Source organism: Brevundimonas sp. (assembly GCF_013912065.1).
In the GTDB taxonomy this organism is placed as follows: Bacteria; Pseudomonadota; Alphaproteobacteria; order Caulobacterales; family Caulobacteraceae; genus Brevundimonas.
On sequence record NZ_JACESA010000016.1, the window covers coordinates 1 to 55,661 of the forward strand.

Sequence of the window (55,661 nt, forward strand, 5' to 3'; positions counted from 1 at the left end):
ACGAACCTCTCCCTCCCCCGCAGGGGGAGGGAGAGGTTCGTGCGATCAGCCCTTCAGCACTTCCACCAGAGTCTTGCCCAGGCGGGCCGGCGATTCCGACATGCGGATGCCGGCGGCTTCCATCGCCGCGATCTTGGATTCCGCATCGCCCTTGCCGCCCGAGACGACGGCGCCGGCGTGGCCCATGGTGCGGCCCTTGGGCGCGGTGCGTCCGGCGATGAAGCCGGCCATCGGCTTCTTGCGGCCCTTCTTGGCTTCGTCGATCAGGAACTGGGCGGCGTCTTCTTCGGCGCCGCCGCCGATTTCACCGATCATGATGATCGAGGTGGTTTCCGGATCGGCCAGGAACATTTCCAGCATGTCGATGAACTCGGTGCCCTTGACCGGGTCGCCGCCGATGCCGACGGCCGTGGTCTGGCCCAGGCCTTCGTTCGAGGTCTGGAACACGGCCTCATAGGTCAGGGTGCCCGAACGCGACACGATGCCGACCGAGCCCTTCTTGAAGATATTGCCCGGCATGATGCCGATCTTGCACTCGTCCGGGGTCAGGACGCCGGGGCAGTTCGGGCCCAGCAGGCGCGACTTGGAGCCTTCCAGCCGGCGCTTGACGTTGACCATGTCCAGCACCGGGATACCCTCGGTGATGCAGGTGATGAAGGGGATCTCGGCGTCGATGGCTTCGATGATGGCGGCGGCCGCGCCCGACGGCGGGACATAGATCACCGAGGCGTCGGCGCCGGTGGCGTCCTTGGCTTCGGCGACCGAGGCGTAGATCGGCAGGGTTTCGCCGTGCGAACCGGTCCAGTTGGTGCCGCCCTTGGTCGGATGCACGCCGGCGACCATCTGGGTGCCGTGATAGGCCAGGGCCTGTTCGGTGTGGAAGCCGCCGGTCTTGCCGGTCAGGCCCTGAACGATGATCTTGGTGTCTTTGTTGACGAGGATGGACATGGGTCTATCGATCTCTGGAATGTGTCTGTCAGCGGGGCGGTAGCGGGCTGAGGCGAGCGCCTCAGCCGACCGCCGCGACGATCTTCTGGGCGGCGTCGTCGAGGTCGTCCGCCGCCGTGATGGCCAGGCCCGACTCGTTCAGGATTTTCTTGCCCAGTTCGGCGTTGGTGCCTTCCAGGCGCACGACCAGCGGCACCTTCAGACCGACTTCCTTCACCGCGGCGACAACGCCCTCGGCGATGACGTCGCACTTCATGATGCCGCCGAAGATGTTGACCAGGATGCCCTGGACGTTCGGGTCGGCGGTGATGATCTTGAAGGCCGCCGCGACCTTCTCCTTGCCGGCGCCGCCGCCGACGTCGCAGAAGTTGGCCGGCTCCTTGCCGTACAGTTTGATGATGTCCATCGTCGCCATGGCCAGGCCGGCGCCGTTGACCATGCAGCCGATGTTGCCGTCCAGCGAGACATAGGCCAGGTCCCACTTGGACGCTTCGATCTCCTTGGCGTCTTCCTCGGTCTCGTCGCGCAGGGCCTTGATGTCCTCGTGACGGAACAGGGCGTTGCCGTCGAAGCTGACCTTGGCGTCCAGGACGCGCAGATGGCCGTTCTTCATGACGATGAGGGGGTTCACCTCCAGCATGTCCATGTCCTTCTCGACGAAGGCCTTGTACAGCGCCGGGAACAGCGATTTGCCGTCTTCGGCCGCGTCGCCCGTCAGGCCGTAGGCGGCGTTGATGGCGGCGACGTCGGCTTCGGTCACGCCCGTGTTCGGGTCGATGACGATGTTCTGGATCTTCTCGGGCGTGTCGTGGGCGACGGCTTCGATGTCCATGCCGCCTTCGGTCGAGACGACGAAGGCGATGCGGCCGTACTGGCGATCGACCAGCAGCGAGCAATACAGTTCACGATCGATGTCGGCGCCGTCCTCGATATAGAGGCGGTTGACCTGTTTGCCGGCCTCGCCGGTCTGGGCGGTGACCAGCGTATTGCCCAGCATCTCCTTGGCGTGGGCGACGGCTTCCTCGACCGAGAATGCCAGGCGCACGCCGCCCTTGGCGTCGGCCGGCAGTTCCTTGAACTTGCCCTTGCCGCGTCCGCCGGCGTGGATCTGCGACTTAACGACATAGAGCGGGCCGGGCAGGGATTTGGCGGCGGCCTCGACCTGATCGACGGACGTCACCGCGACGCCTTCGGCCACCGGGGCGCCGAAACCTTTGAGGACCTGCTTGGCCTGATATTCGTGGATGTTCATGAGGGACCGTCGCAACCGCTGCTGGGAGAGTTGCGGGGCTTATAGGCCCCGTCCCTTCGCAGGTGCAACCGTCCACAGCCTGCCTTTAGTCGACCCAGTCCTTCTTGAGGGTGCGCGAGGCTCCGATCAGCAGCACCGCCGCCAGCACATAGAAGCCCATGCCGGTATAGATGGCCCATCTCAGGCTCTCCTCGCCGAAGCGCGGCGCCAGCAGATCGCTCATCCAGCCGAAATAATAGAAGCCGACCGCGATCCCCAGCAGATTGTTCAGCAGCAGGAACAGGGCCGAGGCCGTCGACCGCATCGCCGCCGGCACCAGATGCTGGACCGCCGCCGTGATCGGCCCCAGCCAGGCCAGGTTCAGCCCGGTCGGCAGCAGGAAGATCAGGAAGGCCAGGGTCAGCTGCTGCGCATGGCTGCCCCCGCCCGGCAGGACCAGGCCGATCAGCCAGGGCGAGTTCATCGCCAGGATGAAACAGGGCGCCGAAATCAGGAAGGCGACGGCCGGGGTCAGGGGATAGGCGCCCTTGCCCTTCTTCGACAGCTTGTCGGCGATCATCCCGCCCAGCCAGATGCCCAGAATGCCGCCGATCAGGGCGATGCCGGAATAATACCAGCTGGTCTGACGCAGGGTCAGGTCGAAGCTGCGCATGAAGAACAGCGGCAGCCAGCCCGCGACCCCATAGCCGCACACCGACGACGAGGCGGCGCCCAGGCCCAGCAGCCAGAAGCTGGGCTTCCTGATCACCACCGAGGCGGTGCGGCGCGCAACCATCAAGGACACCCCGATCACCCCGGCCAGCAGGCCGCCGAAGCCCAGCACCAGCGGATTGCCCAGGGACGTCCCCAACATCCAGCTCAGCCCCGCCAGGATCAGCAGTCCGGCGCCGAGGCCCAGCATGACCTGGGCCGCGATCTTGCCCGCCCGGTCCGTGCCGACCGGCGCCGCCGCCAGGGCTGCAAGCTGGGCCTCGGTCTTCACCGCATCGGTTCCGCCGCGCTTCGGATCCTTCACCGTCAGCCGCAGCAGGGGCGCGACCAGCAGGCCCAGCAGACCGACGACGATGAAGGCCGTCCGCCAGCCATAGGTCGCCGCCAGCAGGCCTCCCACCAGGGTGCCGGACGCCATGCCCAGCGGAATGCCGAAGGCGAAGGCCGCCAGGGCCCGCGCCCGCTGATGCGGCGGGAAATAGTCGGCGATCAGCGAATAGGCCGGGGCCACCCCGCCCGCCTCGCCTACGCCCACGCCCATCCGGCACAGGAACAGCTGTCCGAACGAGCCGGCCATGCCGCACAGGGCGGTGAATCCGGACCAGACCGCCAGCGCCCCGGTCATGATCCACACCCGGCTGTACCGGTCGGCCAGCCAGGCCAGGGGAATGGCCAGGGTCGAATAGACCGAGGCGAAGGCGATGCCGCCCAGAAGGCCGAACTGGCTGTCGGACAGGCCGAACTCGGCCTTCAGCGGCGCGGCCAGAATGCCGATGATCTGCCGATCCAGGAAGTTCAGCATGTAGATCAGGATCAGCACCGCCAGCACATAGAAGCGGTAGCCGGGCCGGTGGGGCGTATGATCGCCCGTCAGCGTGTCCGTCGTCATCAGCGTTTCCCTCGACATGTCTTTTTATCGTTGGACGCGAGCCTAGCCTTAAGCCGCCGCCCCTGCAAAGCGAAGGGCGGCGGCCCCACGACCGCCGCCCCTCCATCAGACGTTTCCGGCGATCAGAACCGGTAGGTCAGTCGCGCCGAATAGGTGGTCGGCGGGCCGTAGAAGGCGCTGATCGAGTTGTTGAAGGTCGCGCCGGAGAAGTTGTAGCCCCCGACCTTGTAACGGACATCGGTCAGATTGCGCCCGAACAGCCCGACCTCCCAGCGCCGGCTCGGCGCGGTCCAGACCACGCTGGCGTCGGCCAGCACATAGCCGTCCTGGTCCAGGATGGGATCGGGCGCGTCGAACAGGTGATAGTCCGATCGGTACGACAGCGACGGCGTCACCCGGATCTCGCCGCCCAGGATGTCGCCCCGCCAGGTCATGCCGTAATAGGCCGACCACTCCGGCGAGTTCTGCGGTTCGCGCGTGTCGGAGATGTCGACCGGCGTGCCCGTCACCAGGGTGATGAACTCGTCGAACTCGTTCTTCAGATAGCCCAGCGAGAAGTTGGCGGTGATGTCGTCGGTCAGATAGGCCGAACCTTCCAGTTCGAAGCCGTAGATGGTCGAGGCGCCGGCGTTGTCGACCACCGAGGCGATGCCGACGGCCGGAGGCGTCGCCACCTGCTGGGTCGTGATCTGCTGGTCCTGGTAGTCCGAATAGAAGATCGCCGAGGCGAAGTTCATCCGGCGGTCGAACGCCGACCCCTTCAGGCCCAGCTCATAGGTGGTGACGGTTTCCGGCTGGTAGCCGTCGACCGTCTGGGGCACCAGGGCGGCGTCGCCGCGCATGTCCCAACCGCCGGACTTGAAGCCCTGGCTGACCGACGCGTAGCCGGTGATCTCGTCGCTGAAATCATACGAGACGCTGGCGCGCGGCGTAAACTTCTCGAAGGTGTCCGAAGCCGTGTAATTGGTCCGCGTCGCGAAGATCGGTCGATCGACACCGCCGGTAAAGGGCGTCGGCGTGGCGCCCAGATAGAAGAGGCGCAGGACCGAGGCGTCCTTCTCGTCTTGAGTGTAGCGGCCGCCCAGCGAGACATGCAGACGATCCGACAGGTCATAGCTGAAGTCGCCGAACACCGAGAAGGACTTGGTGTCGACCGAACCGGCCGCCGCGATGGCCAGGCCCAGATTGCCGGCGATGGTGTCGAAGGCCCCCGACGAGGTGCCGTCCAGATAGAAGACGCCCGCCACGCCCGACCAGCGATCGCCGGTGAACAGGGCCTGGAACTCCTGGGTGAACTGATCGTCCGAATAAATGGCCGGCACGTCCAGGAAGGGCTGGGGCGTCTGGTCGAAGTCGATGATGGTCGAGGTGTCGCCGCTGCGATAGGCGGTGATGGACTTCAGGGTCAGCATGTCGTTGACCCGGTATTCGCCGGTCAGGGCCACGCCCTCCGTCACCACCTTCTGCTCGCCGGTGATGCCGGCGTAGGTGTCGTAGTCGCCGGCCGGGGGCGTATAGCCGCCGGTGGTGGAGTTGACCTCGCGGTGGCCGTGGCGGGGGCTGGAGTCGTCCTCGACCCGATCCCAGGCCAGGCGGAAGAACAGGCTGTCGGTCGGCGTCCATTCGGCGCTGGCGCGATAGGCGGTGACGTCCTTGTCGTACTGGTCCTCGCCGGTGTTCAGGTTCTGGCCATAGCCGTCGCGCTGATAGGTGGCGACAGCCCCGCCGATGGCGAAGGTGTCGCCGACCGGCATCGAACCCGAAACCAGGAAGTTATGCTCGTTGTACGACCCGACCTCGGCCCGCGCCGTCAGGCTGGGCTCGGCGCCCAGGCGTTTGGTGACGTATTTGATCGCCCCGCCGATGGTGTTGCGGCCGTAAAGCGTGCCCTGCGGCCCGCGCAGCACCTCGATGCGCTGGATGTCGAAGATGTCCAGCACGGCGCCCTGCGGACGGGCCACATAGACGTCGTCGATATAGAGGCCCACGCCGGGCTCGAAGCCCCACAGCGGGTCCTGCTGGCCCACGCCGCGGATGAAGCTGATCAGGGTCGAGTTCGAGCCGCGCGCGATCTGCACCGTGGCGTTCGGCGTCTGCTGCTGCAGGGCGGTGATGTCGGTGGCGCCGGTCTGTTCCAGACGTTCGCCGCTGAGGGCCGAGACCGCGACCGGCACGTCCTTCAGCTGTTCGTCGCGCCGACGGGCGGTGACGACGATGTCCTCGACCATATTGGCCTGTCCGGTGTTGGCGGCCTGGGCCGCCGGCGCCGCGTCCTGAGCCGTGGAGGCCCCCGCGAGCACGCCCCACGCCGCGCCGGCCAGCAGCGCGCACTTCACATGATGCTTCATGATCCTAACCCCTTTTTGTCGTTTCCAGCCCGATTGACGCTTTTATTCAGCGTTCAATGATTTTCCTGAACCTGACCCGGTTTCGACCGGCTGTCAAACGTTCAGCATTCCCCAGCGTCATTCGATCTCCGCCGTGCGGCGCCGTTGCACCGGCGCGAGCGCGCGCCTAGCCTCCGGACCATGAGCAAGCTCGACGCTTCGACCGCCGCCCATCGACCCGTCGCCGCCGCGCGTCGCAAGGCCGTCGCGGACGCCCCGGCGGCCCGGCGCGGTCGTCCGCCCAAGGCCCAGGCCAAGGCGGCGGGCGAGACCCGCGACCTGATCCTGGATGCGGCCGAGGACCTGTTCTCCAAACACGGCTTCTACGGCGTCACCATCCGCGAGGTGGCGCGCGAGGCGGGCGTCGACACCGCCCTGGTCCATTATTATTTCGGGGCCAAGCGCGACCTGTTCGACGCCGTCTTCCTGCGCCGGGCCGAGGTCTGGAACAACGACCGCGTCGCCGCCATCGACCGCTACGCCGAGGCCGCCGGCCCCGACATGACGCTGGAGGGCCTGCTCGAGGCCTTCCTGCGCCCCCCGTTCGAATGGTCGCTAAAGGGCGGTCCCGGCTGGAAACACTACGCCGCCCTGGTGGCCCAGACCAACGCCAACCCCTCCTTCGGCGGCGAGACCATGGCCCGCTATTTCGATCCGGCCATCCACCGGCTGATCGAGCTGATCGCCGTCGTCCTGCCCCAGGCCAGCGAGGTCGATCTCTACTGGGGCTATCACAATCTGTCCGGCGCCCTGACCCTGACCCTGGGCGAGACCGGCCGCCTTGACCGTCTGTCCGGCGGTCTGGCCCGCTCAGGCGATCTGGAGACGGCCGGCGATTATATGGTCCGGTTCGCGGCCGCCGGCTTCCGCGCCGTCGCCGGCGTCTCGCCCCGCTGATCGGGCCGTCGCGATGACGCCCTCCGTCGACGACCGCCGAACCCTGCTGCGCGGTCTTGTCGTGGCCGGCCTGGTCGGCGTCTTTCTCGCCGTCACCGGCGCCTTCGGCAGCATCGGCGCGCCTTTTCCGGAGCGCCTGGCCTATTGGATTCTGGTCATGGTCCTGGGCGGGCTTTGGGGCCATCTGTGCAGTCTGGGCGTCGGCCGCTTCCTGAATGTGGACGACCGGCCCTGGCTGACCGTGGCGGTGATGACCGGGGTGATCACCGGTCCCCTGTGCGTCATCGTCTGGGTCACGACCGGCCTGTTCTTCAACCGCGCCCTCTACCCGCTGGCCACCCTGCCCCAGATGTTCGTTCCGGTTCTGGTCGTGACCCTGGCGATCACCACGCTCAACGTCTTCCTGGGCCGGGCCCAGCCGGTCCAGACCCACGCCCCGCCGCCGTCCGAACCGCCGCCCCCGGTCCGCTTCCTGGACCGGCTGCCGATGAAGCTCAGGGGCGCGACCCTGCACGCCGTCCAGGCCGAGGATCATTATCTGCGGCTGCACACCGACCGGGGCTCGGACCTGATCCTGATGCGCCTGTCCGATGCGGTCGAGGAGCTGGAGGGGCTGGAAGGCGCCCGCACCCATCGCAGCTGGTGGGTGGCCCGATCGGCGGTGCGCGGCGTCGAACGCGGCGACGGCCGCGCCACCCTGACCCTTGAGGGCGGCCTCAGCGCCCCGGTCAGCCGCCGCTACGCGCGGAGCCTTCGGGAGGCGAACTGGTGGTGAGTTCGGCGGTCGAGGCGGCGCAACCGCTCAGCGTGTCGTCGCCGATCTCGACCCGCGCCGTCAGCGGATAGGTGCGGTCGCTCATCCCGTCCGAACATTCGGTGGCGATCAGCACGACGTTCAGCGCCTGTTTCAGGTCGGTGGAGGTGGCGTAGGTGGCGACCGTCCCCTGCACCGTGGCGCCCCGGTTCGGCGCATTCTGCTTAGGCTGGTCCATGCGGGTATAGACCAGATTGTCCGGCGTGATCTCGACGCTCCAGAAGGGTTCGGTTCCCAGGGCCCGCACCGGCCTGCCCAGATCGACCCCGCCCAGCACCGGCGCGGTCTCGGGCGGCGGGGCCGATTCCGGCCCCTTGTCGTTGCGGTCGTAACAGCCGCTCGCCCCGGTCAGGACGGCTCCGGCCAGCAGCAAGGCGAAAATCGAACGCATGGACGGGCTCCCCTCTGTCGGCCCGCAGGTGTGGACGACGTCGCCCTCGGTCAAGGCCCGCGCCTGAGTTAAGCTGTTCCGATGCCGATTCGCCCCACCGCATACGAATTCTTCGCCGGCGGCGGCCTCGCCGGCCTGGGCTTGGGTTCGGATTCAGGCATCCACACCGTCTTCGCCAACGACATGGACCCGGCCAAGGCGCGGGCCTTCGTCGCCAACCACCCCGATATTCCCTTCGTCCAGGGCGACGTCTGGACCCTGAGCCCTGACGACCTGCCCGGCGCGCCAGACCTGGCCTGGGCCTCCTCGCCCTGTCAGGACGTCAGCCTGGCCGGCGCGCGCGGCGGGCTGGAGGCCGGGCGGTCGGGCGCCTTCTGGGGCTTCTGGCGGCTGATGCAGGGCCTGGCGGACCAGGACCGCGCGCCCCGCGTCATCGTGCTGGAAAACGTCATCGGCCTGCTGACCTCTGGCCCGAAGACCGAAACGGGACGGGATTTCGCCGCCGTCTGCGCCGCCATGGCCGAGGCCGGCTACAGGGTCGGCGCGCTTGAGATGGACGCCGCCCACTGGCTGCCCCAGTCGCGCCCGCGCCTGTTCGTCGTCGCTGTGCGAGGCGCGGCCCGGGACGGCGCGCCGCAGGCGTCCGGCCCGTCCGCGCCCTTCCACACGTCCCGCCTGATCGCCGCCCATGCCCGCCTGCCCCAGGCCGTGCGCGACGCCTGGGCCTGGTGGAGCCTGCCCACGCCGCCCCGTCGCAACCTCGACCTCGCCGCCCTGCTGGAGCCGGACGCGGCGGTCGCCTGGCTGGACGACGGCGAGGCCGTCCTGGCCCTCGCCGCCCCGCTGCACCGCGCCCGGGTGGAGGCCGCCGTCGCCTCGGGTCGGCGCATGGTCGGCGCCGCCTATCGCCGCGTCAGGGTCGAGAACGGGCGCAAGGTCCAGCGGCTGGAGATCCGTTTCGACGGCCTGGCCGGCTGTCTGCGCACCCCCGCCGGCGGCTCGTCGCGCCAGTATGTCATCGTGTGCGACGGCGGCCGGGCGCGCGTGCGGCGGCTGACCGGGCGCGAGGCGGCGCGGCTGATGGGGGTGGCCGACGACTATCGTCTGCCCGCCAGCGAGAGCGCGGCCCTGAAACTGATGGGCGACGCCGTCGCCGTCCCGGTCGTGCGCGCCCTGACCGAGGGCCTGCTTCTGCCCGCCCTCAGCCCGCGTCGCGCGGCGGCCTGACCGCGCCAGCCCACCTAATTCTGAAAAGAAAATCGGGCGATTTCAGCCCCCTGACTTCGCCAAAAGCCCATCGACCCGACAGGGCTTCGACCTGGCCTATTATGGCCGCCGCTCGTTGAAAGTCGGTCTTTGAAAATCGAATCCCCAAGCGAGTTGGACTCTTGGAGTCTTGGACTGTTTTTTCTGGAGTCCAACATCACGCCGCCGATGACGGCGGCAATTGCACTCTTTTGCATACTGCACTGATTTCAGGCTGTGCAGTTTAATTCAGCCTTTGAAATCATAAGGATTTTCGGCCCGGCGAGATCACAGGGTGCAATCTCGCCGGGTCGAGCCGGTCGCCTCAGCGCTGGACCCACTGGCCCTGGGCGTTGCGGTACCACTGGCCGGACTGGATCCGGGGCAGCAGCTGGCTCTCGAACATCCGAGCGCCGGCGACGTCGGCGGTGGTGCCCGCCTCGGCCGCGCTGCGGGCGTAGACGGCGCGACGGCCGGCGTTGGTGGCCTCCACGGCGGCGCGCAGGGCGGCGTCCGAAGGCGCGGTGCGGAAGCCCAGATAGCCGTCGGCCTGTTCGCCGACGACGCCGGCGGCCTTGGCTTGGTCGATCATCGCCTTCTGGGCGCTGGTCTGGGCGAGGGCGGCGCCCCCGAAGGAGACGGCGGCGGCGAGGGCGCCCACTGCGAGGAATTTATGGAAGGTCATGTCAGCCTGTCCTTTCAGAAAAAGCGAGGCGATCAGAAGAGGTTCGGGTTCTGCTGCAGCAGCTGCTGCAGCTCCTGGTCCAGTCGAACCCGGACATCCGCATCCAATTTGGCGTAGATCTGGATCGGCGCAACCTCCAGACGGATGGTCGGGGCGCAGGCCGCGGCGGCGGCGGCGACCGCCCCCAGGCCGAGTCCGGCCAACTGGCGCTTGTTGATCATGGCGGGGGCTCCGGCTCGGTCAAGGTTGAGGCGACCATTAGCACGCCGGCGCGTGAACGGTCTCTGAATGGTTCGGCTCATTGCGGCGTCTTCTGCGGGTCCGCCGCCAAACCCTCCGCCAAACTCTCCGGCTGGCCCTCCTGCTGGTCCTCCTGCTGGCCCTGGCGCGCCCGGTTGACGGCCATCAGGTCGGAAAACAGCTGGTTGGCGTTCAGGGTGGTGTCCAGCGTCAGGTCGATCTGGGTGCCGGACGGCAGCGGCAGCTCCCGGTTCAGGAACTCGCGGCTGATCAGCTCGGCCAGGGTCAGCCGCAGCTCCTGGCGGCGCGGCGGCTCGTGCCGGCCCCGGATGTGGAACAGGACCGAGACCCGCCCCCCGTCCAGGCTGTTCACATCGGCGCTCAGCGTGTCGAAGGCCAGATTCTCCATCGCCTGATAGGCCAGGTCTTCGACCATGCTCGGCGGCACCTCCTCGCCCCCGCCCCCGGCGTTCACGTCGGTCAGGACCTCGCGCTGGATCGACAGCCGCCCCGGCTGGACCGCCCCCAGGGTTCCGCTCTGGATGGTCAGCCCCGCCTTGGGATCCATGGTGAAGGGCAGCCGTCCCGACACCACCGCGTCCAGCAGCACCTTGTCGGCGAACCCGGAATCGGCGACCACGTCCCCCAGTTGCACCCGGTCCAGCACCACCACGCCCCCATAGGCCTGGCTCGGGTCCAGCGGCACGACGAAGGGTTCGACCGAGACGGTCCCGCCCCCGGCCTCGATCACGCCCCCGGCGATATTGATCCCGGCCGCGTCGATGTCGAAGGTCACGTCCAGGGCCGTGGCGTCGGTCCCGACGGCCAGGCTGTCGATCGTCAGCCTCTGGTCCGGCGCGGTGACGATGGCGGGGGTCAGGCTGGTGAACTCGATCTGGCCCTTCAGTCCCTTGGCTTCGCCCGCCGGGCTGACGAAGTCCAGTCCCGGCACGGTCAGCCGCCCGCCGGAGGTCGGCTCGCCGTCCTTGGTCCAGTCGATCCGCCCGTCGAACGCAACCGACCCGACCGCCGGCGACTGGATGAAGCTCTCGACCATGGGGCTCAGCATCGACGGCTGCAGGCCGTTCTCGGCGAACCGGATCTCGGGCGCGGCGATCCGGACGCCGCCCGCCCCCGTCCGCCCGTCATGGGCCAGCCTGGCCGACGAGCGATGGACCGGCGGTTTCGACCTGACAGGGACGGGGCCGGCCCGAGGCTGCCAGGGTCTCGAACCGCCGGGGCGTCGTCGCATCCACGACCCGCGCGTCGGCCACCGTCGCCGTCAGCCCGATCCCGCCCTTCGTCCCGTCGACCACGACCCGGCCCGAGGCGTCGGCGAACCGCATGCCCAGGAAGGGCGCCTGGGCCGAGACCTGGTCGAACCCGGCCGCCACGCGCCAGACCCCGTCCTTGGACGTCAGCAGGGGCCCGGTCTCGGGACACAGCCTGCCTGCGATCTGATGCACGTCGTTCTCGTCCAGCTCCAGCCGCTCGACCGTCAGGTCGACGCACTCCGGCGTCACATAGGTCAGCCGCCCGTCGGCCATGGCCAAGAGGCCGCGCGTCCGGGCGTCGATCCCCCGCGCCAGATCGAAGTCCAGCCGGGCGCGGCCGTCCAGCAGGGCCTCGAACCCGGCCTCGGTCAGCCGCCATTTCGGCACGGCCACGCTCATTTCCGGCAGGCCCCGCCCGCGCGTCGCGTTCAGGGTCAGAGCCCCGCCGCCCAGGCGTCCGGCCTCGGCGCGATAGGCGCCCTCCCCCGCCTCGGCGACAGTCAGCACCCCGCCGTTCGTCGGCGTCAGGGTCGCGGGCCGCGTCAGGCTCAAACTGGTCCCCGCCGATCCGGTGGCGAACCGCAGCGCGGGCGCGTTCAGGGCGAACGACCCCAGCGCCCGTTTCATCTCGGCCAGTTCGGCGATGTCGTCCGACCCCTCCGGCCCGAACAGGGGCCAGGCGCCGTCGGTCGACCTCAGCCAGCCCTCGGCGGCGATCCGCACGGCCTCGTCCTTGACCAGGTCCAGGCTCAGTTCGCTCCGCGCCTGTTTCAGCGTCAGGTCGCCGAAGCCGACCTGGTCGAAGGCCGCCGTCACCGGCCCGCTGGCCTCGAAGGCCGCGTCCCGACCGCCGATCGACAGACCGCTGGACCGGATCGACACCCCGCGCGCCTTCGCCTGCCCCGCCTGGGCCGACGCGGCGGTCAGGTCCAGCGGCGTGTCCAGGCTCCAGCGCACGGCCTCGTCGCGCGACACCGTCAGCCGCCCGTTCGCCGCCTCGGCCTTCGTCCGCCCGACCTCCAGCCCCGGCCCGTCCATCCTCGCCGCCGTCAGCGCCAGACGGGTCGCCCCCTCCAGCCGGAAGGTCTCGATCCATCCGGCCGTCGTCCCGTCGAAACGGGCCGCGACCTCGGCGTCGCGCATCCTTGTCTCGCCAGCGCCCAGCACCGCTCCGGCCAGATGCGCGTCGACCACGGCCCGGCCGTCGCCGCGCCGGGTCTTCAGGTCGGGATAGGGCAGGTCACCGGTCAGACTGAACCGCGCCGCCTCGCCGCGCGCCCCCGGTGCAGCGAAACTATCCGCCCCGCCCTCGATCTTCAGGGCGATCCGGTCGCCGGTCGTGGTCAGATCCAGCCGCGCCGCCAGACCGCGCGCCTCGACCTCGCCACGCTTCAGCCTCGTCTCCGGCGCCCGCGCGACCAGCCGCATCAGCTTGCCGTCGTCGATCCGGGCGTCCGCCAGCAGCTGGATCGGCCCATACTCGGTGTCCAGCCGCCCCCGTCCGCCTTCGACGATGACCAGGGGACCGCGCTGGTCCGGGCGCGGCGGCCCGCCGGTGAAGGCCTCGACCAGCGGGTCCAGCGACCCCAGCGACAGTTTCCCGTCGGCCCAGCGCGCCCGCATCACCGGCCGCACCAGCCGGATCCGGCTGGGGGTCACGCCCAGTCCCGTCTCGGACCAGGGCAGGGCCACGGCGTAATCGACCTCGACCCGTTCGACCGTCACATCGGGGTTGCTCGGATCGCCGATGCGGACCCGGCCGACGAACCCGTCCAGCTCGATCTGCTCTACCTCGACATCGGCCTGGATCCCCCGTTCCTCCAGCCAGCCGATCAGCACCTCGCGCGCCGCCGCTCTCCGGTTCAGGTAAAGCGCCGCCAGCAGCAGGACCGCCACTACCGCCACGGCCAGCAACGCCAGGCCCACATGTCGCCACAGCACGGCGCGCCCGCGCGGGCGGCGCGGCGGCCCTGCAGCCGGACGGGCGGGGGAACTGGCCGGAACTTCGGTCAAACTGGCATGTCGCGTCGATTGGAAACGTCTCTACGGACCACCATCGCTGCCCCCGATGTGAATACAAGCCTCAAGCGTGGCCGTCGAACGCCCGTCGCGAGGTTCCGTTGCAGTCAAGCAGGGCGATAAGAGGGCGTGCCGCGAGTCATTCTCACAAGTCGTACCGATTTCTGCTGAAAGCCGCGCTGAAGCCTATTGTCGGCGTCTACGCACCAATACGCAGTCGAGCCGGCTGTTAACGCTTTGTAACGGTCCGTCTTCCCAAAGTGAGACAGCCGGGTTATACGCCTTGGCTTCGCGTCCCAAGGGCGTGGCGCGATTTTTGGTAAGTATGGTTTGACGCCTAGAGCGTTGTAGCACGACGGGACCGATGGCTCAGTTCGACCCTCGCCGCCAACCGATGCGTCTCGCACCGCATGTCGCCACTGCGGCCGCCGCCATCACGGTGGCCCTGCTTGCCGGCAGGGTCTATCAACCCGCCCAGGCCGAAGAAGTTCCCGTCCTCTCGTCGGCCCAGATGGCCGCGATGGAGGCCCAGGCCTTCGCCGCCGCCAACGCTCCGGCCGGCATGACCGCCCCCGAAGCCATTCCCGTCCAGATTCGTCGCGGCGAAACCTTTGAACAGGCCGTGCGCCGCACCGGCGTCGCGCCGGAAGAGGCCAGCGCCGTCGCCGCCACCGTCGCCAACGCCTTCGACCTCGCCGACCTGCGCGCCGGCCTTCGTTTCGAGACCGCCATCGCCAAGCCGCGCGACGGCCGCGGCGGCGCCCGCCTGATCGGCCTGACCATGCGTACCGGCCCGGCCAGCCAGCTGACCGTGTCGCGCAGCTTCGACGGCGCCCTGCGCCTGCGTTCGCTGGAAGAAAAAGTCACCCACGAGACCGTGGTCCTGAAGGGCGACGTCGAACGGTCCCTGTCGGCCAGCGCCCGCGAACTGGGCGCCACCGCCTCGATCGTCCGCTCGGCCAGCCGCCTGTTCGCGACCAAGTTCGACATGCAGCGCGACATCCGCGCCTCGGACGAGTTCACCATGGTCTTCGACCGCGACGTGACCGAGGCCGGTCGCACCGTGGGCGTGGGCGACCTGATGTACGCCGAACTGCGCGGCGTCACCTTCTACCGGTTCAAGCCTTCCAACGCCAAGGAGGCGCAGTTCTTCGACGCCAGCGGCAAGAACCTGCGCTCGGCCATGATGCGCACGCCGCTGCAGAGCTTCCGTCGCGTCTCCTCGGGCTTCGGCGTCCGCACCCACCCGATCTCCGGCTATAAGAAGATGCACCAGGGCATCGACTTCGCCGCCGGCGCCGGCACCCCGATCGTCGCCCCCGCCGACGGCGTGGTGGTCGAGGCCCGTCGCTGGGGCGGCTACGGCAACTGGCTGCGCATCCGCCACAACAACGGTCTCGAGAGCGGCTACGGCCACCTGTCGCGCTACGGCTCCGGCATCCGCGCCGGCCAGCGCGTCAGCCAGGGCCAGGTCGTCGCCTATGTCGGTTCGACCGGCGCCTCGACCGGCCCGCACCTGCACTACGAACTGTGGCGCAACGGCCAGCGGATCAATCCGGCCGGCGTCCGCACCCAGGAAGGCACCGAACTGTCGGGCGCCGACCTCGCCGCCTTCCGCGCCGAAAAGGCCCGCATCGACCGCATCATCGCCTCGGGCGGCCAGAAACGCCCCGCCCTGCAACAGGCCTCCGCCAACGGCCTGCGCCTCGCCCAGAGCTGATCGGGACGCAATCAGACCGGTCCCCCCGGCGCTTTAGGTCGCGCCAGCCTCGGCAAGCACAAGTTCGGGAAAGGGCGCCCGAGCTGGAGCGTAGCGCGCGGTCATTTCGGCGCAGAAATCGGCGAACTCTTCCGGAACTTGGGGCGGGCTGGTGTGATGGGCTTCCAGTCCGCGATGCTCCGGCGTGAAGCAGAAGGTCACGGTCACGTCGAAGTCCGCCAGGGCTTCCATCTGTCGGTCGAACCAGTCGAGCGCGCCCTCGCGATAACGGTCCGCCCAGGACAGGCCGGTGCGTAGTCGACGCACCCCCAGATCCTTCAGCCAGTGTACGGCCTCGTCCAGACGGTGGTCCTGGAAGTGGAACCACTGGCAGATGCCCATCTCTTCCGCATAGGGCCGGAACGCCTCCACGGCCGGCTTGGGCGAGCCGTCCTCGCGCAATAGTCCCATGTGGAAATGCCGGTAGTAGGAAGAGCCTTCCGCCTCGCGGTGGCGCGTGGTCGCCTCCCAACTCCGCGGCAGGTCGTAGAGACTGTACCAGTGGATGCGCGGCGCCTGGCCGATCAGCAACTCGGCGGTCCTCTTCACCCCCCAGGCCTGGACCTCCTCGGAGCCGAAGGCGGAGACGCCGACTTCCGTCACCCAGACGGGCTTGTTGGTCACAGCCTTGATCTCCTGGATCCTAGCCGGCCATTCGTCGATCGGCCACAGATTCCAGTCCAGCGGAAACCCGTGGACGGCGACGACGTCGATCGCCTCCATAACCCCTTTCGCCTCCAGCCGTTGAACGAAGGAGGGATCGATCGGAGACATGCCGCCGAGCACACGTGTGATCGTCGGGTTCTCTGCCCGGACGGCCGCTCCCGCCAGGCGCGTCATGTCGGCGAACCGCTCCCACTCGGGGTCCAGCAGAGGATCCCAGTGCGACTTGTTGTTGGGCTCGTTCCAAAGCTTCACGGCTTCGATCATCAGCGGGCTCCATTGGATTTGTCGTGACCGTTGGCGACTGGACGAGCGGGATAGACGGGGCCGGCGTCGGTCGGTCGATCGACGCGGCGGCACAGGTAGACCTCCTCTTCGGGTCGCTCGAGCAGGTGAAAGCCCGCACTCCTCAGCATGGCCGCGCTGGCCGAGGCGTTGGGCGCCCACCAATTGGTCCAGTCGGAGGCGTAGCGGTGCTCGATGAAGTGCAGCTTCGGATAATCCGGGCGGTCGAAGTGGGACGTTTCGGAGAAGTCGTAGTCGACTTCCGGCTCGAAAATCTGCTGGGAGCCCCGCTGCATCGACTGAAAGAGCAGCAGATCGTCGGCCACGTGCTCGTGGATCAGATCAAGCGCCAGCAGGGGGTGACGCAGGTGGTAGAGGACGCCCATGAAGATGACGAGATCGAACCGCTCGCCCAGGGCCGCCAGGTCATAGACGGACAGTTTGCGGAACTCGACATCGACGCCCTCGACCTCGGCGGCTAGTCGCGCCTGGTCCAGATAGCGGTCGTCGAAGTCGATCCCCAGCACCCGGTCGGCGCCGCGACGCTTCATTTCCAGCGAATAGAAGCCGGCGTTGCAGCCGATGTCGAGCACGCTTCGGCCGCTCATGTCCTCAGGCACCACCTGGGCGAAGCGGGAGAATTTGTTGGCGGGATAGTCGTGAAGGAAGTGGTCGGGCGCGGTGCGGACCCCCTTCAGCTCCATATTGTGAAACCAGGGGCCGAGTTCGGCGATGCGGGCGCGGACCTGTTTGGCGGTCAGTTCAGCCATGCGGGACCTCATTCAGTCTAAGAAGCTTCAGGCCGTCGGCCGAGGCCTCGACCGTGGTGATCGACCCGGGCGACACCTCGAACCGATCATGACGTCCGATCGACAGGCCAAGAACGAGGGCCACCACGGACTTGATCACGTCGGCGTGGCTGACCGCCGCCACCGTACCGGCCTCGGTCGCCCAGAGGGTTTCGAGCCATCGCGACAGACGGGTCTGCACCTCCAGCATCGACTCGCCGTTGGGTGCGCGGGCCTGGTCGCGTTGCGCGTTCCACCTGCGCCACTCGGGCAGAGGGTCAAGCTCCGTGAAGGCGCGGCCGGTCCAGTCGCCGAAGTCGATCTCGTTCAAGGCTTGTTCCTCCTCAAGTGGCCGGTCGTGGGCGGCGGCGATGATCGCTGCGGTCTGGCGCGTCCGTTCCAGCGGGCTGGTCAGGACCCGGTCCGGACGGGACAGAACGCGCGCCACCGCCCGGGATTGCCTCAGACCGACCTCGCCCAGCTCGACGCCCGCCGCGCGCCCGCAAAGCTGTCGCGACACCAGGTCGTGGCTGCCGTGCCGAACCAGATGGACGACGGTCACGAGACCAGGCGGGCGATCTTGCGATCGGCGGCGGTCGTCGCAGGCTCGTCCTCGACGAAGCGCCGCGTCCGTTCTCGGGCCTCTTCGTCCGTGAACTGTTGCGGCGGGGATTTCATGAACCAGCTGGACGGACCGATCAGGGGGCCGGACACGCCGCGATCCATTGCGATCTTGGCGCACCGCACGGCGTCGATCACCACGCCCGCGCTGTTGGGGCTGTCCCAGACTTCGAGCTTGACCTCCATGCTGATGGGCACGTCGCCGAAGGTGGTGCCCTCCAGCCGGATGTGCGCCCATTTGCGATCCGTGAGCCAGGGCACGAAATCGCTGGGGCCGACATGCACGTCGTCTTCGGCCAGGGGCACGTCGAACTGGCTGGCGACCGCCTGGGTCTTGGAAATCTTCTTGGACGTCAGCCGCTCGCGCTCCAGCATGTTCTTGAAGTCGGAGTTGCCGCCGAAATTGAGCTGATAGGTGCGGTCGATACGCACCCCCCTTTCCCGCATCAGGTTCGCCAGCACCCGGTGCACGATGGTGGCGCCCACCTGGCTCTTGATGTCGTCGCCGATGATCGGCAGGCCACGCGCCTCGAAACGCCGCGCCCATTCGGGGTCCGACGCGATGAAGACGGGGATGCAGTTGACGAAGGCGCAGCCCGCCTTCAGCGCCTGCTCGGCGTAATATTCCGTGGCCCGCTGCGATCCGACCGGCAGATAGGAGACCAGCACGTCGGTTCCGCTTTCCAGCAACGCCTGGGCGACATCGACCGGAGGCTCGGGACTCTCCTCCAGTTCGTCGGCCATATATCGCCCGATCCCGTCGAGCGTCGGGCCTCTCGCCACCCGCACGCCGGATGGTGGAGGCGAGGCGAAACGGAAGGTGTTGTTGGGCGGCGCGAAAATGGCGTCCGACAGATCTCGCCCGACCTTGGCGGCATGGATGTCGAAGGCGGCGACCACCCGCATGTCCTCGACGCGGTAGCCGCCGAGCTCGACGTTCATCAAACCGGGCGGGGGGGCGTTGTTCGCGGCCGAGCGATAATGGGCGAGGCCCTGCACGAAGGACGACGCGCAGTTTCCGACGCCGACGATGCCGATCCGTACGGAGTTGTGCTGCATCTGCTGATCCCTTGCAAAGCTGCGGCCCGCGTGGCCGCTTTAATGGAAGGATCTACAAAGCTGTCGGTTCCGCTCACGGTGAAGTATAGACGATATGCGATCTGAATACAGAATATCGCGGTAGCCGTGTCGGATTTTGAACACTTGTAACACGCTGGAAAAATCGCGGTTTTGGTCAAGTGTTCAAAATTGAACACCTAAAATTCTGGAACGGATAGGTAGAAGAAGAAGTTGCTCGGGTGAACCTGCCGGAGCCATTCTCATGTCCGAAGCGAAACGCCTGACCGACCACGACGCCATTCGCCGCTGGGCCGAAGCCCGCGGCGCGCGCCCCTCTCGCGTCCGAAACACGACCGACGCCGACGGCGGCGGCGTGCTGCGTTTCGATTTCGGAGACCCGGAGGAAGCCCTGGAGGAAATCTCCTGGGACGACTTCTTCCGCGTCTTTGAAGACAGCCAACTCGCCCTGCTGGAACAGGACGAGACCAAGAGCGGCGAGACCAGCCGCTTCTCCAAATTCGTCAACCGCTGAGCCGGAGGAATCCATGTCGGAAACTGTCCTCATCACCGGCGGCGCGGGCTTCGTCGGCCGTCATCTGTCGCGGACCCTGCTGGAGCAGGGCTATCGGGTGCGAGCGTTCGACAGCCTGATCGAGCAGGTGCATCCGACCTCCACGCGACCCGACGAACTCGATCCTGAGGTAGAGCTGATCGTCGGCGACATCCGCGATGAAGATCGGGTCCGGGTGGCCTTGGACGGCGTAGACAAGGTCGTTCACCTGGCGGCCGAGGTGGGCGTCGGGCAGAGCATGTATGCGATCGACCGCTACACCTCGGTGAATGAATACGGCACCGCCGTCCTGTTCCAGCAGTTGATCGACCGGCCGGTGCAGCGCGTGGTCGTCGCCTCGTCCATGAGCATCTATGGCGAAGGCCTTTATCGCACGGTGGACGGCGAACTGCGGCAGGAGGTCGTGCGGGGTCCGAGAAATCCCGACGGGTCGTGGGACCCGACCGACGCGCAGGGCCGGCCGCTGATCCCCGTTCCTACGCCGGAAACCAAGCAGCCGGCGCTGAAGAGCGTCTATGCGATCAACAAATTCGTTCAGGAGCGACTGACCCTCACCCTGACGGCCCAGTATGGGATGGAGAGCTGTGCGCTGCGGCTTTGGAACATCTACGGGCCGGGTCAGGCGCTTTCGAACCCCTATACCGGCGTGTTGGCGATTTTCGCGTCACGGATCGCCAACGGCCAGGCGCCAATGGTGTTCGAAGACGGGCGGCAGCGGCGCGATTTCGTCCATGTCTCGGACGTCGCGCGGGCCTTCCTGCTGGCGCTGGAACGGCCCGAGGCGAACGGCGAGGTCTTCAACATCGGCTCCGGCGTGGACAGGACGGTGGACGAGGTGGCGCGGCTGCAGGCGGCCTCGATGGGGCGGCCGGATATCGCGCCGCAGATCACTGAAAAGGCGCGGGCCGGCGACATCCGGCACAACATCCCGGACCTGACCAAGGCGCGGGACCAACTGGGCTACGAGGCTCGCCAGGACTTCGCCGCCGGTCTGGAGGAACTGGCCGAATGGGTCGCGCGCCAGGAGGCTTTGGATCGCGTGGACCAGGCGCGCGGTGAACTGGAGCGGCGGGGGCTCGTCGCATGAGCCGGGTGCTGATCACCGGCGGCGCCGGCTTCATCGGCTCCAACCTGGCCGACAGACTGGCCGGCGAGGGGCATGAGGTGACGGTGCTGGACACGCTGGCTCGGCCCGGCGTGGAGACCAATCTCAAATGGCTGCTTCTGCGGCACGGCGCCAAGGTGCGGCATCTGACGGCGGATGTCCGCAACGCAGAGGCGGTCGACGCGGCGATCGGCAGGGCCGATGTCGTCTTCCATCTCGCGGCGCAGGTGGCGGTCACGACCAGCCTGGTCGATCCACGTACCGATTTCGACGTCAATCTGATCGGCGCCTTCAATGTGCTGGAAGCGGCGCGCCGTCGGCGCACCCCGGTGATATTCGCCAGCACCAACAAGGTCTATGGCGACCTGGCCGACATCGAACTGACCCCGCAGAACGACGCCTGGCTGCCGGCTGATCCGGCGCTTCGTCTGCGGGGGATCGATGAAAGGCGACCGCTCGATTTCCACACGCCCTATGGCTGCTCCAAAGGCGCGGCGGATCAGTATGTGCTGGACTATGCGCGCAGCTACGACGTCCCGACCTGCGTGCTGCGGATGAGTTGCATCTATGGTCCGCGTCAGATGGGCACCGAGGATCAGGGATGGGTCGCCCACTTCCTGATACGGGCGCTGGAGGGTGCGCCGATCACCCTGTACGGCGACGGACGGCAGGTGCGCGACATCCTTAATGTCGGGGATGCGGTGGACGCCTATGTCGCCGCCTGGCGCCGGATAGACGCGGTGTCCGGCCGCGCCTTCAACCTGGGCGGCGGTCCCGAGAACGCCGTCAGCCTGAAGGGGCTTGTCGCCCATATCGAGCAACTGACCGGGCGAGCCGTGCCTCTGAATTTCGAGGACTGGCGCGAAGGGGATCAACGCTATTTCGTCGCGGACGCGTCGGCCGCCCATCGGGAGCTGGGGCTGGAGCGGCCTAAACCTTGGCGGGTCGGGGTTTCGGAACTGGCGGACTGGCTGCGGGTGGAGCGCCGCCTGGATGTACGCGTCGGATCGGCGGCTGCATGAGCATGCGACCGCGTCATGTGCTGATGACCACCGATGCCGTGGGAGGGGTCTGGACCTATGCGCTGGATCTCGCCGAGGGTCTGCTGGCGCGCGGCGTCGGCGTGACCCTGGCGGTTCTGGGACCAGCGCCGGGACCGGCCCACCGCCAGGCGGCGCGGCAGGTTGAAGGCCTGGCGCTGGTTGAAGTCGGACAGTCCCTCGACTGGCTGGCCGATCATCCCGAACAGCTGGAAGAGGCGGAGCGGGCGCTTCGAGGCCTGGCCGCGCGGAGCGGCGCCGACCTGGTCCATCTGAATGCGCCGGCGCTGCGGGGCGAAGGCGACTGGGGCGCGCCGGTGGTCGGCGTCTGCCACTCCTGCGTCGCCACCTGGTGGGATGCGGTGCGCGGCACGGGCCTGCCGCAGGATTTCGAGTGGCGAACGAGTCGCTTGGCCGCTGGATATCGGGGTTGCGATCGGCTCACCGCGCCCAGCCTGGCTTTCGCCCAGGCGACTGCGGCGCGCTACGGCGTTCAGCCCGTCGTCATTCATAATGGGAGGCGTCCTGCCGCTCTCCATGCCCCCGAGCGCCGGCGCATGGTCCTGACGTCCGGCCGTCTCTGGGACGAGGGCAAGAACATCGCCGTCCTGGAGCGGGCGGCGGTTCGGATGCGGGGAGCGGTGGAGGCCGCCGGGCCGTTGGACGGCCCTAACGGCCAGACCGTGCGTCTGGCGAAGACTCGCGCCCTGGGCCCCTTGAGCGGGGAGGCGCTGCGGCGGCGGCTGACGGAGACCTCGGTCTTTTGCGCCCCCGCCCTGTACGAACCCTTCGGCCTGGGCGTGCTGGAGGCGGCGCAGGCGGGGTGCGCCCTGGTCCTGAGCGACATTCCGACCTTCCGCGAGCTTTGGGAGGGCGCTGCCTTGTTCGTTCAGCCGCGCGACGACGTCGCGCTTGCGGCTGTACTGGACGAGTTGCTGGACGACGCCGACCGGGCGCGCCGCCTGGGGCGGCTGGCGTCGGAGCGGGCCGGTCGGTTCAGCGTAGACGCCATGGTCGAGGGCACGCTCGAAGTCTATGCCGATGTACTCGCCCTGCGCGCCCCGTTGGGGGAGGCGGCGGCGTGAAAACGGTCTATTTCACCCATTCCCTCGACTCCTGCTGGAACCACGGCAACGCCCATTTCCTGCGCGGCGTCATGAGCGAACTGACCGCGCGCGGGCATCTGGCGGAGGCCTGGGAGCCGCGCGACGCGTGGAGCCGCGCCAATCTGGTGGCGGATCACGGCGAGGCGGGACTGGAGCCCTATAAACGCGCCTATCCCGAGCTTCAGAGCCATCGTTTCGACCCGCCGCTGGACCTGGACCGGGCGCTGGAGGGGGCCGACCTTGTCATCGTGCATGAATGGAACGATCCCGCGCTTGTGGCCGCCATCGGGCGACGGCGGGCGACGGGCCGTTTCACCCTTTTGTTCCATGACACCCACCACCGGGCCGTCAGCGAACCGGAGGCCATGAAGGCCTTCGATCTGTCGCGGTACGACGGAGTGCTCGCCTTCGGCGAAACCCTCGCGGAGGTCTATCGGCAGTGGGGCTGGGGCGACCGCGTCTTCGTCTGGCACGAGGCGGCCGACACCCGGCTGTTCCGCCCGCCGACCGTCGAACAAGACCGCGAGGGTCTGGTCTGGGTGGGAAACTGGGGCGACGGCGAACGGACGGCCGAACTGGAACGCTACCTGTTCGCGCCGACGGCGGCGACCGGGCTCGGGCTCGATCTTTATGGGGTCCGCTACCCCGAGGCGGCCAAGCGAATGCTGTCGCGATACGGGGTCCGGTATCATGGCTGGCTGGCCAATGCGGCCGCGCCCCAGGTGTTCGCCCGCCATCTCGCGACCGTGCATGTGCCGCGCCGGTTCTATGTCGAACAGCTTCCCGGCATCCCGACCATACGGGTGTTCGAATCCCTGGCCTGCGGTCTTCCGCTGGTCAGCGCGCCCTGGTCGGACAGCGAAGGCCTGTTCGACGTCGGGCGCGACTTCCTGATGGTCCGGTCGAGCAGCGAAATGGCCGAGGCGCTGCGGGCGTTGAAATCGGACCCAGGCCTGCGCGCGGAACTCGCCGCCCATGGTCTGGCCGCGATCCGCGCCCGACACACCTGTGCGCATCGGGTCGACGAACTCATGGCGGTGCTCGAACGGCTCGGCGCCGTCGCGCCGTCCCCTCAAATGGAGATCGCGGAATGAAGATCGCCTTTTACGGTTCCAGCCTCCTGTCCGCCTACTGGAACGGCGCCGCCACCTATTATCGGGGCCTGCTGGGCGCCCTGGCCGAAAAGGGTTGGGACATCCTGTTTCTCGAACCCGACGCCTTCGATCGTCAGCAGCACCGCGACATCGACCCGCCCGAATGGGCCGAGGTCGTGGTGTGGGAAAACTCCCCCCAGGGCTGCGCCGCCGCCATGGCGCGGGCGGGAGACGCGGATGTGGTGGTCAAGGCCTCGGGCGTCGGCGTTTTCGACCATGAACTTCTGGGCGTGTTCGACCGGGCGCGGGACGACGCCCTGACCGTCTACTGGGACGTCGATGCGCCGGCGACCCTGGCGGAGATCAGGGCCGCGCCCGACCACCCGCTGCGGCAGGTCCTGCCTCGGATCGACCATGTGCTGACCTACGGCGGCGGGTCTCCCGTGATCGAGGCCTTCATGGCGCTGGGCGCGCGGGATTGCCGCCCCATCTATAATGCGCTCGATCCCGCCACCCATCATCCGGTGCAGCCAGACGGGCGCTTTTCCGCGGATCTGGCGCTGTTGGCCAATCGCCTGCCTGACCGCGAATCTCGGATTGATCGGTTCTTCCTGGAGCCGGCGGCGCTGTCGCCCGAGCGACGCTTCCTGCTGGGAGGGAGCGGCTGGGGCGACAAATCCATGCCCGCCAATGTCCGCGCCGTCGGGCATGTGGGGACGGGAGAGCACAACGCCTTCAACTGTACGCCGCTGGCGGTCCTGAACGTGGCCCGCGACAGCATGGCCGAGATCGGCTTCTCGCCGGCCACCCGGGTGTTCGAGGCGACGGGGGCGGGGGCTTGCCTGATCACCGACTATTGGGAGGGCGTGGACCAGTTCCTGAAGCCCGATGTCGAAGTGCTGGTGGCGCGCGACGGCAAGGACGTGGCCGATCATCTGGCGGCGCTGACGCCGGAACGGGCGCGGGCCATCGGAGAGGCGGCGAGGGTCCGCGTTCTGGCCGACCACACCTATGCGAAGCGGGCCGAGACCGTCGACGCGCTGTTCAGAGGCGCGCTGACGGCGCGGCGCGAGAGGAGCGCCGCATGAGGCTGGTGGTGCTTGGGCTCAGCCTGTCCTCCGCCTGGGGGAACGGGCACGCCGTGACCTTCCGCGCGCTGCTTTCGGCCTTTGCGGCGCGGGGCCACGAGATTCTGTTCCTGGAGCGGGAGACGCCCTGGTACGCCGCGCATCGGGATCTGTCAGACCCCGACTACTGCCGCCTCGCCTTCTATTCGGACCTGCGGGACCTCGACCGCTACGGCGAGGCGGTGCGCGGCGCCGACGCGGTCATGGTCGGCTCTTATGTGCCGGACGGGATCGAGGTCGGCCGATGGGTCCGGCGCACGGCCAAGGGCGTGGTCGCCTTCTATGACATCGATACGCCGGTCACCCTGGCGCGGCTGGCGCAGGGCGAGTGTGACTATCTCGCGGCGGGGCAAATCCCCGACTACGACGTCTATTTCTCCTTCACAGGCGGTCCCACGCTGGCGCGTCTGGAGCAGGAGTTGGATTCGCCGGCGGCGCGCGCCCTCTATTGCTCGGCCGACCCGGCGACGTACCGGCCGCAACAGGCCGAGAAGCGTTGGGATCTGTCCTATCTCGGAACCTATAGCGTGGATCGTCAGCCCACGCTGGAACGGCTGTTGCTCGAGCCGGCTCGACGGCTGCCCGGCCGGCGCTTCGTCGTGGCGGGGCCGCAGTATCCGGATGATATCGCCTGGCCGGCGAACGTGGAACGGATCGACCATCTGCCGCCGGCCGAGCATTCGACCTTCTACGCCGCCAGCCGCTTCACCCTGAACGTCACCCGCGCCGACATGCGGGCGGCGGGACACAGCCCCTCCATCCGACTGTTCGAGGCGGCTTCGTGCGGGTGTCCGATCATTTCGGACACCTGGCCGGGGCTCGAAACCCTGTTCACGCCGGGAGAAGAAATCATCCTGGCGGAAACGGGCGACGCAGTCGTCGATGCGCTGTCGCGCCCGGCGGCCGCCGTCCAGGCCATGGGCGAGGCGGCCCGACGTCGCCTCCTCTCCCAACACACCCCCTCCCACCGCGCCCAGACCCTGGAGCGCGAATTGATCGCGGCCATGCGGGCCAAGACGAAGGACCGACCCATGAAGTCCATTTCCGACAGCCAAACCATCCTGGTGGCGGGCGGCGCCGGTTTCCTCGGCTCGCATCTGTGCGACCGTCTACTGGCGGACGGCCATCACGTCGTCTGTCTCGACAATCTGCAGACCGGCGATCTGGTCAATCTCGAGTCGGCGATGAAGCAGTCCCGTTTCGAATTCGTGCGTCACGACGTGGTGGAGCCGTTGCCCGAGAGGATCGTCGAGCGGAAGTTCGACCGGATCTACGACCTGGCCTGTGCGGCCTCGCCGCCTCAGTACCAGCAGGATCCCGAGCATACGATGCTGACCTGCGTGCTCGGCGTCAGCCATATGTTGAAGTTGGCGGAGAAGACCGGCGCACGCCTTCTGCTGACGTCCACCAGCGAAGTCTACGGCGATCCCGAGGTGCATCCGCAGCCCGAAACCTATCGCGGCAACGTCAATCCAATCGGTCCGCGGGCCTGTTACGACGAAGGCAAGCGGGCCGCGGAGAGCCTGGTGTTCGACTACGACCGCGCGGGTCGGTCGGACGTGAGGGTGGCGCGCATCTTCAACACCTATGGCCCGCGCCTGTCGGCGGCCGACGGTCGCGTGGTGTCCAACCTTATCACCCAGGCTTTGGCTGACGCGCCCATCACCATCTACGGGGACGGGGAGCAGAGCCGGTCGTTCTGCTATGTCGACGACATGATCAGCGGCCTGATCGCCCTGATGGAGCATGAAGGGCCTCAGCCCGGGCCGATCAACCTCGGCAATCCTGTCGAACTCAGCGTGTCGGAACTGGTCCGGCTGATACTGGACCTGACGGGCTCGGGATCCGAGATCGAGCACGGCCCCCTTCCAATCGACGATCCGCGCCGTCGGCGTCCGGACATCGGCAAGGCGGAAGCGGTGCTGGGGTGGCGTCCCACAACGGCGCTCGAGGACGGCCTGCGCCGCACGATCGACTGGTTCGACGCCGATCGCCGTCCGCTGCGCGGCGAACAGCCCGCCCTGATCGCCTGATGTGGGCAGAGCCGATCCGACCCCAGCCAAACAAGCGAGGAACACCATGACCGAGGTTCTTGCCCAGAACGGCGCCATGCGCGCCGCAGTCGTGACGGGTCCAGGTCGAGTGGAGGTGCGTACGGTGGCTCGGCCCGAGCCGGACGCCGGTCAGGTTCGGATCAGGCTGGAGGGTTGCGGCGTCTGCGCCTCCAACCTCACCCCCTGGGCCGGTCCCGACTGGATGACCTTTCCGACGCCGCCCGGCGGTCTGGGCCATGAAGGATGGGGCGTCGTCGACGCCGTCGGACACGGCGTCACAGCCGTCGCGAAGGGACAACGGGTGGCGGCGCTCTCGCACAACAGTTTCGCCGAATACGACATCGCCGACGAGAGCGCGGTCGTGCCCCTCCCGCCCGAGCTAGACGACCTCCCGTTCGCGGGGGAGCCGCTGGGATGCGCCATGAACATTTTCCGGCGCAGCGAGATCAGCCCGGGCCAGACCGTCGCCATCGTCGGCATAGGCTTTCTGGGGGCGGTGCTGACGCGCCTGGCCACCGATGCGGGCGCGCGCGTCATCGCCCTGTCCCGTCGGCCCTATTCGCTGGAAGTCGCGCGCCGCATGGGCGCGGCGGAGACGCTGACCCTCGACGACCACTACGCCCTGATCGCCAAGGTGTCTGATCTGACAGACGGCCGACTCTGCGATGTCGTCATCGAAGCGGTCGGCAAGGCCTGGCCGCTGGATCTCGCGGCGGAGCTGACCCGCGAACGCGGGCGGCTGGTGATCGCCGGCTATCACCAGGACGGCCCGCGCCAGATCAATATGCAGCTGTGGAATTGGCGCGGCCTCGATGTGGTGAACGCCCATGAACGCGACCCCGCAGTCTATGCTCAAGGCGTGCGCGAGGCGGTGGAGGCCGTGCGTTCGGGCCGGCTGGACGTCAGCGGCCTCTTCACCCACGCCTATCCTCTCGATCAACTGGATCGGGCGCTGGACGCCACGCGCGACAGGCCGGACGGCTTCCTCAAGGCCGTGGTGACGATGCCATGACGGAGTTGGTCCTTGACCGCCATCGGTCTTCGGCGCTGCGTCGCCCCCGCGTCGGTTTCCTGGGCGTGGGCTGGATCGGCCGACACCGAATGGCCGCCATGCTGACCGACGGCCGGATCGACGCCGTCGCCGTCGCCGATCCGAACGCGGAGATGGTGGAGGAAGCCCTCGGCCTCGCCCCTACGGCCGCGCATTGCCCGCACCTGGACGGCCTGCTGTCTCAAGGGCTGGATGGGCTGGTCATCGCGACCCCGAGCGCCTTGCACGCGAAGCAGACCATCCGGGCGCTGGACGCCGGCGTCGCCGTCTTCTGCCAGAAGCCGCTCGGCCGGGACGCGGCGGAGACGCAAGCCGCCATCGACGCGGCGAAGCGCGCCGATCGACTGCTTGCAGTGGACCTGAGCTATCGCCACACGGCGGCGGCGCAGGCGTTGCGCGACCTGATCAGCCAGGAGCGCCTAGGGCGTATCCATGCCGTCGATCTGACGTTTCACAACGCCTATGGACCCGACAAGCCCTGGTTCTACGACCCGGCGCTCTCGGGCGGGGGGTGCGTCATGGATCTCGGCGTCCACCTGGTGGACCTGTGTCTCTGGCTGCTGGACGACGACGTCGCCGACGTCGAGGCGCATCTGCTTCGCGAGGGCGTTCCGATCGCGGGACGCGCCGAGGCCGAGGATTACGCCATCGCCACCCTCCGGCTCCAGTCCGGCGCCGTGGTGCGGCTCGCCTGTTCGTGGCGGCTGCCGGCAGGTCGGGACGCGATCATTGAAGCCGCCTTCTATGGCAGCGGCGGAGGTGCGGCCCTGCGCAATGTCGATGGCTCCTTCTACGACTTCGAGGCGACGGCCTTCGACGGCGTGACCCGCCGTCCGCTGGTCCAGCCGCCCGACGATTGGGGCGGTCGAGCGGCGCAATCCTGGGCGCGGGCCTTGGCGGCTGGCGGTCGATACGATCCGGCGGTTGAAGAATTGCGCAGGGTCGCCGCGACTCTGGACCGGATCTACGCCGCCGCCACATGCGCCTGATAGACGACGCTGTCGCCGGCGTCGAAGAGGACGAGGTCCAGCCTTGCCGAATAAACGCCTCTAAGCGCTTGGTCGCGTAGCAGATCACCCAGCGTCAGCAACGCTTCACGACGTGCGGCGTTGTCATCCGCAGCCATGAATTCAAGGCGCTCGTCCAAACCGGCGACGCCCAGCTGAAGCCGATATCCGGTCATGACTTCCTATACGCGCAAGTCGGAAAGGTGGATGAAAGAAGAGGGGATTTGTTCGATGCTGGACATTCTGGTCCGCAAGCTCGAACGACGCGACGACCTTCGTGAGGGTCAGCGCGAAACCATTCGCCGACTGCCGCTCGAACATCGGGTCGTGAGGGCGGGAGACCTGATCGTCCGTGAAGGCGATCGACAGCCCGTGAGCCTTCTTCTGATTTCCGGCTTCGCGGGACGGTTCGCCCTGCTCGGCAACGGAGGACGACAATTCACCGAACTGGCCCTGCCGGGGGACTTCATGGATTTACACGCCATGGTCATGAAGAGGCTCGATCACAGTGTGGCGGCGATCTCGACGTGCGAACTAGCGGCCATCCCCCACGGCGCCCTGAAGGCGGTGATGGCGAACGATCCTCATCTGGCGCGATTGTTCTGGCTTGAAACCGTCGTGGACGCCGCCATTCACCGGGTCTGGCTGGTTGCCCTCGGCCGCCAGGACGCCCAGGCCCGGATGGCGCATCTGTTTTGTGAGACCAAGGTCCGTCTGGAGGTCGTTGGACTGGCCACGGACGACGGTTTTGACTTCCCCCTGAACCAGACCGAGCTTGCGGACGTGCTCGGGCTGTCGACGGTGCACGTAAACCGAACCCTCATGGCGCTTCGGTCCGCCCAGCTTGTGGATTGGAGGGACGGGCGGGTGATTCTGAACGACTGGCCCCGTCTAGTCCGTTTGGCGGAGTTCGATCCGCTCTATCTTCGACTATGGAAGGAAGCGGTTTGACCCATCAGGCGTCCGAAAAGACGCGAGGGTCGGAGCCGACAGGAAAAGACCGGATCAGCATCCGCAGGCGAAGCGCTCGAGTCTTTCGGCATCCGTGACGACCAGCCGCCCGCGCGACAGTATCACCGCTCCATCACGCTCCAGAGCCTTGACCGCCGCATTGACGCTTGTGCGTTGCACCCCCATGGCCTGCGCCAGGACAGCCTGAGTGGTTCGCAGTTCCCGGCCGGCCATCTGATACAGCCGAAAAATCCAGTTCGCCGTTCGCTGCGGGACCTGGTGAACCGCATTGCAGGCCGCCTCGGCCTGAACGCGCACCAAGCGATCCAGGGCGTGACGGGCGAAGACGTGTTCCACCCATGTCTGACCCATCAGGTCCGTGAGATCCTCGGCCGGCGCCTCAATCCATTGCGAACCCAGCATCGCCAGAAACCGCGTCGGGTAAACAGAGGACGTCAGCGATGTTTCCCAGCCGAACATCGAACCTCGTCCATGCAGGCTGACGCAGGCGATATTCTTGCGGTCGAACGCGGCCACCGCGCCATCGACGACAAACCCGACCGTCGCGCCCGTCGTGGCGCATTCTCCAGCGGCAAGGCTGCGCAACCGCCCCCGATCCCGGATCAGGCCCTGCACCTCGTCCGGCATCAGCCGAAGGACAGGATGATCGAGAACAGCCTGGGACCGGGCGTCGATCCGCACCGGCTCAGGGCGAAAGGTCTCTTCGTAAGAGGCTGAATCCAGCATGCCTCTAACGTGCCGACCGGTTAAGGCGAAGGCATTCACATAGGTTATCAGTTTTCCGACAGAACATCTTTTCTCGCGGACGTGTGAAGGGACGGGCGACTGTGGCCTGTACAGGCGACCGGGCGTATCCGCGTCGAATGGGTCCAGGCCGAGGTTCAGCTTGGCTGGATTTTCTAAGTCTGAGCGGTGACGGCGACGCGGGCGCCGCCGTCACCGCTGAACTGCGGGATTACTCAGGCGTCATAAGGGGTGGTGCGGCCCGCGCCGGGGCCTGCCCCGAGGTCCGCCCCTGTCAGAGGCGTGGCGGCCGGATCGGACATGGTGCGCGTCATGAAGGCGTCCACGGCCTGACGCTCCGTATCCGACAGGTCGACCGTGGCCTTGCCGTCCCCGCCGTCCACCGCCATCTGGCGCTCGCGATCCGAAACCACCTCCCACTGGTCTCCCTCGTTCCAAGGACCGGAGGCGTCGCCTTCGCCTTGGGACATGTTGTAATATGTATCCGCGAACTCGGGGCGCGCGGGCAGCTTGCCGGGCGGGAAGTTGGCTGGAATGGCGTAGAGCGCCTTCTCGAAAGCCTTCTGGTGGGCGACCTCGCGCGTCATCAGGAAGGACAGTGCGTCCTTGATGCCGGCATCGTCTGTGACGTTGATCAGGCGTTCATAGACGATCTTGGCTCTCGCCTCGGCTGCGATGTTGGAACGCAGGTCGCACGTGGGGTCGCCGATGGAGTCGACATAGGCGGCCGTCCAGGGCACGCCGGCCGAGTTCACCAGAGCCGTACCGCCGCCATAGAGGATAGACATGGTGTGGCTTTCCCCGCCCGACGTCATGCTCGCGTAGAGGTCGGCCTCTTCCTCGGCGGCCTCGGCCAGACGGCCCTTGGCGCCCCGGTTCAGCATGGCCACGATCGAACCGATCACCTCAAGATGGCTCAGCTCCTCCGTGGCGATGTCCATCAGCAGGTCACGACGATTGATGTCCTCATCCGCCAGGCCTTGTGTGAAATAGCGCATGGCTGCGGCGAGTTCGCCTTGCGGACCCCCGAACTGCTCCAGCATCAGGGTCGCGAGGGCGGGGTTCGGCTCCGCTACCCGCACCGTATACATCAGGCGTTTGTTGTGCATGAACATAGTCTGGGCTCCTAGCGGCTGGGGTTTTCGCCCTGCTGCTTCAGCAGCAGGAATTTTTCGGTGAGGGCTGGAAGGCTTTCATCGACCCACCGCGCCATCCGCAGCTCTTCGTCCAGGGTCGCGTTCAGTGGATCGAGCGCGGTCGTCATACCGCCGTGGCGGGCGAGGATGATGAGCCCGCGATAGGCGGCGGCCTCGTAGTTTTCGAAGGCGAAATTGGCGAAGGCGTTCTTCAGGATCTCGTCCTCGGCGAACACGTGCCCCAGAGCCGCCATCGACCCGCCCAGAGACAGGGCCGCGTCCTTCAGGCCGGAGGCGCTCTCGTCGACCTGTTCCAGCAATCCTTCGAGTCTCTGGATTTGCGTCTCTGTTTCGGTGCGATGCGCGGCCAGTTGCTCGGCCACCTCCGTGAAATTCTTGGCCCGCTCAATCTGGCGGTCCATGAGCGCCAGAGCCTGATGCTCCATTGCGTGGGCGTTCTTCAGTCCCGTGACATAGACTTCGCGCCAAACGTCATCGCTGGCCATGAGCATCTCCCTTGAAAGGCTATGGCGAAACAATCCGAGGTCTCGACGGCCGTTCCGAGTGTCGGATAAGCGACCCACGTCAGGGGGGTCTGTGAGGCTTGAGGGACCACATTGGTTCCCGCGTTCTGGCCAAGTCCGGATCGGATTTGCCGACGCCCATTCAGGTCGCCCCGATCAGCTTCTTCGCCGCCGTCCAACAGCCTTCCTGAGCAAGCGGCGATGACCGCTCGGCGCACGACCGGGACATGATGGAGATCGGATGGCGGCGCGGCGTTGCCGGCCTGGATCGTCTTCCGCGAAGATGAAGATCGAGGGGATCGCTCAGGATCCGGCGATCTCCACCCGCAGTGGCTTTACTCAAGCGATTGAGCTTGAACCGATCCTGACTAGGGAAAGAAATGGCGCACCCGGAGCGATTCGAACGCCCGACCCCCAGATTCGTAGTCTGGTGCTCTATCCAGCTGAGCTACGGGTGCGGCTGCCTTGCGGCGAGGGCGGGTCTTTAGCGGTTGAAACGGGGGGACGCAAGCGGGTGAATGCAGTTTCTGTCGGGACGGTGGTTGGCGCGGTCGCCGGGAGGGCCTAGGTCGGAACAAGACGTCCCTTCCCGTTCGGAATTTCGCATGCGTTTCATCCGTCGCCGCCTTGCGGTCCTGCTCCTTCCCCTGGTCGCTCCCCTGGTCTTGGCAGGGTGTCAGACGGGCGGCGTGGCGGCGCCCGCGGGGGTTGAGGCTGGAGCGGCGCTTCAGACCTCCACGCCCGCGCGCGGACCCTTCGTGGCGGCGGCCAATCCGCTGGCGGTCGAGGCGGGGATGAAGGTGTTGCGGCGGGGCGGGTCGGCGGTGGACGCCGCCGTCGCTGTTCAGGCGGTGCTGGGTCTGGTGGAGCCCCAGTCTTCGGGTCTGGGCGGCGGGGCCTTCCTGATGAGCTATGAGGCGGCGACCGGGCGCGTCACCGCCTATGACGGGCGCGAGACGGCCCCGGCCTCGGCCACGCCGGAGCTCTTCTACGAGGACGGCAAGCCCCTCTCCTTCGTCGACGCCGTGCTGTCGGGGCGATCGACCGGCGCGCCCGGCGCGGTGGCCATGCTGGCCATGGCCCAGAAGGATCACGGCCGGTTGGCCTGGCGCGACCTGTTCGACGACGCCGAACGGCTGGCCCGCGACGGTTTCGTGGTCAGCCCGCGTATGGCCGGCATGATCAATGGCCCGGCGCCCCAGGCCCGGACCCGCTGGGCGACCGCCTATTTCACCCGGCCCGACGGGCGCCGCTATCAGGCCGGGGATGTGATGCGCAATCCCGCCTACGCTCGCACCGTGGCCGCCCTGGCGAACGAGGGTCCGGGTGCGATCTACGGCGGGCGGATCGGGCGCGAGATCGCGGCGACGGTGGCCGAGGCGCCGCATCCCGGCGGCCTGACCGAGGCGGACATCGCCGCCTATCGTCCGCTGCGCCGCGACGCCCTGTGCCGCCCCTATCGGATCTATGTCGTCTGCGTGCCGCCGCCGCCGTCCAGCGGCTTGGCCCTGCTGCAGTTCCTAGCCATGGCCGAAGTCACGCCGGACATCGGCCTGGGCCCCGACAGTCCGGCGGCCTGGGTGGCCTTCGGCCGGTTGCAACGATTGATGTACGCCGACCGCGATCGCTATGTCGGGGACGCGGACTTCGTCGGCGTGCCGATCGCCGGCCTGCTGGATCCCGACTATGTCGCCGCCCGCGCCGCCCTGGCGCCCCAGGTCAACGGTCCGGTCGCGGCCGGGGCCCCGACGGGATCGCCCCCGCGCGGCGAGGACCGGACGGCCGAGCCCGGCGGCACCTCGCACATGGTCATCGTCGATGCGGACGGAAACGCCGTCAGCATGACCACCACGGTCGAAAGCATCTTCGGCGACGGGCGAATGGTCGAGGGCTTCTTCCTCAACAACCAGCTGACCGATTTTTCCTTCACGCCGCTGCAGGACGGCCATCCGGCCGCCAATGCGGTGGCGGCGGGCAAGCGTCCGCGGTCGTCGATGACGCCCGTGCTGATCCTGGATGGCCAGGGCCGGTTGGTCGGGGCCATCGGCTCGCCCGGCGGGTCCAGCATCCTGGCCTATGTGGCCAAGGCCCTGGTCGGGATCATCGACTGGGATCTGACGGTGCAACAGGCCGTCGCCCTGCCCAATCTGGTGGTGCGGGGCCCGATGGTGGGGGCCGACACGGCCCTGATCGCGCCGGACATTCGCGTCGCCCTGGGCGCGGCAGGCATGAGCCTGCGGCCCAATACGACCGAGACCTCGGGCCTGCACGGGGCGATGTGGCGCGACGGACGCTGGGACGGCGGGGCGGACCCGAGACGGGAAGGCGTGGCGGTGTCGGAAGCCCCCTGACGGGACGAACCGCGCGCCCGGCCGATCAGCGGCGCGGCTTGATCGACAGCTGGAAGGCGATCAAGCCCTCGTCCACGTCGGTGTCGAGGCCGCTCATGCCGCGCAGCCCCTTGCCGGCGTCGATCTCGCGATAGACCAGCCCGACCGAGGTCTGGACGTCGCCCCGGCGATAGGCCACCCCGACTGAGGCGTCGCCAAGGAAAGCGCCCCGATCCTGGGTATAGCCGGAGCGGGCGTAATCGCCGTCGCGCGTGCGGGCGAAATTATAGCCGACCGCCCGACCGGATCCGGCGGCGTACAGATACCACCGCGCGCGCTCGCCGAACCGGGCGCTGCCGTCGGGGGCCAGACGTTCCAGGCCTTCGCCGATCTTCAGCGTGGCGCCGGCCTCGGCCGAGCCGCCCTCGGTGCCCAGACCGAAGCCGGCGTGGGGCGTCAGACTGACTTCGAGGCCGGAGGGCGTGCGTCCAACGGCGCCGCGGAAGCCGCGCACATAGCGCAGGTCATAGGCGTCGGCCTCCAGCTCGGCCCGGTCCACCGGCGTGACCGGCAGGGGCGAGCCGTCGGCGCGGCGCAGGCGGCCCGCGGTTTCCAGGGTCAGCCGGTCGGTGAAGGCGTTGCGGTCGATCCAGATGTCGCTGCGGGTGCTGGCCTCCAGACCCGAAACCTCGGCGGGCCCGAAGGCCGCCGGCATCTCGATCTCTGCGCCGAACCGGGCGTCAGGCACGACACGGAACCGGCCCTGCTCGTTCAGGCGCGCGGTCAGGGATTGGGCGGTCTGGGGCGTCTCGTAGAAGGCGTCGGGGGCCCAGGCCTGAGCGCGAGCGTCGGCTGCGCCAGCCATGGCCAGCACGCTCCCCAGTCCCACGATCCAAGCCGCAACGCGCATTCGGTCTCCCCACCGTCCGCAGAATCCCACCCTGCACCACGCAGAACAGGAGTCCAACAGACATTTTCACGACACTCTTTCGTCGCTTTTCAACGTCGCCCGGGACCGGGGGTTCCGAAAACCAGAAGGGCCCCGCTTTCGCGAGGCCCCTGCAAGATACTGACCGGCCCTATTGGCAGGCCAGACACTCGTCGTAATCGGTCTTGGGCATGGAGAAGAGGTCGGGCTGGTTCGGGTCGATGACCGCCTCGGCCTTGTCCTCGGCGCCGGCGAAGGCGGCGCGTTGCACCGACTTGGAGCGCAGGTAATACAGCGACTTCACGCCGCGCTCCCACGCCGACCAGTGCAGCATGTGCAGGTCCCACTTGTTGACGTCGCCGGGGATGAACAGGTTCAGCGACTGGGCCTGGCAGATTTCCGGCGCGCGGTCGGCGGCCAGCTCGACCACCCAGCGCTGGTCCAGTTCGAAGGCGGTCTTGAAAATCCCCTTCTCGTCCTCGTTCAGCGCGTCGATGTGCTGGACCGACCCCTCGTGCTCGAGGATCGAGCTCCACACAGCCTCGGTGTTGATCCCCTTCTCGTCGAGCAGACGCTCCAGATAGGGGTTCTTGACCGCGAACGAGCCCGACAGGGTCTTGTGGGTGTAGATATTGGCCGGGATCGGCTCGATGCCGGCGCTGGTGCCGCCGCAGATGATCGAGATCGAGGCGGTCGGGGCGATGGCCAGCTTGTGGCTGAACCGCTCCATGACGCCGCGTTCCTCGGCGTCCAGGCAGGGGCCCTTCTCCTCGGCAAGCAGGCGGCTGGCCTTGTCGGCCTCGCGGCGCAGGTGCTTGAACAGGCGCATGTTCCACGACTTGGCCATGGCGCTTTCGAAGGCGACCCCCTGGCCTTGCAGGAAGGAGTGGAAGCCCATCAGGCCCAGGCCGACCGAACGCTCGCGCTTGGCCGAATAGACGGCGGCGGCCATGGCGGGCGGGGCGCGGCGGATGAAGTCCTCCAGGACGTTGTCGAGGAAGCGCATCAGGTCTTCGACGAATTTCGGCTCCTCGCGCCATTCCAGGAAGGTCTCGGCGTTGACCGACGACAGGCAGCAGACGGCGGTCCGGTCCACGCCCAGGTGGTCGCGGCCGGTGTGCAGCATGATCTCGGCGCACAGGTTCGACTGTTTGACCTTCAGGCCCAGGTCGCGCTGGTGCGGCGCCATCTGGCGGTTCACCGTGTCGGAGAAGATCATGTAGGGCTCGCCGGTCTGCATCCGGATGTCGAGCAGCTTGGTCCACAGCGAGCGGGCGTCGACGGTCTTGATGACAGCGCCGTCCTTGGGCGACTTCAGGTCGAAGGTGGCGCCGGCCTTGACCGCCTCCATGAACTCGTCGGTGACGTTGACGCCGTGGTGCAGGTTCAGGGACTTGCGGTTGAAGTCGCCCGAGGGTTTGCGGATCTCGAGGAATTCCTCGATCTCGGGATGGTGGATGTCCAGATAGACGGCGGCCGAGCCGCGACGCAGCGACCCCTGGCTGATCGCCAGGGTCAGGCTGTCCATCACGCGGATGAAGGGAATGATGCCCGAGGTCTTGCCCGCGCCCTTGACCTTTTCGCCGATCGAACGGACGCCGCCCCAGTAGGTGCCGATGCCGCCGCCGTTCGAGGCCAGGGCGACATTCTCGTTCCAGACGTTCTGGATGCCGTCCAGGCTGTCGCCGACCGCGTTCAGGAAGCAGGAGATCGGCAGGCCGCGATCCGCCCCGCCGTTCGACAGGACCGGGGTCGCCGGCATGAACCACAGGCGGCTCATATAGTCATACAGGCGCTGGGCGTGTTCGGCGTCGTCCGAGAAGGCGGTCGAGACGCGGGCGAACATGTCCTGATAGCTCTCGCCCGCCAGCAGGTAGCGATCCTCCAGCGTCTTCTTGCCGAAATCGGTCAGAAGGGCGTCGCGCGAACGATCGACCTGCACCGATTTCACCACGGTCAGATGCGGCTTCTCGAGGGTCGCGTTCGTCACAACACCTTGGAATTCCGTCGTCTTCAAAGCCTCGCCGCCAGCCATGGTCAATCTGCGTCCTGAACAATAAACAGCCTAGAGCCACCTGCGCCGTAACCACATCATCTAGTGGGTTCTGCGCTCCCCGAGCCCACATATAGGGCGCACATGCCTAATAACCCGTCAACGGGCTTGACGGTCCCTTTGGAGGCGAATCGGTCGGACAAGTCCTTCACGCCTGGGGAAAAGCCCGGCAGCAAGCCAGCAAGGGTCCGATCCCCGTTCGCAGGCGCAAGATCACGAACGCGTGATCAAGACCCCATCCAAGCTTGGCCGTTTCGGGGTTCCGCAGCCGCGTGCGTATTCGTTCCGTTTTGATACGTATTCCGACGCCGGGCGATCCCGCTTCGACATCCGCCTCGACCAAAGTCTAGACCCGCCTCCGCCCCGGACACGGGATAGTGAGGCCAGACGCCGCCCCGATCGGAAAGAGGGCGGCGCCCAGACGAGAGCCACGCCATGGACCCTGCCGCCCTCTACGCCGAACGCCTGAAGACGCCCGACCAGGCCGCAGCCCTGATCCGTTCGGGCGCCAGGGTCGCCATGGGCCTGGGCGTGTCCCAGCCTCCAGCCCTGCTGAAGGCCCTGGCCGAGCGGGCGGAGCGGGGCGAGGTCGAGGAGGTGAACCTCTATTATCTGCTCAGCACCGCCATCGCCGCCGAGACGGTGCTCCGCTACGAACTGATGGACCGCATCCGCCCCTGGAGCCTGTTCCACAGCGCCGTCGAACGTCGGCTGGAACAGCGGGCGCACGAAGAGGGCCGGTCCAATCCCGTCCAGTTCATCCCCACCAGCTTCCAGCAGTCGCCCCGGTTGCTGTGCGACGAGGTCGGCGTCGACACCCTGATCTGCACCGTCTCGCCGATGGACGCGGACGGCTATTTTTCCTTCGGGACCAACACCGACTATTCCAAGCCGGTGTCGGAGACGGCGCGGACGATCCTGGTCGAGGTCAATCCGCACATGCCGCGCGTGTTCGGCGACTGCACCGTCCATGTGTCCAGGGTCGCCGGGATCGTCGAACACGCCGCCCCTCTTCTGGTCGTGCCCAAGGCCGCGCCCCAGCCGGCGGACCTGGCGATAGGGCGGATCATCGCCGACCTGGTCGAGGACGGCGCCACGCTGCAGATGGGGATCGGCGCCCTGCCCAACGCCGTCTGCGACGCCCTGAAGGATCATCGCCACCTCGGCGTCCATACCGAGATGCTGACGCCGGGCCTGGTCGAACTGATGCAGGCGGGGGTGGCGGATCATGCCCGCAAGACCCTGCATCCTGGCGTCGGCGTCTTCGCCTTCTCCATGGGCGATCAGAACACCTATGACTTCCTGGACGGCAATCGCGGCATGGAGGCCCATCCGGTCTCCTATGTGAACGATCCGGCCGTGATCGCGCGCAATGCGAAGATGATCTCGGTCAACGCCACGCTTCAGATCGACCTGACCGGGGCCTGTTGTTCGGAGTTCCTGAACGGCCGGCAGTTCACCGCCGCCGGCGGCCAACTGGACTTCGTGCGCGGCGCCTATGGATCGGACGGCGGCCGGTCGATCATCGCCTGCCACGCCACGGCCGCCAAGGGGACCTGTTCGCGCATCGTGGCCCGGCTGGACGGACCGGTCACTACCCCGCGCAACGACACCCATATCGTCGCCACCGAACACGGCTGGACCAACCTGAAGGGCAAGTCGTCCAGCGAACGGGCCCGCGCCCTGATCGCCCTGGCCGCGCCCGAGTTCCGCGACGGCCTGACGGCGGAGGCGCGGGCACAGGGACTGATCTGATCCCGGACGCGAGTCATTATCGACTTTCCATTTCCCGTCGCGCGCCCTAAACCCCGCCTCGTCATCGGGGAGTAGCCGCCCGCAGCGAACAGCGGGGCCCGCGTCAACATGCTTCCTCTCCCGGAGAGGATGGCGCGGGAACGGTCCGAGACCCTTGGTTCAAAGCCTTGGGTCCGGGATCACGGCAAGACCGGCGGCTTTCGCAGGGATGTCCACGCGGGGCCCGGCTGCGAACGCCACAGGTCCGTCCGCCGAGGCCCCCGCGCACACAGGTTCCTTTTGTGGACGCCTTTCTGATCTCGACCGGCCTGGTCTCCATCGCGGAGATCGGGGACAAGACCATGCTGTTGTCCATCGTCATGGCGGCCACCTGGCGCCGGCCCCTGCCGATCATCCTGGGCATACTGGCCGCCACCCTGCTGAACCACGCCTTCGCCGCCGTGGCGGGCACGGTCCTGGCCCATTTCATCACCGGCGACTGGATGCGCTGGATCGTCGGCGTCGCCTTCCTCGGCTTCGCCGCCTGGGCCCTGATCCCCGACACCCTGGACGAACAGAAGGGCGAGGTTCAGCGCGGCTTCTGGGCCATCTTCTGGACCACCGCCTCGGCCTTCTTCCTGATCGAGATGGGCGACAAGACCCAGGTCGCCACCGCCATGCTGGCCGCCCGGTTCGAGAACCTGCCGATGGTGGTGGCCGGATCGACCCTGGGCATGATGCTGGTCAACGGCCCGGCCGTCCTGCTGGGCGAGACGGCGGCGAAGACCCTGCCGCTGAAATGGATTCGTCTGGCGGCCGCCGTCGGCTTCGCCGCCACGGGCCTCTGGATCCTGCTGGCGCCCTGATCGCGTCTCAGCGAAGGATGTTCAGCGCCAGGTGCTGCAACAGCATGATGGTCTTGGCGTCGCGGATGCGGCCGTCGGCGATCATGGCCAGGGCCTCGTCCAGCGTGGGCTCCAGCACCTCGATGTCCTCGCCCTCGTCCGGATGGCCGCCGCCGTCGCCGATCCGCATGGCGGCGTCATATTCGGCGACGAAGAAATGCAGGATCTCGGTCACCGAGCCGGGGCTCATGAAGGCCTCGAACACCTTGCGCACCTCGCAGAGCCGATAGCCCAGCTCCTCTTCGACCTCGGCGCGTATACGCACCTCGGGCTCGGCGTCGTCCAGCAGGCCGGCCGCAGCCTCGATCAGCAGGTCGTCATAGCCGTTCAGATAGGCCGGATAGCGGAATTGCCGTACCAGCAGCACGGTGCGCGTCGTCGGATTATAGGGCAGCAGCACCGCTCCATTGCCCCGGTCGTAATGTTCCCGCTCCTGGGTCTGCCAGACGCCGTCGCGCCGTTTCCAGTCGAACCGGGTCGTCTTCAGCACATACCAGTTGTCCGAGAGAAGCCGGGTCTCGTGGACCCTCAGGCGATCCTTGACGGTCATTCGGCTTCCCTCGGGAGGTTTCGGACTGGGACTAGGCTTCGCGCGCGTCGCGCTTGGCCAGGACGCGCAGACGCAGGGCGTTCAGCTTGATGAAGCCGGCGGCGTCCTTGTGGTCATAGGCCTGGACGCCCTCCTCGAAGGTCACCAGGTCCTGGTCGTACAGGCTGTAGGGGCTCTCGCGGCCGATGACGCTGACATTGCCCTTGTAGAGCTTGACCTTGACCGTGCCGGTGACCTTTTCCTGGCTCTTGTCGATGGCGGCCTGGAGCATCTCGCGCTCGGGCGAGAACCAGAAGCCGTTGTAGACCAGCTCGGCGTATTTCGGCATCAGCTGGTCCTTCAGGTGCATGGAGCCGCCGTCCAGGGTGATGCTTTCGATGCCGCGGTGCGCGGCGATCAGGATCGTGCCGCCGGGGGTCTCATAGACGCCGCGCGACTTCATGCCGACGAACCGGTTCTCGACCAGGTCCAGGCGGCCGACGCCGTTGTCGTGGCCGTACTGGTTCAGCGCGGTCAGCAGGGTGGCGGGGCTCATAGCCTCGCCGTTGATCGAGACGGCGTCGCCCTTTTCGAAACCGATCTCGATCACCGTGGCGACGTCCGGCGCGTCTTCGGGCGAGATGGTGCGCTGGTGGACGAACTCGGGGGCCTCGACCGCCGGGTCTTCCAGCACCTTGCCCTCGGACGAGGAGTGCAGAAGGTTCGCATCGACCGAGAAGGGCGCCTCGCCGCGCTTGTCCTTGGCGATCGGGATCTGGTTCTTCTCGGCGAAGTCCAGCAGGGCCTCGCGGCTGCGGAACTCCCACTCACGCCAGGGGGCGATGACGCGGATGTCGGGCTCAAGCGCATAATAGCCCAGCTCGAACCGGACCTGGTCATTGCCCTTGCCGGTCGCGCCGTGACAGACGGCGTCGGCGCCGACCATGCGGGCGATCTCGATCTGGCGCTTGGAGATCAGCGGCCGGGCGATCGAGGTGCCCAGCAGATAGTCGCCCTCATATTGCGCATTGGCGCGGAACATCGGGAAGACGAAATCGCGCACGAACTCTTCGCGCAGGTCGTCGATGAAGATGTTCTCAGGCTTGATGCCCAGTTTCAGCGCCTTCTCGCGCGCCGGGCCCAATTCCTCGCCCTGGCCCAGGTCGGCGGTGAAGGTCACGACCTCGGCGTTGTACTCGGTCTGCAGCCACTTCAGGATGATCGAGGTGTCCAGGCCGCCCGAATAGGCGAGAACGACTTTCTTGACGGGCTTGTCGGCGGGGGCGGACATGGCGGCTCTTTCTAAAGGCATGGGCGGCGGTGTCGGGGGAGTTGACGCGCGCATAAGACCGGGGGTCCGGCGATGCAACCTTTTCCGGGGTTGGCCGCGGCCAAGATGAAGCTTTGTTCATGTTCAACCGGTCGCGTTGCCAGCCTGCCGACCGTCGTTATGGTCGTCGTCCATCTGTCATCAAGGACGTCCCAACTATGCGCCGCGCCACCTGCCTCGTCGCCGCCGCCGCCCTGCTCGCGGTCTCCACCCCTGTCTGGGCCTCGGTTTCGCCCGCGGTCGCCGTCCAGGCGTCCACCCCGGCGGCCCAGGCCGCGCCGGTGTCCGAACTGGTCGCCGAAGTCGATATTCCCTATACCAAATTCACCCTCGACAACGGCCTGACCGTCCTGGTCCACGAGGACCACAAGGCCCCGGTCGTGGCCGTGTCGGTCTGGTACAACGTCGGCTCCAAGGACGAGCCCGCCGGCAAGACCGGCTTCGCCCACCTTTTCGAACACCTGATGTTCGGCGGGTCCGAGAATGCGCCGGGCAGCTATTTCACCCCGATGCGCAACATGGGCGCGACGGACATGAACGGCACCACCTGGTTTGACCGCACCAACTATTTCGAGACCGTTCCGACCCCGGCGCTGGAACAGGCCCTGTTCATGGAAAGCGACCGCATGGGCTACATGCTGGGCGCCATCACCCAGGAGACGCTCGATCTCCAGCGCGGCGTCGTCCAGAACGAGAAGCGCCAGGGCGACAACCAGCCCTACGGTTTGAGCGAGTACAAGCAGCTGGAGGCCCTGTTCCCGGAAGGCCACCCCTATCGCCACTCGACCATCGGCTCGATGGCCGACCTGGACGCGGCCTCGATGGAGACGGTGCGCGACTGGTTCCGCTCCAACTACGGTCCCAACAACTCGGTCCTGGTTCTGGCCGGCGACATCACCCCCGCCAAGGCGCGTGAACTGACCCAGAAATATTTCGGCCCGATCCCGCGCGGCCCGGTAAACACCCCGGCCCAGGCGGCCGTCCCCACCCTGCCCGCCCCGGTCAGCGAGACCGCCCACGACCGCGTCTCCAACGCCCGTGTGCAGATCAACTGGGCGGTCCCCGGCATGCTGGACGCCGACACCGTGCCCCTCAGCGTCGGCGCCTCGGTGCTGGGTGGTCTGGCCAGTTCGCGCCTCGACAATGAACTGGTGCGCGGCGAACAGAGCGCCGTCTCGGTCAGCGCCAGCAACGGCGCCTTCCACCGCGTCGGCATGTTCGAGATCACCCTGGACGTCAAACCGGGTCAGGATCCGGCCGCCGTCGAAGCTCGCGCCCGTGAGATCCTGAACGGCCTGATCGCCGACGGCCCGACGGCGGAAGAGGTCGAACGGGTCAAGACCCAGTATGTCTCGCGCACCGTCCAGGGTCTGGAACAGGTCGGCGGCTTCGGCGGCAAGGCCGTGGCCTTGGCCGAGGGCCAGCTCTACGCCGGCGATCCGGAACACTACAAGAAGGAGCTCCAGGCCTATGCGGCGGTGACGCCGGCCCAGGTCCAGGCGGCGATGCAGAAGTGGCTGACCCGTCCGGCCTATACGCTGACGACCCTGCCGGGCGAACGCGAAGCCTATGAAGAGGCGGCCGAGGCGCCGTCGGGGGCCAACCACACGCCCGCGCCGCCGATCGAACGCGTCGCTCGCATGCCCAAGCCCGAGATCGCCCCCGTCGCCAATGTCGACTTCCCGGCGGTCCAGCGCACCCGCCTGTCGAACGGCGTTGAGGTGGTCTACGCCCAGCGCGACGCCGTGCCCGCCACCAAGATCGCCATCGACTTCGACGCCGGTCTGGCCGCCGACGACGCCTCAAAACTGGGCCTTCAAAGCCTGATGCTGGACCTGATGGACGAGGGCACAGCGACGCTGAACGCCACCCAGCTGGCCGAGGCCCAGGAGGCCCTGGGGGCGACCATCGCGACCGGCGCCTCGATGGACCGTTCGGTGGTTCAGCTATACGCCGTCACGCCGAACCTGCAACCGTCGGTCGCCCTGCTGGCCGATGTGGTCAAGAACCCCGCCTTCGCGCCGTCGGAACTGGAGCGTCTTCGCGCTGCCCGGCTGTCGCGCATCGCCGCCGAACGGACCCAGCCTGCGGCCCTGGCCAACCGCGCCCTGCCCGAACTGATCTATGGCTCGGCCAGCCCATATGGCCGCCCCTTCAGCGGCAACGGCGACGAGACCAGCGTCAAGGCGATCACCGAGGCCGACATCCGCGCCGACTACGCCGAATGGATCCGGCCGGACAACGCCAAGATCTTCGTGGTCTCGGACAAGCCCCTGTCGGAGATCACCCCGCTGCTCGAGGCCCAGTTCGGACGCTGGACGCCCCCCGCCGCCGCCAAGGGCGTCAAGGACGTCTCCGCCCCCATCCCGGCCGCCACGCCCAAGATCGTCCTGATCGACCGGCCCCAGTCGCCCCAGTCCTATATTCTGGGCGGCGAGGTGCTGACGGCCTCCGGAACCGACGACCTGCTGGTGCTGAACGCGGCCAATAACGTCCTCGGCAACGACTTCCTGTCGCGGATCAACTCGGACCTGCGCGAGACCAAGGGCTGGTCCTACGGCGTCAACGCCTCCGTCTCCGGCTTCGTCGGCCGCGTCCCCTATCTGGTCACCGCCCCGGTTCAGGCCGACCAGACCGGCCCGGCCATCGCCGCGCTGAACCTTCAGTTCAACGACTTCCTGAAGGGCGACAAGGGCGTCACCCCGGCCGAGCTGGAACGGACCGTCAACGGCAACACCCGCCGTCTGGCTGGCAGCTACGAGACCTCGGCGGCCGTCCTGGGCGCCATGCGCACCAACGACCTGCTGGGTCGTCCGGACGATTATCCGGAAACCGTCGCCGCCCGCACCAACGCCCTGACGGCGGCCCAGATGGACGCCGCCGCCCGCGCCGCCATCGACCCGTCGCGCTTCGTCTGGGTGGTCGTCGGCGACGCCTCGGTGGTCAAGCCGCAGCTGGACGCCCTGGGAATGCCGGTCGAAGTCCGCTCGGCGGCCCCGGCCGCCCAGTAGGGCGAACCTCAGCTCTAAAAACGACGAAGGCCCGGAGAGCGATCTCCGGGCCTTTTTCGTCTTCCCGCCACGGCGAAAAATCAGTCCAGCGTCGCCCCGGTGGTGCGCATGATCTCGGCGCGCAGTTCCGGCAGGCCCAGGCCCTTTTCCGACGAGGTCAGGGCCACGACCGGGAAGGCGGCCGGGCGTTTGGAGATGGCCTTCAGCGTCGCCTCCTGCACCGCCTCGCCCTCGCCCTTCTTCAGCTTGTCGGCCTTGGTCAGGACGATCTGATAACTGACGGCGGCCAGGTCCAGGGCGTCCAGCGCCTCCTTGTCCACGCTCTTCAGCCCATGGCGGCTGTCGATCAGCAGATAGACCCGTTTCAGCGTCACCCGGCCGCGCAGATAGTCGCGGCCCAGGTCCTGGAATTTCCTGACCGTCGTCTTGGACGCCTTGGCCCAGCCGTAGCCGGGCAGGTCGACCAGACGCATCCGGCCGTCCAGGTCGAAGAAGTTGACCTCGCGCGTCCGCCCCGGCTCGTTCGAGGCCCGCGCCAGCTTGTGCATCCCGACCAGGCCGTTGATCAGGCTGGACTTGCCGACGTTGGACCGGCCGGCGAAGGCGATCTCGGGCAGGTCCGGCTCGGGCAGCTGCTCGATCTTTGCGGCGCCCATGATGAAGGTCGCCGGCCGCGCGAACAGGACCCGCGCAGCCTCGATCTCCTCGGGAGTGAACTCGGTTTCCGCGATCACGCCGGGGATTTCTTGAAGCGGGCGATGAAGGTGTCGATCGGGTTCTCGGCCTTGTAGCGGTGCATGATGACGTACTGCTGCAGGATGGTCAGGATGTTCGACCAGGCCCAGTAGACCAGCAGGCCCGCCGCAAAGGGCGCCATGATGAAGGTGAAGACCAGCGGCATGAACTGGAAGATCTGGCGCTGGACCGGATCGGCCGCCGGCGGGTTCATCGCCGTCTGCAGCCACATGGTCAGGCCGTAGGCGACCGCCAGCAGGCCGATGCCCAGCGGCCCGACCAGCAGGGCGCCCAGCAGGGGCAGGTTCGCCGGATCCCAGGGGATCAGGCCGAACAGGTTCCACACCACCGAGGGGTCGCGCGCCGACAGGTCGTTGATAAAGCCCAGGAAGGGCTGGTGACGCATTTCGATGGTGACGGTCAGCACCTTGTACAGGGCGTAGAAGACCGGGATCTGCAGCAGAAGCGGAAGACAGCCGGCGACCGGATTGATCTTCTCCTTCTGGTACAGGGCCATCGTCTCCTGCTGCTGCTTCTGCGGGTCGTCTTTGAACCGGGCCTTGATCTCCTCCATCTTGGGCTGGAGGTTCCGCATCTTGGACATGCTGGCGTAGGCGTTGTTGGCCAGCGGGAACATGATCAGCTTGACGATGACGGTCAGGGCCAGGATGGCGACGCCGAAGCTGCCGACCAGGCCATAGACATTCTCCAGCACCCAGAAGATCGGGCGGGTCAGGAACCAGAACATGCCCCAGTCGATCGCATAGACGAAGCGCGGCAGACCCAGGTTCTCCTCATAGGTCTTCAGCACCTCGGCGCGCTTGACCCCAGCGAACAGACGCTGGGTCTCGGTCGCGGTCGCGCCCGGCTGGATGGTGCGACTGGCGCCCAGCAGATTGGCTTCCAGCTGCGGCTGGCCGCCCGGAACCTCGCGGACGCGGAATTCGGTCTCGACCGCCTCGTTCTGCGGCGGCAGCAGGGCCGCCAGCCAGTATTTGTCGGTGATGCCCAGCCAGCCGCCGGTCGAGGCGTTCTCGATCCGGGGCTCCTTCAGCCAGTCCTTGTACTTCTTCTGCTCGGTCCGGTATTCGCCCGGCTTGCCGAAGGCGCCGATCGCCCCCTCGTGCACGATATGCGACGACCCGGCCGCGGGCGGCACGCCCTGGCGTTGGACGCTGCCGTAGGGGGCCAGGGTGATGGCCTGGGTTCCCAGGTTCTGGACCGTGTCCTGGATCGAGAAGACATAGCGGTCGTCGACCGACACCACGCGGGTGAAGCGCAGGCCCTGGCCGTTGTCCCAGGTCAGGGTGACGGGGGTGGTCGGGGTCAGGGTCGCGCCGTTGGTCAGGCGCCAGACGGTGTTGGGTCCGGGCACGCCGCCGGCGACATTGGGGCCGGTCCAGCCGAACTGGGCGAAATAGGCGTTCTCCATCCCCTGGGGACGGAACAGCTCGACCGGCTCGGGTTTGTCCTGGGTTTCCCTGTAGTCGGTCAGGAACAGGTCGTCGATCCGGCCGCCCTGCAGCGACAGCGAACCCTTCAGCGTGCCCGACTGGATCGGCACGCGGGCGGCGGTGCTCAGCGCCTGGCCGCGATCGGTGACGAAGGTCGGCCCCTGCGGGTTCAGCGCGGTGCGCGCGGCGTTCTCGGCCGTCTGCGACTGTTCGACCTGGGCCTGTTGCTGGACGGCGCGGCGCTCCGCCTGCGGACGCAGCACGGCGAACCAGTAGACCCCCAGGATCAGGGCCGAGCACACGATGAAGATGATCGTGTTGCGCGAGTTGTCGTTTTTCATGGATTCAGGCGGTCCTGGCCGGAGTGTGCGCGGGCGGGCGAAGGCTTGTCGGCCCCCCGATCGTTTCTCGGTGTCGCCAGCCTTGTAAGCGTCGATTTCACGTCGTCAAGCAAACGGTCCCACGCCCGCTCGGTCGTGCCCATGCGGGCGATGAAGACATAGTCGCTGCCGGGCAGGCCGTGGACGGGCAGCATGGCCCGCGCGGCCTCGCGCAGGCGGCGCTTGGCGCGGTTGCGCGCCACGGCCCCGCCGATCTTGCGCGTGGCGGTGAAGCCCAGGCCGATGTGCGGCGAACCGTCGCCGCGTTCCAGTCGCTGGATCACCACGCCGCCGCGCGCCTCGGAAACGCCTTTGGCGGCCGCCAGGAACTGGGGCCGCCGCAACAGACGCTTGATCTGTAAAGGCTCGCTCATGCGTCCAAGGATCCGGACGCGGAGCCGCTTACGCCGTCAGGCGCTTGCGGCCCTTGGCGCGGCGGCGCGCAACAATCTTCTGGCCGTTCTTGGTGGCCATCCGGCTGCGGAAGCCGTGACGGCGCTTGCGCACGAGTCGCGACGGCTGATAGGTCCGCTTCACGGTCGGCTCCTGACGTTAAAAGGTTGGGCGGCGGGGCAAGAGGCGTCCGTCGCAGGAAGGGCGGGCGTATAAGTCGCATGACCGCGCGAGTCAACGCTCGGTCGGCAATTCGGGAACGACGAGCGGATGGCGAAACGAACGGCGAAGGAATGGGCCCTGCGGCTGGCGCCGCTGGCGGCCATCGCCGGCTTGGCGGCCGCCTTCTTCGCTCTGGGCTGGAACCGCTATCTGTCGATGGATCTGATCCGCGAGCACGGGCTGAACCTCCAGGCCTACGCCCGCGCCCACTGGGGCATCGCCCTGATCGCCTTCGTCGCCGTCTATGCGGTCGCCACCGCCTCCACTATTCCTGGCCCGGTCTTCCTGACCCTGCTGGGCGGCATGATGTTCGGCCCCTATGTCGGCGCCCTGGCCCAGGCGACCGGGGCCACCCTCGGGTCCGTGGCGATCTATTATGTCTATCGCACCTCGATCGGCACCTGGCTCCGCGCCAAGTTCGAGGCCGACGCCGGCTTCATGGACCGGCTGGCCAGGGGCATCGACCGCAACGCCTTCACGACCCTGCTGACCTTGCGCATCATCCCCAGCGTTCCCTTCGTACTGATCAACGCCACGGCGGGCATGATGGCCGTGCCGCTGCGTCCCTATGTGATCGCCACCTTCCTGGGCCTGCTGCCGTCCACCTTCATCTACACCTGGATCGGCTCGCAGCTGGGCGACCTCCTGCGGGCGGGGGTGCGGCCGGACCTGCCCCTGCTGCTGCACCAGTTCTTCTGGCCGTTGATGGGGGTGGTCTTCCTGTCCCTGCTGCTGCCCATCGGCATCAAGCTGGTCCAGATGGTCCGCGGCCGGCGCGGCGCGGGAGCGGTCGCATGACGCCGCTGTTCGACAGGATCGCGACCGCCCTGAAACTGTCGCCCGAGGCGATCGAGACCTGGCGCGAGCGGCTGCGCCCCCGCGCGCCCGACGGCCTGTCGGCCCGCCTTCTGCTGCTGACCGTGGCCTTCACCCTGGCGGTCGAGGCCCTGATCATGGGACCCAACCTGGCCGCCTTCCACGAACGCTGGCTCCGTGACCGGCTCCAGGCCGCCGAACTGGCCTCGGTCGGGGTCGAGGCCCTGCCCTATAGCGCGGTCGAGGACGACACGGCGGCCGAGCTGATGCGGATCGGCGGGGTCCAGGCCGTGGCCCTGACGGAACAGGGGGTGCGACGGCTGCTGCTCCAGGCGCCCAATCTGCCCCGCGCGCCCGAACTGATCGACCTGCGCCAGCAGAACAGCTGGGCGCGACTGAGCGATCCCTGGCGCACCCTGTTCGGCCACCCCGACCGCTCGCTGCGCGTCCAGGCCAAGCCCCGCTATCGCTCGGGCGACTTCATCGAGATCGTCACCCCGGCCCAGCCGCTCAAACTCGAACTGAAGGCCTTCCTGCTGAACAGCCTGCTGGTGTCGCTGCTGGTGTCGCTGACGGCGGGCGCTCTGCTGTACGGCGGCCTGGCCCTGCTGGTCCTTCGCCCCCTGCGCCGCGTCACCCGCTCGATGGAGCGGTTCGCCGCCGATCCCGAGAGCGAGGCCGAGCCCCCCTCCGACCGCCACGACGAGATCGGCCGGGTCGAGCGCGAACTGTGGCGGATGCAGGAAGAGGTGCGCCAGTCGCTGCGCTCGCGCGCCCGTCTGGTCGCCCTGGGCGAAGCGGTGGCCAAGATCAACCACGATCTGCGCAACATGCTGACCTCGGCCCAGATGGCGTCGGAGCGTCTCGCCGGCTCGGCCGACCCCCAGGTGGCCAAGGCCCTGCCTCGACTAGAACGGGCCCTGAGCCGCGCCGCCAGCCTGTCGCGCAATGTGCTCGAATACGGCCGCAGCGAGGAGCCGGCGCCGCAGAAGACCCACGTGGTCCTGACCAAGGCCCTGACCCTGGCGGCCGAGGACGCGGGGCTGGAGCCCGACGGGGTGCGGCTGGTCAAGCAACTGCCCGCCCGGTTCGCGGTTGAGGCCGACCCGGACCAGCTCTATCGGATCCTGGTCAATCTGATGCGCAACGCCCGCCAGGCCATCGAGGCCGACCCCGGCAGGCCCGCCGAGCGACGCGGCAAGGGGGCGATCACCGTCAGCGCCTTCGGCGAGGACGGGGTCTGCGTGATCCGCATTGTCGACGACGGGCCGGGCATACCCCCCCGCCTGGCCGAACGCCTGTTCGAGCCTTTCGTCAGTTCCAAGAGTTCGGACGGATCCGGCCTGGGCCTGACCATATCGCGCGAACTGGCCGCCCTGCACGGCGGCGACCTGCGGCTGGTCCCCGGCGAGGGGACCGGGGCCGTGTTCGAGCTGCGCCTGCCGGGCTGAGGCCTATTCCAGTCCGTCGTCCGAGACCACGAAGGCGCGGTTCGACGCCTTGGCCTGGGCGGCCAGTTCGTTCTGCACCAGATGCCAACGCCGCAGCCGCTCGTAGTCGATGGCGTGTTCCGGCGAGGCGTCCAGCCAGTGACGGAAGTTTTCGATCTGGAGCTTGGCGTTCGGCGCGGCCGGGTCGGGCAGGGCCGGGACGTTCGGCAGTTGGCGCGCGACTTCGGCGGGGATCGGAAAGTCTCCGGACGAGGTGCTGAGGATCATAATGGCGTCTCGGTGGCGGGGATGCGTCAGAGAGATTACGACCATGACGTGAAGCCCGGCCGCACGCCACCTTTTCGTCGCGGCGGCGTTGTTGCAGTCCAGGCCGGTTATGGTCAAGGTTCACCGGGCCGGCCTCGAAAAAGGAAGATCACATGACCATCCGTGTTTGCCTGGCGGGCGTCCTGTGGGTCGCGGGCGCCTTCGCCGGCTCTGCCCAGGCCCAGACGCCCGACCCCTATTCCGCTCCGGACCCCTATCGGGACCAGCGCGCCCTGCCCGACCCGAACGATCCGGCCGCGCGCGAGGCCCTGCTGCGGGCGCGCGGAGAGGCCTATCACCGCGCCGACGATTCCAGACAGACCGAGGAAGAGCTGCGGACCACCCGCGCCCTGAACGCCGAGATCGCCGCCCAGAACAGCCTGGCCGACAAGGCGGATGCCGCCGCCCAGCTGGACTATGAGGCCGCCCTGGCCCGTCACCAGATCGAGGTCCGCCAGACCGAGGAACAGGCGCGGGCGGCCGCAGAGGCGACCCGCGCGGCCCAGGACCAGTACGACCGCGACTACGCCGCCTGGCGCGAACAGGTCCGCCTGTGCCAGTCCGGCTTCCGCGAAGCCTGCACGGCCCGACCCGCCTGGGTCAGGCCGCAGTAGGCAGGATCACCCCGCGACCAGGCTCATGTCGCGACGGGCCATCATACGGTCGAACTCGGTCCAGACGCCGTCGGCGCCGTGCCAGTTGCCTTGCGTCGCGGCCTTCGAATATTCGGTGGCGCGCGCCTCGAAGAAGTTGGCGTGTTCCACGCCCGACAACAGCGACTGCAGCCAGGGCAGCGGGTTCTCCGTCACCCCGAACACCTCGGGCAGCTTCAGCTGACGCAGGCGCCAGTCGGCGATGAAGCGGATATATTGCTTGATGTCGTCGGGCGTCATGCCGTCGACCGCGCCCATTTCGAAGGCCAGGTCGATGAACTTGTCTTCCATCTTCACCACGGTCTTGCAGCAGTCGACGATGTCGTCGGCGACCGCCTTGGTCACCGCGCCCGTCTCCTTGTTGAAGGCGTGGTACAGTTTGATGATCCCCTCGCAGTGCAGACTCTCGTCGCGCACCGACCAGGACACGATCTGGCCCATGCCCTTCATCTTGTTCTGGCGCGGGAAGTTCATCAGCATGGCGAAGCTGGCGAACAGCTGAACCCCTTCCGAGAAGCCGCCGAACATGGCCAGGGTCCGGCAGATGTCGGCGTCGGAATCGACCCCGAACTGGCCCATATAGTCGTGCTTGTCCCGCATGGCCTCGTATTCCATGAAGGCGCCGAACTCGTGCTCGGGCATGCCGATGGTCTCGAGCAGCAGGGCGTAGGCCGCGATATGGATGGTCTCCATATTGCCGAAGGCGGCCAGCATCATCTTGACCTCGGTCGGTTTGAACACCCGACCGTAGCGTTCCATGTAGTTGTCCTGAACCTCGATGTCCGCCTGAGTGAAGAAGCGGAAGATCTGGGTCAGCAGATTGCGTTCGTTATCGTTCAGGGTCGAGGCCCAGTCCTTGACGTCCTCGCCCAGCGGCACCTCTTCCGGCATCCAGTGGACCTGCTGCTGCTTCTTCCACATGTCGAAGGCCCACGGGTAGCGGAACGGCTTGTAGGCGGCGGACGGGGTCAGAAGACCGGCGCGGTCGGGATGGATGATCGGGGTGATGGCGTTCATCGAACTGGACCTGAAAGAGCGATTCCGGAGAGGTCTCCACAATGCGACTCGTCGCCCCCGGCGCCAAGCCGTAAATCTCCTATGTTGCGATCACAATTTGTCCTACCCGCTACATGTTGTGGTTCTGTCTCAGGAAATTGGGGATGGGGCTGGGGATGGTCCGTCGCCGGCCCGGAGCCGACTGGCGCAAAAACAGGGTGACAGGGCGCCAAAGGCGCCAGGCCGGTCACCGGGCGTTCGCGGGGGACGGGCCTTGGGCCGGCGGCGCAGCCCCCGCAGTCCTGGCCGCCGCTTCGGCCCTCATCCGCACGGAGGCGCCCAGCTCGGCTATGTCCCCGAGAAAGGCGGCGCGGATATAATCGGCTTCGCGGAAGGGCTGGCTTTCGTCGTCCAGCCCGGACCCGGTGCGCTGCACCAGCTGCACCAGCCGCATCCAGGAGACCGCCTCGGTCGGACGGCGCAGGGCCGCCGCCTCGCACGCCTGTTTGAAGGCGTAGCGACGCAGTTCCGCCGGAAACGGATCGACCAGCAGACTGAACAGGTCGTCCTCGTTGGCCGTGAGCGCGGCCGACAGTTCCGGCCGGTCTTCCAGCGCCGCTCGACGGTCCTGGCCGTCGCGGGTCCAGGCCGGCATATCGGCCATGGGCCCGATGTCGCGGTCGCATCGGCGCCACCCCTCCGTCGCCGCGCGGCGACGCAGGGAACGCACGGAGATCCGGTAGCGTTCGGCGACCAGGGCCGCAGGCTGGCCCGCCTGATAGTCGCGGCGGACATGGACCCAGAGATCGGTTTCGGTGTTCGGTTCATCGGTCATGGGCCGATTGTAGGCACGGCTTCGAACGCGGATATCCAAATGGCGTTTTTTCGGTCAAGCCCCTGAAATCCATGCCGCCGGACCGTCAGCAATAAAATTAAGCCCGACATTCAGGAGGAACGCGATGAGCTTTACCGTCTATGGCGCCGCCGGGTCCGGATCGGTTCCGGTCGAGGCGGCTCTGACCCTGCTGGGTCTGGACTATACCGTGGTCGAGGCGCCGACCTGGGAGGGGGAGGCCGAGCGGGACAAGGTGGCGACGGTCAATCCTATGCGGCAACTGCCGGTTCTGGTCACGCCCGACGGCGAGATCCTGACCGAGAGCGCCGCCATACTGATCTGGCTGGCCGACCGGCATCATCCCGCCCGGCGGGCCGAGGCGGGGCTGGCCCCCGCGCCGGACGACGCCCGGCGCGGGCAGTTCCTGCGCTGGATGAGCTTCGTCCCGGCCGCCATCTATTCGATGTACTGGGTTCGGGACGTGCCCGAGCGGCTGGCGGGCGACGATCCGGAGGATCAGGCGCGGATCCTGCAACGCACCGAGGACCGGATCGCGGAGTGCTGGGGGATGATGGACAGCCAGATCGCGCCGGGGCGGTTCCTGCTGGGCGAGACCTTGACGGTGCTGGACCTCTATGTGGCCGTGGCCAGTCGGTGGACGCCGCGTCGCGCGCGCTTTTATGAGGTCGCGCCGAGGATGGCGGAGGTGGTGAGGCGCGTGGACGAACTGCCGGCGCTTCAGGCGTTTTGGGCGGAACGGTATCCGTTTGAGGCGGGCTGATCGAGGATCGAGTCTGAGGCGAAGAGCCCCTCCACCACCGCGCAAAGAGGCGCGGCGGTCCCCCTCCCCGCAAGGCGGGGAGGAGACGATGCGACGGGCCTTGCCTGTCTCCTCCCCACAAGGTGGGGAGGTGGCTCGGAGCGCAGCGGAGAGACGGAGGGGTTCTTAGACGCGCGCCTTCTTCGTCATTCCGGGCGCAGCGCAGTGGAGACCCGGAACCCAGCGGCGCCGAAGGCGAAATCCGTCCGCAGCAGGATGTCTGAACACCTGGCCCGCGACAGGTTCGCGCTCACGTGCGCCGCTGGGTTCCGGGTCTGCGGGCCAAGCGGCCCTTCGCCCGGAATGACGAAAGGGATGGTGTAGATTTTCTGCGGCCTGCTCCCAGCAAACATGACCGCAGCCGCGCATTGACCCGCCGCATCTCCGCCCTGATATGGCCATGACCGCGAGGCGCTCCCCCCGACCGCGCGGTCGGAGAAGACGATGTCCAAAGTCGTGACACAGGCCGACCCTCGTCGGATCGGCGGACGATGTAGCGGCTGAAGCCGCCCGCTCCGTCAACGCCTAGGCCGGACGTCGAAGACGCCGGTTCGCGCGCCCGTGCGCGCCAAAAACAATCATCAGGAAATCTCTCAATGCGCACCGCCTTCCGAGCCGCCTCGCCGGCTCTTTTCGCCCCCGCCCTTTTGGCCACCGTCTCCGCCGTAGCCCTGCTGAGCGCCGCGCCCGCCTTCGCTCAAGAAGCCCCCGCCACGCAAGCCGCCGATGAAGCCGCCGCCGTGGACGAGATCGTCGTCACCGGCACCCGCGTCGCCAACCGCTCGCGCCTGGACACCCTGGCCCCCGTCGACGTGGTCACGGCCCAGAGCCTGCAGAACCGGGGCACGACCGAGTTCGCCGCGGCCCTGGCCCAGTCCATCCCGTCCCTGACCTTCCCCCGCCCCTCGGCCAACGACGGCAGCGATTCGATCCGTCCGGCGACCTTGCGCGGCCTGTCGCCCGACCAGACCCTGGTCCTGGTCAACGGTACGCGCCGTCACGCCTCGGCCCTGGTCAATGTCAACGGCACGGTCGGACGCGGCTCGGCCGCCGTCGATCTGAACGCCATCCCGACCGCGGCCCTGGACCGGGTCGAGGTGCTGCGCGACGGGGCCTCGGCCCAGTACGGCTCCGACGCCATCGCCGGGGTGGTCAACCTGCGCCTCAGGGAGGCCTCGAGCGGCGGCGGCGCCAGCGTCACCTATGGCCAGTATCTGACCACGGTGAAGACGGCGCGCGGCGAGCGCGACGAACAGGACGGCGGTACGGTCACAACCTCGGCCTGGCAGGGTTTCGGCCTGGGCGACGACGGCTTCCTGACC

Annotated in this window: 51 protein-coding genes, 1 tRNA gene and 1 riboswitch (1 of these 53 running past the window's edge); of the genes, 23 read left to right on the plus strand and 29 right to left on the minus strand. The window is 67.7% G+C overall.

Annotation, left to right across the window (positions count from 1 at the left end; translation table 11 throughout):
• Positions 1 to 45: 45 nt before the first annotated feature.
• The 4 genes from sucD to H2037_RS13310 all read right to left on the minus strand — a co-directional run bounded on the left by sucD (position 46) and on the right by H2037_RS13310 (position 6,148).
• Positions 46 to 948 (minus strand): succinate--CoA ligase subunit alpha, encoded by a 903-nt coding sequence (gene sucD, locus H2037_RS13295; protein WP_292122883.1) that lies wholly within the window; start codon positions 946 to 948, stop codon positions 46 to 48.
• Positions 949 to 1,009: 61 nt separating this feature from the next.
• A complete protein-coding gene (gene sucC / locus H2037_RS13300) occupies positions 1,010 to 2,200 on the minus strand; it encodes an ADP-forming succinate--CoA ligase subunit beta (RefSeq protein WP_292122886.1) in 1,191 nt (396 codons plus the stop codon).
• 85 nt (positions 2,201 to 2,285) lie between these two features.
• Complete coding sequence (locus tag H2037_RS13305; protein ID WP_292122888.1) at positions 2,286 to 3,800, minus strand: MFS transporter; 1,515 nt, start codon at positions 3,798 to 3,800, stop codon at positions 2,286 to 2,288.
• A gap of 122 nt (positions 3,801 to 3,922) precedes the next feature.
• On the minus strand, positions 3,923 to 6,148 hold the full coding sequence (locus H2037_RS13310; protein WP_292122891.1) for a TonB-dependent receptor: 2,226 nt from the start codon (positions 6,146 to 6,148) through the stop codon (positions 3,923 to 3,925).
• Between the two features lie 180 nt (positions 6,149 to 6,328).
• Between H2037_RS13310 and H2037_RS13315 the strand changes: the two genes are divergently transcribed.
• Both H2037_RS13315 and H2037_RS13320 read left to right on the plus strand, forming a co-directional pair.
• Complete coding sequence (locus H2037_RS13315) at positions 6,329 to 7,084, plus strand: TetR/AcrR family transcriptional regulator (RefSeq protein ID WP_292122896.1); 756 nt, start codon at positions 6,329 to 6,331, stop codon at positions 7,082 to 7,084.
• 13 nt (positions 7,085 to 7,097) lie between these two features.
• A complete protein-coding gene (locus H2037_RS13320; RefSeq protein WP_292122900.1) occupies positions 7,098 to 7,859 on the plus strand; it encodes a LytTR family DNA-binding domain-containing protein in 762 nt (253 codons plus the stop codon).
• Here the strand turns inward: H2037_RS13320 and H2037_RS13325 are convergent.
• Entirely contained in the window at positions 7,813 to 8,289 is a 477-nt protein-coding gene (locus H2037_RS13325; RefSeq protein ID WP_292122902.1) for a hypothetical protein, read from the minus strand. The genes H2037_RS13320 and H2037_RS13325 overlap by 47 nt on opposite strands.
• An 81-nt stretch (positions 8,290 to 8,370) precedes the next feature.
• Between H2037_RS13325 and H2037_RS13330 the strand changes: the two genes are divergently transcribed.
• Positions 8,371 to 9,516 carry a DNA cytosine methyltransferase gene (locus tag H2037_RS13330; RefSeq protein ID WP_292122905.1) on the plus strand — a complete coding sequence of 382 codons (1,146 nt, stop codon included), beginning with the start codon at positions 8,371 to 8,373 and terminating at the stop codon, positions 9,514 to 9,516.
• Between the two features lie 343 nt (positions 9,517 to 9,859).
• Here the strand turns inward: H2037_RS13330 and H2037_RS13335 are convergent, their stop codons facing one another.
• From H2037_RS13335 to H2037_RS13350, 4 genes are all read right to left on the minus strand, one after another.
• Positions 9,860 to 10,219 carry a YdbL family protein gene (locus H2037_RS13335; RefSeq protein WP_292122908.1) on the minus strand — a complete coding sequence of 120 codons (360 nt, stop codon included), beginning with the start codon at positions 10,217 to 10,219 and terminating at the stop codon, positions 9,860 to 9,862.
• 32 nt (positions 10,220 to 10,251) lie between these two features.
• The gene (locus H2037_RS13340; protein ID WP_292122911.1) at positions 10,252 to 10,440 is read right to left on the minus strand and encodes a YnbE family lipoprotein; all 189 of its coding nucleotides are present in this window, start codon (positions 10,438 to 10,440) and stop codon (positions 10,252 to 10,254) included.
• Between the two features lie 77 nt (positions 10,441 to 10,517).
• Positions 10,518 to 11,711: a YdbH domain-containing protein gene (locus H2037_RS13345; protein ID WP_292122914.1), complete on the minus strand. Its 1,194-nt coding sequence runs from the start codon at positions 11,709 to 11,711 to the stop codon at positions 10,518 to 10,520.
• Positions 11,605 to 13,746 (minus strand): hypothetical protein, encoded by a 2,142-nt coding sequence (locus H2037_RS13350; RefSeq protein WP_292122917.1) that lies wholly within the window; start codon positions 13,744 to 13,746, stop codon positions 11,605 to 11,607. Before H2037_RS13350 ends, H2037_RS13345 begins: the two co-directional genes overlap by 107 nt.
• A gap of 370 nt (positions 13,747 to 14,116) precedes the next feature.
• Between H2037_RS13350 and H2037_RS13355 the strand changes: the two genes are divergently transcribed.
• Complete coding sequence (locus H2037_RS13355) at positions 14,117 to 15,472, plus strand: M23 family metallopeptidase (RefSeq protein ID WP_292122919.1); 1,356 nt, start codon at positions 14,117 to 14,119, stop codon at positions 15,470 to 15,472.
• A gap of 33 nt (positions 15,473 to 15,505) precedes the next feature.
• Here H2037_RS13355 and H2037_RS13360 read toward each other — a convergent pair whose 3' ends face one another.
• From H2037_RS13360 to H2037_RS13375, 4 genes are read right to left on the minus strand one after another with little or no spacing between them, the layout of a single operon-like run.
• Positions 15,506 to 16,441 carry a glycosyl hydrolase gene (locus H2037_RS13360; protein WP_292122922.1) on the minus strand — a complete coding sequence of 312 codons (936 nt, stop codon included), beginning with the start codon at positions 16,439 to 16,441 and terminating at the stop codon, positions 15,506 to 15,508.
• On the minus strand, positions 16,441 to 17,229 hold the full coding sequence (locus H2037_RS13365; RefSeq protein ID WP_292122924.1) for a TIGR04290 family methyltransferase: 789 nt from the start codon (positions 17,227 to 17,229) through the stop codon (positions 16,441 to 16,443). The genes H2037_RS13360 and H2037_RS13365 overlap by 1 nt, the downstream gene beginning before the upstream one ends.
• The gene (locus tag H2037_RS13370) at positions 17,222 to 17,809 is read right to left on the minus strand and encodes a histidine phosphatase family protein (protein WP_292122927.1); all 588 of its coding nucleotides are present in this window, start codon (positions 17,807 to 17,809) and stop codon (positions 17,222 to 17,224) included. The genes H2037_RS13365 and H2037_RS13370 overlap by 8 nt, the downstream gene beginning before the upstream one ends.
• Positions 17,806 to 18,927 (minus strand): inositol-3-phosphate synthase, encoded by a 1,122-nt coding sequence (locus tag H2037_RS13375; protein ID WP_292122929.1) that lies wholly within the window; start codon positions 18,925 to 18,927, stop codon positions 17,806 to 17,808. The genes H2037_RS13370 and H2037_RS13375 overlap by 4 nt, the downstream gene beginning before the upstream one ends.
• A gap of 262 nt (positions 18,928 to 19,189) precedes the next feature.
• Between H2037_RS13375 and H2037_RS13380 the strand changes: the two genes are divergently transcribed.
• From H2037_RS13380 to H2037_RS13420, 9 genes are read left to right on the plus strand one after another with little or no spacing between them, the layout of a single operon-like run.
• A complete protein-coding gene (locus H2037_RS13380) occupies positions 19,190 to 19,459 on the plus strand; it encodes a hypothetical protein (RefSeq protein WP_292122930.1) in 270 nt (89 codons plus the stop codon).
• Positions 19,460 to 19,472: 13 nt separating this feature from the next.
• Positions 19,473 to 20,585, plus strand: a complete 1,113-nt coding sequence (locus H2037_RS13385; RefSeq protein WP_292122933.1) for an SDR family NAD(P)-dependent oxidoreductase — start codon at positions 19,473 to 19,475, stop codon at positions 20,583 to 20,585.
• Complete coding sequence (locus tag H2037_RS13390; RefSeq protein ID WP_292122936.1) at positions 20,582 to 21,625, plus strand: SDR family NAD(P)-dependent oxidoreductase; 1,044 nt, start codon at positions 20,582 to 20,584, stop codon at positions 21,623 to 21,625. Before H2037_RS13385 ends, H2037_RS13390 begins: the two co-directional genes overlap by 4 nt.
• Positions 21,622 to 22,728, plus strand: coding sequence for a glycosyltransferase family 4 protein (locus H2037_RS13395; RefSeq protein WP_292122939.1), 1,107 nt, complete (start codon positions 21,622 to 21,624; stop codon positions 22,726 to 22,728). The genes H2037_RS13390 and H2037_RS13395 overlap by 4 nt, the downstream gene beginning before the upstream one ends.
• The gene (locus H2037_RS13400; RefSeq protein ID WP_292122942.1) at positions 22,725 to 23,843 is read left to right on the plus strand and encodes a glycosyltransferase; all 1,119 of its coding nucleotides are present in this window, start codon (positions 22,725 to 22,727) and stop codon (positions 23,841 to 23,843) included. Before H2037_RS13395 ends, H2037_RS13400 begins: the two co-directional genes overlap by 4 nt.
• Positions 23,840 to 24,931: a glycosyltransferase gene (locus H2037_RS13405; RefSeq protein ID WP_292122945.1), complete on the plus strand. Its 1,092-nt coding sequence runs from the start codon at positions 23,840 to 23,842 to the stop codon at positions 24,929 to 24,931. Before H2037_RS13400 ends, H2037_RS13405 begins: the two co-directional genes overlap by 4 nt.
• Positions 24,928 to 27,003, plus strand: coding sequence for a bifunctional glycosyltransferase/UDP-glucuronate decarboxylase (locus tag H2037_RS13410; protein ID WP_292122946.1), 2,076 nt, complete (start codon positions 24,928 to 24,930; stop codon positions 27,001 to 27,003). Before H2037_RS13405 ends, H2037_RS13410 begins: the two co-directional genes overlap by 4 nt.
• A 46-nt stretch (positions 27,004 to 27,049) precedes the next feature.
• Positions 27,050 to 28,036, plus strand: a complete 987-nt coding sequence (locus tag H2037_RS13415; RefSeq protein ID WP_292122948.1) for a zinc-binding dehydrogenase — start codon at positions 27,050 to 27,052, stop codon at positions 28,034 to 28,036.
• Positions 28,033 to 29,064: a Gfo/Idh/MocA family oxidoreductase gene (locus H2037_RS13420; RefSeq protein WP_292122950.1), complete on the plus strand. Its 1,032-nt coding sequence runs from the start codon at positions 28,033 to 28,035 to the stop codon at positions 29,062 to 29,064. Before H2037_RS13415 ends, H2037_RS13420 begins: the two co-directional genes overlap by 4 nt.
• Here H2037_RS13420 and H2037_RS13425 read toward each other — a convergent pair.
• Positions 29,040 to 29,258, minus strand: a complete 219-nt coding sequence (locus H2037_RS13425) for a hypothetical protein (protein ID WP_292122951.1) — start codon at positions 29,256 to 29,258, stop codon at positions 29,040 to 29,042. The two genes, H2037_RS13420 and H2037_RS13425, sit on opposite strands and share 25 nt — an antisense overlap.
• On the opposite strand from H2037_RS13425, the gene H2037_RS13430 reads away from it, so the two are divergent.
• Positions 29,257 to 30,033 (plus strand): Crp/Fnr family transcriptional regulator, encoded by a 777-nt coding sequence (locus tag H2037_RS13430; RefSeq protein ID WP_292122953.1) that lies wholly within the window; start codon positions 29,257 to 29,259, stop codon positions 30,031 to 30,033. The two genes, H2037_RS13425 and H2037_RS13430, sit on opposite strands and share 2 nt — an antisense overlap.
• 54 nt (positions 30,034 to 30,087) lie before the next feature.
• Here the strand turns inward: H2037_RS13430 and H2037_RS13435 are convergent, their stop codons facing one another.
• The 4 genes from H2037_RS13435 to H2037_RS13450 form a co-directional block, all read right to left on the minus strand.
• Positions 30,088 to 30,780, minus strand: coding sequence for a Crp/Fnr family transcriptional regulator (locus H2037_RS13435; protein ID WP_292122956.1), 693 nt, complete (start codon positions 30,778 to 30,780; stop codon positions 30,088 to 30,090).
• A gap of 233 nt (positions 30,781 to 31,013) precedes the next feature.
• The gene (locus tag H2037_RS13440; RefSeq protein ID WP_292122958.1) at positions 31,014 to 31,913 is read right to left on the minus strand and encodes a manganese catalase family protein; all 900 of its coding nucleotides are present in this window, start codon (positions 31,911 to 31,913) and stop codon (positions 31,014 to 31,016) included.
• An 11-nt stretch (positions 31,914 to 31,924) separates the two neighbouring features.
• Positions 31,925 to 32,440, minus strand: a complete 516-nt coding sequence (locus H2037_RS13445; protein ID WP_292122960.1) for a ferritin-like domain-containing protein — start codon at positions 32,438 to 32,440, stop codon at positions 31,925 to 31,927.
• Between the two features lie 399 nt (positions 32,441 to 32,839).
• A tRNA-Arg gene (locus H2037_RS13450) sits at positions 32,840 to 32,916 on the minus strand.
• A gap of 147 nt (positions 32,917 to 33,063) precedes the next feature.
• On the opposite strand from H2037_RS13450, the gene H2037_RS13455 reads away from it, so the two are divergent.
• Positions 33,064 to 34,809, plus strand: coding sequence for a gamma-glutamyltransferase family protein (locus H2037_RS13455; protein ID WP_292122962.1), 1,746 nt, complete (start codon positions 33,064 to 33,066; stop codon positions 34,807 to 34,809).
• Positions 34,810 to 34,834: 25 nt separating this feature from the next.
• Here the strand turns inward: H2037_RS13455 and H2037_RS13460 are convergent, their stop codons facing one another.
• The gene (locus H2037_RS13460) at positions 34,835 to 35,698 is read right to left on the minus strand and encodes a lipid A-modifier LpxR family protein (protein WP_292122964.1); all 864 of its coding nucleotides are present in this window, start codon (positions 35,696 to 35,698) and stop codon (positions 34,835 to 34,837) included.
• 169 nt (positions 35,699 to 35,867) lie between these two features.
• On the minus strand, positions 35,868 to 37,751 hold the full coding sequence (locus tag H2037_RS13465) for a ribonucleoside-diphosphate reductase subunit alpha (RefSeq protein WP_292123033.1): 1,884 nt from the start codon (positions 37,749 to 37,751) through the stop codon (positions 35,868 to 35,870).
• 453 nt (positions 37,752 to 38,204) lie between these two features.
• On the opposite strand from H2037_RS13465, the gene H2037_RS13470 reads away from it, so the two are divergent.
• Positions 38,205 to 39,524, plus strand: a complete 1,320-nt coding sequence (locus H2037_RS13470; RefSeq protein WP_292122967.1) for an acetyl-CoA hydrolase/transferase C-terminal domain-containing protein — start codon at positions 38,205 to 38,207, stop codon at positions 39,522 to 39,524.
• Positions 39,525 to 39,578: 54 nt separating this feature from the next.
• Positions 39,579 to 39,724, plus strand: a riboswitch (yybP-ykoY riboswitch).
• An 81-nt stretch (positions 39,725 to 39,805) separates the two neighbouring features.
• Entirely contained in the window at positions 39,806 to 40,369 is a 564-nt protein-coding gene (locus H2037_RS13475) for a TMEM165/GDT1 family protein (RefSeq protein ID WP_292122969.1), read from the plus strand.
• Between the two features lie 7 nt (positions 40,370 to 40,376).
• Here the strand turns inward: H2037_RS13475 and H2037_RS13480 are convergent, their stop codons facing one another.
• On the minus strand, positions 40,377 to 40,958 hold the full coding sequence (locus H2037_RS13480; RefSeq protein ID WP_292122972.1) for an NUDIX domain-containing protein: 582 nt from the start codon (positions 40,956 to 40,958) through the stop codon (positions 40,377 to 40,379).
• 31 nt (positions 40,959 to 40,989) lie between these two features.
• Positions 40,990 to 42,228, minus strand: a complete 1,239-nt coding sequence (locus H2037_RS13485; RefSeq protein ID WP_292122974.1) for an argininosuccinate synthase — start codon at positions 42,226 to 42,228, stop codon at positions 40,990 to 40,992.
• Between the two features lie 197 nt (positions 42,229 to 42,425).
• On the opposite strand from H2037_RS13485, the gene H2037_RS13490 reads away from it, so the two are divergent.
• Complete coding sequence (locus H2037_RS13490; RefSeq protein ID WP_292122975.1) at positions 42,426 to 45,278, plus strand: pitrilysin family protein; 2,853 nt, start codon at positions 42,426 to 42,428, stop codon at positions 45,276 to 45,278.
• 80 nt (positions 45,279 to 45,358) lie between these two features.
• Here H2037_RS13490 and yihA read toward each other — a convergent pair whose 3' ends face one another.
• The 4 genes from yihA to rpmH are packed head-to-tail and all read right to left on the minus strand — an operon-like array spanning position 45,359 to position 48,384.
• A complete protein-coding gene (yihA, locus tag H2037_RS13495) occupies positions 45,359 to 46,012 on the minus strand; it encodes a ribosome biogenesis GTP-binding protein YihA/YsxC (protein ID WP_292122977.1) in 654 nt (217 codons plus the stop codon).
• Positions 46,009 to 47,808, minus strand: a complete 1,800-nt coding sequence (gene yidC, locus H2037_RS13500; RefSeq protein ID WP_292122980.1) for a membrane protein insertase YidC — start codon at positions 47,806 to 47,808, stop codon at positions 46,009 to 46,011. The genes yihA and yidC overlap by 4 nt, the downstream gene beginning before the upstream one ends.
• On the minus strand, positions 47,805 to 48,221 hold the full coding sequence (gene rnpA, locus H2037_RS13505) for a ribonuclease P protein component (protein WP_292122982.1): 417 nt from the start codon (positions 48,219 to 48,221) through the stop codon (positions 47,805 to 47,807). The genes yidC and rnpA overlap by 4 nt, the downstream gene beginning before the upstream one ends.
• A 28-nt stretch (positions 48,222 to 48,249) precedes the next feature.
• Positions 48,250 to 48,384, minus strand: coding sequence for a 50S ribosomal protein L34 (gene rpmH, locus H2037_RS13510; protein WP_003164000.1), 135 nt, complete (start codon positions 48,382 to 48,384; stop codon positions 48,250 to 48,252).
• A 126-nt stretch (positions 48,385 to 48,510) separates the two neighbouring features.
• Between rpmH and H2037_RS13515 the strand changes: the two genes are divergently transcribed.
• Both H2037_RS13515 and H2037_RS13520 read left to right on the plus strand, forming a co-directional pair.
• Positions 48,511 to 49,260 carry a TVP38/TMEM64 family protein gene (locus H2037_RS13515; protein WP_292122984.1) on the plus strand — a complete coding sequence of 250 codons (750 nt, stop codon included), beginning with the start codon at positions 48,511 to 48,513 and terminating at the stop codon, positions 49,258 to 49,260.
• Positions 49,257 to 50,729: a HAMP domain-containing sensor histidine kinase gene (locus H2037_RS13520; RefSeq protein ID WP_292122986.1), complete on the plus strand. Its 1,473-nt coding sequence runs from the start codon at positions 49,257 to 49,259 to the stop codon at positions 50,727 to 50,729. The genes H2037_RS13515 and H2037_RS13520 overlap by 4 nt, the downstream gene beginning before the upstream one ends.
• 3 nt (positions 50,730 to 50,732) lie before the next feature.
• Here the strand turns inward: H2037_RS13520 and H2037_RS13525 are convergent, their stop codons facing one another.
• The gene (locus H2037_RS13525; protein ID WP_292122987.1) at positions 50,733 to 50,996 is read right to left on the minus strand and encodes a hypothetical protein; all 264 of its coding nucleotides are present in this window, start codon (positions 50,994 to 50,996) and stop codon (positions 50,733 to 50,735) included.
• 152 nt (positions 50,997 to 51,148) lie between these two features.
• Here H2037_RS13525 and H2037_RS13530 point away from each other — a divergent pair, with 152 nt between their 5' ends.
• Complete coding sequence (locus H2037_RS13530; protein ID WP_292122989.1) at positions 51,149 to 51,649, plus strand: hypothetical protein; 501 nt, start codon at positions 51,149 to 51,151, stop codon at positions 51,647 to 51,649.
• Between the two features lie 6 nt (positions 51,650 to 51,655).
• Here the strand turns inward: H2037_RS13530 and H2037_RS13535 are convergent, their stop codons facing one another.
• Both H2037_RS13535 and H2037_RS13540 read right to left on the minus strand, forming a co-directional pair.
• Positions 51,656 to 52,705, minus strand: a complete 1,050-nt coding sequence (locus H2037_RS13535; RefSeq protein WP_292122992.1) for a ribonucleotide-diphosphate reductase subunit beta — start codon at positions 52,703 to 52,705, stop codon at positions 51,656 to 51,658.
• 226 nt (positions 52,706 to 52,931) lie between these two features.
• A complete protein-coding gene (locus tag H2037_RS13540; RefSeq protein WP_292122994.1) occupies positions 52,932 to 53,519 on the minus strand; it encodes a hypothetical protein in 588 nt (195 codons plus the stop codon).
• Between the two features lie 124 nt (positions 53,520 to 53,643).
• Here H2037_RS13540 and H2037_RS13545 point away from each other — a divergent pair, with 124 nt between their 5' ends.
• Both H2037_RS13545 and H2037_RS13550 read left to right on the plus strand, forming a co-directional pair.
• On the plus strand, positions 53,644 to 54,300 hold the full coding sequence (locus H2037_RS13545) for a glutathione S-transferase family protein (RefSeq protein WP_292122996.1): 657 nt from the start codon (positions 53,644 to 53,646) through the stop codon (positions 54,298 to 54,300).
• Between the two features lie 635 nt (positions 54,301 to 54,935).
• A protein-coding gene (locus H2037_RS13550; RefSeq protein ID WP_292122999.1) for a TonB-dependent receptor crosses the window boundary here: on the plus strand, positions 54,936 to 55,661 show its 5' portion. It continues 1,674 nt past the right edge of the window; 726 of the gene's 2,400 nt are visible here — the first part of the coding sequence; the start codon lies at positions 54,936 to 54,938; its stop codon lies off the right edge, out of view.

Excerpts from the sequence above, each read along its gene's own strand:
- sucD (WP_292122883.1), bottom strand. The coding sequence starts at position 948 with ATGTCCATCCTCGTCAACAAAGACACCAAGATCATCGTTCAGGGCCTG.
- sucC (WP_292122886.1), bottom strand. The coding sequence starts at position 2,200 with ATGAACATCCACGAATATCAGGCCAAGCAGGTCCTCAAAGGTTTCGGC.
- H2037_RS13305 (WP_292122888.1), bottom strand. The coding sequence starts at position 3,800 with ATGACGACGGACACGCTGACGGGCGATCATACGCCCCACCGGCCCGGC.
- H2037_RS13310 (WP_292122891.1), bottom strand. The coding sequence starts at position 6,148 with ATGAAGCATCATGTGAAGTGCGCGCTGCTGGCCGGCGCGGCGTGGGGC.
- H2037_RS13315 (WP_292122896.1), top strand. The coding sequence starts at position 6,329 with ATGAGCAAGCTCGACGCTTCGACCGCCGCCCATCGACCCGTCGCCGCC.
- H2037_RS13320 (WP_292122900.1), top strand. The coding sequence starts at position 7,098 with ATGACGCCCTCCGTCGACGACCGCCGAACCCTGCTGCGCGGTCTTGTC.
- H2037_RS13325 (WP_292122902.1), bottom strand. The coding sequence starts at position 8,289 with ATGCGTTCGATTTTCGCCTTGCTGCTGGCCGGAGCCGTCCTGACCGGG.
- H2037_RS13330 (WP_292122905.1), top strand. The coding sequence starts at position 8,371 with ATGCCGATTCGCCCCACCGCATACGAATTCTTCGCCGGCGGCGGCCTC.
- H2037_RS13335 (WP_292122908.1), bottom strand. The coding sequence starts at position 10,219 with ATGACCTTCCATAAATTCCTCGCAGTGGGCGCCCTCGCCGCCGCCGTC.
- H2037_RS13340 (WP_292122911.1), bottom strand. The coding sequence starts at position 10,440 with ATGATCAACAAGCGCCAGTTGGCCGGACTCGGCCTGGGGGCGGTCGCC.
- H2037_RS13345 (WP_292122914.1), bottom strand. The coding sequence starts at position 11,711 with ATGCGACGACGCCCCGGCGGTTCGAGACCCTGGCAGCCTCGGGCCGGC.
- H2037_RS13355 (WP_292122919.1), top strand. The coding sequence starts at position 14,117 with ATGGCTCAGTTCGACCCTCGCCGCCAACCGATGCGTCTCGCACCGCAT.
- H2037_RS13360 (WP_292122922.1), bottom strand. The coding sequence starts at position 16,441 with ATGATCGAAGCCGTGAAGCTTTGGAACGAGCCCAACAACAAGTCGCAC.
- H2037_RS13365 (WP_292122924.1), bottom strand. The coding sequence starts at position 17,229 with ATGGCTGAACTGACCGCCAAACAGGTCCGCGCCCGCATCGCCGAACTC.
- H2037_RS13375 (WP_292122929.1), bottom strand. The coding sequence starts at position 18,927 with ATGCAGCACAACTCCGTACGGATCGGCATCGTCGGCGTCGGAAACTGC.
- H2037_RS13380 (WP_292122930.1), top strand. The coding sequence starts at position 19,190 with ATGTCCGAAGCGAAACGCCTGACCGACCACGACGCCATTCGCCGCTGG.
- H2037_RS13385 (WP_292122933.1), top strand. The coding sequence starts at position 19,473 with ATGTCGGAAACTGTCCTCATCACCGGCGGCGCGGGCTTCGTCGGCCGT.
- H2037_RS13390 (WP_292122936.1), top strand. The coding sequence starts at position 20,582 with ATGAGCCGGGTGCTGATCACCGGCGGCGCCGGCTTCATCGGCTCCAAC.
- H2037_RS13395 (WP_292122939.1), top strand. The coding sequence starts at position 21,622 with ATGAGCATGCGACCGCGTCATGTGCTGATGACCACCGATGCCGTGGGA.
- H2037_RS13405 (WP_292122945.1), top strand. The coding sequence starts at position 23,840 with ATGAAGATCGCCTTTTACGGTTCCAGCCTCCTGTCCGCCTACTGGAAC.
- H2037_RS13410 (WP_292122946.1), top strand. The coding sequence starts at position 24,928 with ATGAGGCTGGTGGTGCTTGGGCTCAGCCTGTCCTCCGCCTGGGGGAAC.
- H2037_RS13415 (WP_292122948.1), top strand. The coding sequence starts at position 27,050 with ATGACCGAGGTTCTTGCCCAGAACGGCGCCATGCGCGCCGCAGTCGTG.
- H2037_RS13420 (WP_292122950.1), top strand. The coding sequence starts at position 28,033 with ATGACGGAGTTGGTCCTTGACCGCCATCGGTCTTCGGCGCTGCGTCGC.
- H2037_RS13430 (WP_292122953.1), top strand. The coding sequence starts at position 29,257 with ATGACTTCCTATACGCGCAAGTCGGAAAGGTGGATGAAAGAAGAGGGG.
- H2037_RS13425 (WP_292122951.1), bottom strand. The coding sequence starts at position 29,258 with ATGACCGGATATCGGCTTCAGCTGGGCGTCGCCGGTTTGGACGAGCGC.
- H2037_RS13435 (WP_292122956.1), bottom strand. The coding sequence starts at position 30,780 with ATGCTGGATTCAGCCTCTTACGAAGAGACCTTTCGCCCTGAGCCGGTG.
- H2037_RS13440 (WP_292122958.1), bottom strand. The coding sequence starts at position 31,913 with ATGTTCATGCACAACAAACGCCTGATGTATACGGTGCGGGTAGCGGAG.
- H2037_RS13445 (WP_292122960.1), bottom strand. The coding sequence starts at position 32,440 with ATGGCCAGCGATGACGTTTGGCGCGAAGTCTATGTCACGGGACTGAAG.
- H2037_RS13455 (WP_292122962.1), top strand. The coding sequence starts at position 33,064 with ATGCGTTTCATCCGTCGCCGCCTTGCGGTCCTGCTCCTTCCCCTGGTC.
- H2037_RS13460 (WP_292122964.1), bottom strand. The coding sequence starts at position 35,698 with ATGCGCGTTGCGGCTTGGATCGTGGGACTGGGGAGCGTGCTGGCCATG.
- H2037_RS13465 (WP_292123033.1), bottom strand. The coding sequence starts at position 37,751 with ATGGCTGGCGGCGAGGCTTTGAAGACGACGGAATTCCAAGGTGTTGTG.
- H2037_RS13470 (WP_292122967.1), top strand. The coding sequence starts at position 38,205 with ATGGACCCTGCCGCCCTCTACGCCGAACGCCTGAAGACGCCCGACCAG.
- H2037_RS13480 (WP_292122972.1), bottom strand. The coding sequence starts at position 40,958 with ATGACCGTCAAGGATCGCCTGAGGGTCCACGAGACCCGGCTTCTCTCG.
- H2037_RS13485 (WP_292122974.1), bottom strand. The coding sequence starts at position 42,228 with ATGTCCGCCCCCGCCGACAAGCCCGTCAAGAAAGTCGTTCTCGCCTAT.
- H2037_RS13490 (WP_292122975.1), top strand. The coding sequence starts at position 42,426 with ATGCGCCGCGCCACCTGCCTCGTCGCCGCCGCCGCCCTGCTCGCGGTC.
- yidC (WP_292122980.1), bottom strand. The coding sequence starts at position 47,808 with ATGAAAAACGACAACTCGCGCAACACGATCATCTTCATCGTGTGCTCG.
- rnpA (WP_292122982.1), bottom strand. The coding sequence starts at position 48,221 with ATGAGCGAGCCTTTACAGATCAAGCGTCTGTTGCGGCGGCCCCAGTTC.
- H2037_RS13515 (WP_292122984.1), top strand. The coding sequence starts at position 48,511 with ATGGCGAAACGAACGGCGAAGGAATGGGCCCTGCGGCTGGCGCCGCTG.
- H2037_RS13520 (WP_292122986.1), top strand. The coding sequence starts at position 49,257 with ATGACGCCGCTGTTCGACAGGATCGCGACCGCCCTGAAACTGTCGCCC.
- H2037_RS13525 (WP_292122987.1), bottom strand. The coding sequence starts at position 50,996 with ATGATCCTCAGCACCTCGTCCGGAGACTTTCCGATCCCCGCCGAAGTC.
- H2037_RS13530 (WP_292122989.1), top strand. The coding sequence starts at position 51,149 with ATGACCATCCGTGTTTGCCTGGCGGGCGTCCTGTGGGTCGCGGGCGCC.
- H2037_RS13535 (WP_292122992.1), bottom strand. The coding sequence starts at position 52,705 with ATGAACGCCATCACCCCGATCATCCATCCCGACCGCGCCGGTCTTCTG.
- H2037_RS13540 (WP_292122994.1), bottom strand. The coding sequence starts at position 53,519 with ATGACCGATGAACCGAACACCGAAACCGATCTCTGGGTCCATGTCCGC.
- H2037_RS13545 (WP_292122996.1), top strand. The coding sequence starts at position 53,644 with ATGAGCTTTACCGTCTATGGCGCCGCCGGGTCCGGATCGGTTCCGGTC.